Source organism: Agrobacterium tumefaciens (genome assembly GCF_031801495.1).
GTDB classification, from domain to species: domain Bacteria; phylum Pseudomonadota; class Alphaproteobacteria; order Rhizobiales; family Rhizobiaceae; genus Agrobacterium; species Agrobacterium tumefaciens_K.
The window spans coordinates 328884-386554 of record NZ_JAOEGC010000001.1; the positions used below are offsets into that span (position 1 = coordinate 328884).

Below are 57671 nucleotides of genomic sequence, written 5' to 3' on the forward strand. Positions count from 1 at the left end.
GCGCGATGCGCCAGTTCGATGACGCGCAGCATTTCCGGGCTTGCAGATACGATATCACTGAAATTCACGGCATGGCTCCGGCTGCGCCGACCGGTGCGGGCCTTTGCCTCGCGCTGATCAAGTTTCAGCGCATTTGCGATGGCTGCGCCAATCCTTTCCGGTGAAACGGGTTTGACAACGAAATCGAAAGCACCGGCGCGCATGGCCTGAACAACGGTATCGATACCGCCCTGCCCCGTCTGAACGATGACCGGCACATCCGAGCCGAGCTCGCCAATTGCCTTCAGGAACCCGAGGCCATCCATCTCGGGCATCATCAGATCAAGGACGACCACATTGATATCACCGCCATATTGCTTGAGAAGCTCCAGCCCCACCTTGCCGTTTTCGGCGAGCATGGGAGAGTGCCCATAACGTTCCACCGCATTCTTGAGCAGGCGGCGCTGAACGGGATCATCGTCAATAACGAGAACATGCGCGGTCATTTTTGGCTCCGGTTTCCGGTTTATGGACCTGCTTCATACAGTCCCTTTTGCAGCACTCTGGCACACGAGACTTGAACATCCAGTTTTGAGAATTGCTTGCATTTTAGTCATCCCTGCGGGAAACAGGATGCCCATATGCTTTGCAGGCATGACAGGAAGGAAATAACCAATGACCCTCGACCGCTCGATCCGCCAACCCGTTTTTTCCATTGCGGAAAACGCCAATCCAGCGCTTGGAGATCTGCCGGGCTGGAAGCTGTCCGATCTTTATCCCTCCGCGGATTCGGCGGAATACAAGGGCGCCCTCGAAAAGGCGGAGGCTCTGGCAAAGACCTTCGAGAGCAAGTGGAAAGGTAAACTTGAGGCCGCAGCCAAGGTATCCGGCAATGACGGCATAGGTGCTGCACTCAAGGAATATGAAGCTCTCGACGATCTGCTCGGTCGCATCGGTTCCTTTGCGGGCCTTACCTATTTTTCCGACACATCCAATCCGGCCAACGGCAAGCTCTATGGCGATGCGCAGGCAAAGCTGACGGACATTTCCTCCCATCTCCTGTTCTTCACGCTGGAACTCAATCGTATCGATGATGCCGTGATGGACGCCTGCATGGCGAACGATCCGCTGGCTGGACATTACCGGCCCTGGCTGGTCGACCTCAGAAAAGACAAACCGCACCAGCTCGACGATCAGCTGGAGCAGCTCTTCCTTGAAAAGTCGATGACGAGTGCCGCCGCCTTCAATCGCCTCTTCGATGAGACGATGGCGGATCTTCGTTTCGACATTGACGGCGCGAGCCTGCCGCTCGAAGCGACGCTCAACATGCTGCAGGATCCTGAAACGGAAACCCGCAAGAAAGCGGCGGACGCGCTGAGCGCTACGTTCAAGGAAAATCTGCGCGTCTTCACGCTCATCACCAATACGCTTGCCAAGGACAAGGACATTTCCGACCGCTGGCGCAAGTTCGAAGACATTGCCGACAGCCGCCATCTGGCGAACCGTGTCGAACGCGAGGTGGTCGACGCACTCGCAGCCGCAGTCAAGCAAGCCTATCCGCGTCTCTCCCACCGGTATTATGCGCTGAAAGCCAAATGGCTAGGCATGGAACAGATGGAGTTCTGGGATCGCAACGCGCCGCTTCCCGATACGTCCAACACGATCATCCCATGGGACGAGGCGAAGGAGACGGTTCTTTCGGCCTATGGCGCCTTCGCGCCTGAAATGGCCGATATCGCCCGCCGCTTCTTCGATGAGCAGTGGATCGATGCCCCCGCTCGTCCCGGCAAGGCGCCCGGAGCTTTCGCGCATCCGACGGTGCCGTCGGCGCATCCTTATGTTCTCGTCAATTATCTCGGCAAACCGCGTGACGTCATGACGCTTGCCCACGAACTCGGCCACGGCGTCCATCAGGTACTGGCGGGCGGCCAAGGCGCGTTGATGTGCTCGACGCCGCTCACGCTTGCCGAAACCGCCTCGGTGTTCGGCGAAATGCTGACATTCCGCAAACTGCTGGATGACACGAAGGATCGGAGGGAGCGCAAGGCGATGCTCGCCCGCAAGGTGGAGGACATGATCAACACGGTCGTGCGCCAGATCGCCTTCTACGAATTCGAGCGCAAGGTCCACACCGCCCGCAAACAGGGTGAGCTGACTTCAGAACAGATCGGCGAATTGTGGCTTTCCGTTCAGGCCGAAAGCCTTGGTCCTGCCATCCGGATTTCGGAAGGTTACGAAAGCTGGTGGACCTACATCCCGCACTTCATCCATTCGCCGTTCTACGTTTATGCCTACGCCTTCGGCGATTGCCTGGTAAACTCGCTCTATGCAGTCTACCAGAAGGCGGAAACCGGATTTCAGGCTAAATATTTCGAGCTGCTGAAAGCGGGCGGCACCAAACATCATTCGGAACTTCTGAAGCCTTTCGGCCTTGATGCCACTGATCCTTCCTTCTGGGACAAGGGGCTTTCGATGATCGAAGGATTGATCGACGAGCTGGAATCGCTGGACAAGCAGGACTGACGACACAATCTCAAACCGGCAAAGCAATCCCATTTCGGACAAGCTTTGCCGGTTCAAATGAGGGCAACGAATCCCGCCCTGAACGCCGGACCCAAGACGGATGAAGCGCAAACCTGCTGATCTGACCCTGAGAGAAACGATCCGATGGGAGCCGCAGAGCGGCTTTCAGCGGATCGACCAACATATGCGCCGTCTTCTGCGTTCGGCCGATGCACTCGGTTTCCGCCCTCCGGCCAACGCCCTCAAGGCACTCGAGAAGGAAGTCAGCGGTGAAACGCCACTCTGCGTCACGGTGGTCATGAACTACAAGGGCGAACTCGACATCGCGACAAGCCCTTTCGAACCTCTGCCAGCCGAAAACGTCTGGCGGGTGAGGATTGCGGAAAAAACGCGGCTGGACTCGTCCGATACCTTCTACCGTCACAAATCATCCCGCCGTGAACCCTATGATGCCGCACGGGCTGAATTTTCCGAAAAGGACGTCGACGAAGTTCTAATTCTCAATGAGCGCGGGGAACTCTGCGAAGGATCCATGACGAGCCTTTTCGTGGAAATGCCGGACGGACAATTGCTGACCCCGCCGCTCGACAGCGGCATCCTGCCGGGCGTTCTGCGCGCCGATCTGATCCGTGAACGGAAAGCGCGTGGCCAGGTTCTCAAGACCGGAGACCTTGCAGGCAAACGGCTCTTCGTTGGCAATTCGCTGCACGGCCTCATCGCGGCGGAACTCGTCTAATTCGTCACCCTGGGCCTAGGCCGGAATGGATAGAAGCCTGTTGCGGCCTCGTTGTTTTGCCTCATAGAGCGCGCGGTCAGCCCGCATGAAGACGTCATCGGCACTGTCTCCGGCCCTTGCAACTGTCAGGCCAGCGGAACAACTGTAGGAAAACTCCTGAAGATTGACGAACGGGCGTGAGTCACGCACCCGCTCAAGCAACCTTTCAACGATGGCGTTGCCCTCGACGATGGAGCAGCGCGGCATGACGAGCATGAATTCTTCGCCGCCGATCCTGCCGAAGCAGTCCACCCTGCGAACGACCGAATGGGCTGTGCGCACAAAATCGCGAAGAACTGCGTCACCGGCCTGATGCCCGAAGCGGTCATTGATCTGCTTGAAGAAATCGATATCCATCGTGCACAGACAAAAAGACCCTTCGAGACCAGCCCTGAAACGGTCCATCTGCAACGACAGCTTGGAGAATACGAAGCGCCGGTTGGCCGTGCCGGTCAACTCGTCGGTCTGGGAGGCGCGAACGGCAAGGTCGCGGTCCTGCCGCAACGTTCTATATCCCTGGCGCAGTTCCGTCACATCGCTTGCAACACACAGCATCCAGCCATCGGTCTGCACAGTTTCCGTCATCCAGAACCAGCGCCCGTCGTAAAGGTCCATTTCGAACGCGCGGTATGGCAGCTTGCCACGTCGCGATTGCGCCGACAGCAGCCAACCTTCGAAATCGGCACTCTTGATCACGACACCGGTGCCCATGCGGTGGTTCAGCCGCATGATTTCCGCCCATGTGGGGAAATCGTCGTCGTTCAGCTGAAAAGTGTCGCGGAATGCGCGGTTGCCATGCCTCAATCGATCTTCGGCATCAAACAATGCAATAAAAACAGGGGTAGAATCCTGAAGCGCGGCAACACGCTCGATCAGACTATCCAATGGGCACATCTCCCATGATGAGGTACGCAAGGACACTCCCCGATCTGCCCGCCCCCTACCAAAGACATCTCATGTTCGTATCCGGTCTCGGATTATAAACGTACCGGTTAAATTGCGAAGGGCCAGAATGGCTATTCAACCACAAAACATCCATCGTCACATCACCGTCATGGCTGTCCCCTTTATTGACGCGGAATTGTATGATTTAGCTTAGCCATTGGCTGAAAAGGAAAAATGACGAATGACGGATCCGATCCATCCGAACTACGGCAATATCAGCGGTCCCATCATCATGATCGGTTTCGGATCCATCGGACGTGGCACTCTCCCGCTGATCGAACGTCACTTCAATTTTGACAGGACGCGGCTCGTCGTGATCGACCCTCGCGAGGATATCTCAAGCTTTCTCGCCCAAAAAGGCATTCGCCATATCCGCACCCATCTGACGAAAAAGAACTACAAGGACATCCTTCTGCCGCTTATGAAGGATGTCGAAGGTCAGGGCTTTTGCGTCAACCTGTCTGTCGATGCTTCATCGGTCGATCTGATGACGATCTGCCGCAAACACGGTATGCTCTATATCGACACCGTCGTGGAGCCATGGCCGGGCTTTTACTTCGACAAGAATGCCGACAACGCATCCCGCACCAACTACTCGCTTCGCGAGACGATGCTCAAGGAGAAAACGGCGAAACCAGGTGGAACCACCGCCGTTTCCACCTGCGGCGCCAATCCCGGCATGGTGTCGTGGTTCGTGAAGCAGGCCCTCATCAACCTTGCGACCGATAGCGGACTGGATTTCGAAGAACCGCAAGCCCACGACCGCGAGGCCTGGGCAAAACTCATGAAGCGTCTTGGCGTCAAGGGCGTGCACGTGGCCGAGCGCGACACGCAGCGGGCAAAAGAGCCGAAGCCCTTCGGTGCATTCTGGAATACATGGTCCGTTGAAGGCTTTGTGTCAGAAGGACTGCAGCCCGCCGAACTCGGTTGGGGAACACACGAAAAATGGATGCCGAAGAACGCAAAAAAGCACAAGAAAGGCACCAAGGCCGCAATCTACCTCGATCAGCCGGGAGCAGCCACGCGGGTCCGGACCTGGTGTCCGACACTCGGGCCGCAGTACGGCTTTCTTGTAACACATAACGAGGCGATCTCGATTTCCGACTATTTTACCGTTCGCAACGACCATGGCGACGTGGTGTTCCGGCCGACCTGCCATTACGCGTACCACCCCTGCAATGATGCGGTTCTTTCACTGCACGAAATGTTCGGCAATGGCAGCAAGCCGCAGCCGGTACAGCACGTGCTGGGCGAAAGTGAACTGGTCGACGGAGCAGACGAACTCGGCGTCCTGCTTTTCGGCCATGACAAGAATGCCTACTGGTATGGATCAAGACTGTCCCTGCAGGAGGCGCGGTCGCTAGCGCCCTATCAGAACGCCACGGGCTTGCAGGTCAGTTCCGCGGTACTGGCCGGAATGGTCTGGGCGCTGGAAAATCCGGCTGCGGGTATCGTCGAGGCCGATGAAATGGACTATCGACGCTGCCTTGAGATCCAGCGTCCCTATCTGGGGCCGGTCGAAGGGCACTATACGAACTGGACGCCGCTCGATGGTCGCCCGGGTCTGTTCCCGGACAGTCTCGACATGTCCGACCCATGGCAATTCAAGAACATTCTTGTGCGCTGAATAAAAAATGCCTCATGGTCGTGCCACCCGGTTTTGAAATTCGTCAGTGGAACCTGTGCGATACATGCGCGTTGCCTTGAAATAACAAAAACTTCACGGCATGGTCTGACAGGATCGGCTTTATCGAATCGCAGGAGAACAGGCCCATGAACTTCAAGACGACCGCTGCTTTGCTTTGCGCCGCAATCGCGGTGTCGTCGTGCGTGGCGCCCGGCCCTGTCTCGCAGTCACCCTCGATCCCATCGATTTCCCGTGGCCCGGCGGTGGATGGTCGCTGGATCGACCGTAACGGCATCGTCTCGACGTTCCAGAACGGCTCTTTCTCCACCCGTTCCAGCGACACCAATACGCTTCTTGCCTCCGGCACCTATGTAACGATTTCACCGACCCTCTATGAAATCAACATGACGTCGCTGGTGCGCAATACGCAGTCACGTGTGAATTGCGCGTTGATATCGCCTTCACAATTGAACTGCACGACCGACACGAACAGCCAGTTCACGTTGACGCGTCAGGGCTGATAGCGCCTTATTTTCAATATGTTGAACCTTACAGGACATATGCATCATGCATATGTCCTGTTTTATTGCGCACCTGTCACAATTTCTCTTGCCCAGCCCGCCAGCAGATGAAAACATCATGCTTTGAACCGCTGACATATTTCCGCAGTACACAAAAAGAAGCTGGCAGAATGATTGCCACTTCAAACAGGAGAGAGGGACCATGAAAAGAATTTTGAGACTAGGCCTGCTGACTGCTTCGGCCATCACGCTGACGACCGGAGCAGCATTTGCCGACTACCAACTCAACATTCTGCATATCAACGACCTGCACTCGCGTATCGAGGCCATCAACAAATTCGATTCGACCTGCTCTCCGGCGGAAACTGAAAAGAACGAATGCTTCGGCGGTATCGCCCGCGTAAAGTCCGCCATCGACACCCGGCGAAGTGAATTGGGCAACGGCGCGAACCTCTTGGTTCTGGACGCCGGCGACCAGTTCCAGGGTTCGCTGTTCTATACCCAATACAAGAGCGGCCCCATCGCGGAATTCATGAACGGCATCGGCTTCGATGCCATGGCCATCGGTAACCACGAATTCGACGATGGACCGGAAGAACTGCTCAAGTTCATCGACGCCCTGAAATTCCCGATCATTTCCGGCAACACCAAGGCCGCGGCGGACTCGATCGTAGCCAACAAGTACAAAGGTTACATCGTCAAGGAAATGAACGGTCAGAAGGTGGCAGTCGTTTCCGTTCTCGCAACCGATACGAACGAAACCTCCTCCCCCGGCGACAAGATCAGCTTTGAAGATGAGGTTACTTATCTCCAGGGTGCCGTGAAGGAAATTCAGGATCAGGGCATCAACAAGATCGTGCTTCTGTCCCACGTCGGTTACGTCCGCGACCAGGAAATCGCCAAGGCAGTCGACGGCATCGACGTCATCGTCGGTGGCCATAGCCACACGCTGCTTTCCAGCACGGATACCAAGGCTGCAGGCCCTTATCCGACGCTCGTAAAGAACCCGTCTGGCGTAGATGTTCCGATCGTCACGGCCTATGCCTATTCCAAGTATCTCGGCGATCTGACTGTGACCTTCGATGACAATGGCGTCGTCAAAACGGTCGAAGGCGCACCGAAACTTCTGGACGCTTCCGTGAAGCCCGATGAAGGTTTCACCAGCCGCGTTGCCGAACTGGCCGGTCCGCTTGAGGAAATGAAGAAAAAGGAAATCGGTACGTCCGAGGCGGCCATTGACGGCTCCCGCGAAGTTTGCCGCGCCAAGGAATGCACCATGGGCAACCTCGTTTCCGATGCCCTGCTGGATCGTGTCAAGGATCAAGGCATAACCATTGCCATCCAGAACGGCGGCGGTCTGCGTGCCTCCATCGATACAGGCACCGTTACGATGGGCGAGGTCCTGACGGTTTTGCCGTTCCAGAACTCGATCGCCACATTCCAGCTCAAGGGCTCGGACTTGGTTGCCGCTCTTGAGAACGGCGCAAGCCAGATCGAAGAAGGCGCTGGACGCTTTGCTCAGGTTGCCGGCCTGAAATATTCCTTCGACCGGTCGAAGCCTGCCGGGAGCCGCGTTGTTTCCGTCGAGGTAAAGGAGGGCGAAGGGTTCGTGCCGCTTGACCCGAACAAGACTTATGGCGTGGTGTCCAACAATTACATGCGTTCCGGTGGCGACGGCTACAAAATCTTCGCAACCAAGGCCATCAACGCCTATGACTTCGGCCCCAGCCTCGAAGACGCCGTGGCAACCTATATCAGCGCAAACAGCCCATACAAGCCTTACACCGACGGTCGCATCACCGACGTGACGCCGGCCGACTACGTGGCACCTCCGAAAGAAACAGCGCAGGCACCTGCCGCTCCGGCGCCAGCAGCACCCGCTGCTTCCGCTCCGGCAGCAACCGCGCCTGCAGCAACCGCTCCTGCGACGACAACTCCGGCAGCGGCGGCTCCCGCGACCACGAACTACGTGGTGGCCAAGGGTGACTCGCTCTGGAAGATCGCCGCAGAAAAATACGGCGACGGCGCACTGTGGACGAAGATTGCCGATGCAAACGCCCTGAAGCACCCGAACCACATCGAAATCGGTGATGAGCTGGAAATTCCGGCCAACTGAGACACCGATGTAACGCGGCAGGGCAATTTGTCGCAGAGACGAAAGCCAGTCCCGAAAGGGGCTGGCTTTTCACTTTCACAAATAAAAACAAAATATTAAACAACAAATCTGCGGAAAACGCAGTGTATCACGCAGGCGTGCACCTGAAATCACAGCCTCGGATGGTTCAATCCTGAAAAATTTAGTCTAGAACACAATGAACCGTTTGACGGCGAAAAAACGTATGGCCATGCAATTCGAGTTTCAGGGTATCCTTCATGGTGGCAAACACATCCGCACTTCCCGAAAATCATCCCTCTGTCTCATATGGCAAGGTGGGTGTTCTCCTCGTCAATCTGGGAACACCTGACGGTACCGATTACAAATCGATGCGCCGTTATCTGGCGGAGTTTCTGAGCGACAAGCGGGTGATCGAGTGGTCCCGGCTTTACTGGTACCCGATCCTCTACGGCATCGTGCTCAACAAGCGCCCGCAGAAAGTTGGCAAAGCCTATGAGGAAATCTGGAATCACGAGCTGGATGAAAGCTATCTGCGAACCTATACGCGCAACCAGTCAGATCGTATGGTGGAGCTTCTCAAAGACCTGCCGAATGTCGTCGTGGACTGGGCGATGCGCTATGGTCAGCCGTCCATTGCCTCGAAGATCGATGCCCTGAAAGAGAGAGGCTGTGAAAAGATCCTGCTTTTCCCGCTCTATCCGCAGTATGCCGCGTCAACCACTGCAACCGTCAACGACAAGGCTTTCGAACATCTGATGAAGCTGCGCTGGCAGCCAGCCATACGCACCGTACCGCCCTACCACGACAACCCGGTTTACATCGACGCGCTCGCAACCTCCGTGAAAAAACATCTGGCGACGCTGGACTGGGAGCCGGAAATGCTCATCACGTCGTTTCACGGTATTCCACAGTCCTATTTCCGGAAGGGCGACCCTTATTATTGCCACTGTCAGAAAACCGCCCGTCTGCTGCGTGAGGCGCTGGGACTGACGGAAAAGAACTTCATGATAACCTTCCAGTCCCGTTTCGGACCGGAAGAGTGGCTTCAGCCCTATACCGACAAAACCGTCGAGAAACTGGCTTCGGAAGGCGTCAAGCGCATCGCCGTCATGAACCCCGGCTTCGTATCGGATTGTCTCGAGACGCTGGAGGAGATCGCCGGTGAAGCGGGCGAGATTTTCCTGCACAATGGCGGCGAGAAATTCACCCATGTTCCATGTCTCAACGACAGCGCGGAAGGCATGAACGTTCTCGAGGCAGTTGTACGCCGGGAGTTGCAAGGCTGGATATAATCCTGCCATAACCGCTCAAGGGTGCGAACTTCTGGTTCAACAGATTGCGGAGGAAAAGCGATGATTGCATTGGGCGGCTTCGATATCGTCGTGCTGGCGGCGGTAGTGCTGGTCATTCTGGTGCTGTTTGCCGGCATCAAGACCGTCCCGCAAGGCTATCGCTATACGGTGGAACGCTTCGGCCGCTATACGAGAACGCTGGAGCCCGGCCTCAACCTGATCGTGCCGTTCTTCGAGCGCATCGGCGCACGCATGAACGTGATGGAGCAGGTTCTCGACATTCCGACACAGGAAGTCATCACCCGCGACAATGCCAGCATCTCGGCTGACGCCATCGCTTTCTATCAGGTTCTGAATGCTGCCCAAGCCGCCTATCAGATTGCAAATCTGGAAATCGCCATCCAGAACCTGACCATGACCAACATCCGCTCGGTGATGGGATCGATGGACCTCGACGAGTTGCTGTCGAACCGCGACACCATCAATGAACGGCTGCTGCGCGTCGTTGACGAAGCTGTCGGGCCATGGGGCATCAAGGTCACACGCGTCGAGATCAAGGACATAGCGCCGCCCAAGGATCTTGTGGATGCCATGGCGCGACAGATGAAGGCCGAGCGCGAAAAGCGCGCCCAGGTTCTGGAAGCGGAAGGCTCGCGTAACGCCCAGATCCTGCGCGCGGAAGGCGCCAAGCAGTCGGCGATCCTGGAGGCCGAAGGCCAGCGCGAAGCCGCGTTCCGTGATGCAGAGGCCCGCGAACGTCTTGCCGAAGCGGAAGCCAAGGCAACCCGCATGGTTTCCGAAGCCATCGCCGCTGGCGACATCCACGCCATCAACTACTTCATTGCGCAGAAATACACCGAAGCGCTCTCCGATATCGGAACAGCCAAGAATTCGAAAATCGTGCTGATGCCGATGGAGGCATCCTCATTGATCGGCACTCTCGGCGGTATCGGTGCGATTGCGAAAGAAGTGTTCGGCGACAGGGGCGATACCGCAGCCCCCCCGGCACCCGCTGCACCCTCATCTTCCCGCTCGGTACCGCCAAGCGGCAGGCCCACAGGCCAGCCCGTCAATATCCCTGCGCCGGGCAATCCGTTCGGCTCCACTACGGGGAAGTGATATGCTTCAACGGCTTGCCGCAGAACTCGGGCCCTGGAGCTGGTGGATCGTCGCATTCATCCTGCTCGCCGCGGAGCTCATTGCACCAGGCGTTTTCCTGATCTGGATCGGGCTCGCGGCACTGGTCATTGGCGTGCTGTCGCTGTTTTTATGGGAGGCTGCGTTCTGGGCGTGGCAATTGCAGCTCGTCCTGTTTGCCGTCCTGTCCGTCGCCTTCGCACTGCTGGGCAGACGATATTTCGGCAAGAACCGCGACGCCAGTGACGAGCCTTTCCTCAATCAGCGTGAAGCGAGCCTGGTGGGCCGCACCGCGACGCTGCAGGAACCCATTTTAGAGGGTCGGGGCCGTATCCGGCTCGACGACACCTGGTGGACGGTGGAAGGTAAGGACATGCCAGCAGGCACCCGCGTTAGAATTGCCTCAGCCCGTGGGCGAACGCTGACCGTCGAGGCGGTAAACGCGTAGTCAGGCGACGCCGATCCTCAGCAGATCATGGAAATGCACCAGCCCTATCGGGCGGTTTTCGTCATCGACCACGATAAGGGCGCCGATGTGAAACTTTTCTAGAGTCGCCAAGGCGCTCGTCGCCAGCACAGACTTTTTGACCGTTTTCGGTGAACGGGTCATGATATCATCAACACTGAGTTCGGCGAGATTGCGCGAAAGGTTGCGTGCCATATCGCCTTCCGTAACGATGCCGCACAAACGGCCCTCCTCGTCCAGAACCGCAACGCAGCCGAAATGCTTGCGTGACAACACGCTCACAGCATCTGGCATAGGAGTACCTTTGTCGACCAGCGGAAGACGATCTCCGGTGTGCATGATGTCGCCGACAAGCGTCAGGCTGGCGCCAAGCTTTCCACCTGGATGGAACACCTTGAAATCGCCTGCGGTAAAGCTGCGGGCCTCCAGTAGCGCAACGGCCAGCGCATCGCCAAGTGCAAGCTGCATCAGTGTCGATGTGGTGGGTGCCAGCCCAAGAGGGCACGCTTCCTGCTCATTGGGCACAAGCAACACGACATCCGACGCCTTCGCCAGCGAAGAATTCTCCGCGCAGGTCAATGCGATCAGCGGAATGGAAAAGCGCCGCGTGTAATTGATGATGCTGCGCAGTTCCGCGCTTTCACCACCCTTGGATATCGCCAGCACGACATCATTGCCGCCGATCATTCCAAGATCGCCATGGTTGGCTTCAGCCGCATGGACGAAAAAGGCCGGTGTTCCCGTGGATGCAAAAGTTGCCGCGAGTTTCGCACCGATATGGCCGCTCTTGCCAACGCCGGTGATGATAAGACGTCCTTCGGACTCGCCGATGATCTCAATCACCTTGCAAAACGGTTCCGCCAGTCCATCCGTCAGGGCGCGCTCAAGGGCAGCAAGGCCCTCACGCTCCATGGAAAGCGTCCGCAGCGCGGATTCGATGGCGTTGTCTTCGACCAGTTTCACGGCTCTCGTAATCATGGCCGACTGTTACTCTTTCCCCTCCGAGAAGTCTACTCCACGGAAAGGAAACACCCCGCTGAGGCGCGATACAAATATCACTGACTGTCAATCAGTGACGCAGCACCGGTGGGGAAATCTCTTCCATCGTGCCCAGCCGCTTGAAGGGAACATTCTCTTCATCTACGAGATACCGGCCAACAGTCCGCACCCTTGAGAGCGATCCATTCTCGCGCCGCACTCCATATTCCTGCAAGTAGAAGCTCCCCGTCTTCAATGTCGTCAATGCAGCTTCGATAACGCGATTTCGGTCGGCCAGGTCAATTTTCTCAAGAATATTGAAAATGCTGATACCTTTTTTCGCCTGCTCCAGCGACACCCCGAATATGTGTGCGCAGACGTCATCCATGTAGAATTTATCATTTGTGATATCCCAGCAATAAAAGCCGATCCGGTTCATATTCGACGTGGCGTCCATAAAAGCACTATCACTTAGAAGAAAACAAATGCGGTTTAAATTTTTCCAGACAAAATCATAGCGAGGTTTCCGGCACAGGAGCGGTTCTCAGACGCGTGCCTATACACACAAGAATCGTATGTGCTCGCATTCTGGAAGCAACTTTTGTCTGTCGCAAACTACTGTCATCGCCCTTAGATGGAATGAACAGATTATTCCAGCCGATAATCCGTCATAAGAGTTCCGGGAACATATTTATCAACTGTTAACCATAAAAACCCTATTGTTAAAGCGATGTTAAAACATGCGTCGCGCGGTCGGGTTGTACCGTCCCACTCTGGTTTCCGATCCGCGGATGATCGACAACACAAGAGGGATGAAAAACCTGAGCATGCGGTGCGCTCACAACTCGCCGGGTGAAGAAAGCATGGTCTTGGAAGGCACCGCAACACGTCCACTGACGTCGCGGAAAGCAGCAGCAATGCTGCTCGCCTGCACCGTTGTTTTTTCGAACGGTAATGCGCTGGCGCAGAATAAGATTACACCGGCCCCAGCGATCGACCCGCAAAACGAGACGCAAGCTCCTGGCGGCGCAACCACCGGCACACCAACGGGCGCGGCGCGCGTAGCAACGCCTGCGCAACTCTGGCGGCCATCGAACAACCCCGGCGACCCGATCTACGAGCAGCAGGACGACTCGGAACGTCCCTATACCGAAGCAGAAAACCCCTATGAGCCCACGGTGGATGGCGGCGAGAATCCGCCACCGACCGGAGAACCGGGACTGACACCGGGTATAAGGCTGGGTACGTTTGTCCTGCGACCGTCGCTCAGCCAGACAATCAACACAGAGAAGCAAAGCAATACGGGTGGCCCTTCCCGCCGTCACTATCTGACCACAGGCATTCGCGGTACGCTGACCAGCGATTGGTCGCGCCATGCCCTGACGGTGACGGGAGACGGTGCGTGGGAGAAGAATTTCGGAAGCAAGGACGGCGAAGAGCCACGCGCAAGGATCGATGCCGATCTACGTCTGGACCTCGGTCGCGATACCACCGCCAATCTGAAGACAGGATACGAATTCGACCGTGAAGATACCACCGATCCGAACGCACTGACCGGTGCATCCGTGCAGGGTGGCGAACATCAGTTCACGGCTGGCGCCTCCATAGAACGCGATTTTGGAAAACTGCGTGGCCTGTCAGCGCTCGATCTTTCCAGAACCGTCTACACGGACGCGAAAGGGCTGAACGGCGCAGCGATCAGTCTTAGCGACCGGGATCGGAACGCGGTAAATCTGCGCGGTCGCGTCGGTTACGAACTGTCGCCCGCGCTGATTCCGTTCCTCGAGTTGAACGCTGGTGCAACAAAGTATGATCGGGATCGGGATAATTCCGGCTTTGCCCGTTCCTCCCATTCCTATGGAGCAAAAATCGGCGCCGAGGTAGACCTCGGCGAAAAGACCCGGGGCGAAGCGGCCATTGGCTACCTGCGCAAGCAATATGACGACGAGCGGCTGGCATCGATCGGTGCGCTGACCCTCGACGGCGACCTGAACTGGTCGCCACAACGTGGCACGAACGTCAATCTGGGCCTCCGGACAACGATCGAAGACTTCGCTGGCGGCCCGCAAGGCGGCTGGATTTCCTATCAGCTCAATACCGGACTGACCCACGAATTGCGCAACAATCTCGTTGCACGCCTGACGGGACAGATCGTGCGGCGGACGTTCCCCTCTTCTTCCGACATGGAAAATGTGATGGAATACACTGCAGGTGCTGGACTGACATGGGGCATCAACCGTTACCTCGACCTTACCGCGGACGTCAGTTATCAGTGGACACCGGTTTACGACAGCAGCGAGCTTCGTGTCGGTGCAGGGCTTGTCCTGAAACGCTGAAGCCGACGCACCCACGGCACAAGAGAACCGCTGAAACAAAAATCCCGGCACAAGGCCGGGATTTTCATATCGCGTTTAGACTGATTACTTCAGGCCGCCGATCAGCGTCTTGATCGGCTCTTCGATCGAAGCGCGGATATCGCTGCGTTCCAGAGCAAATGCGACGTTCGCGAGAATGAACCCATCCTTGGCGCCGCAATCGAACGTCTGGCCACGGAAGTGGTAGCCCGCGAACTCCTGCGAATTCGCCAGGGTCAGCATGCCATCCGTCAACTGGATTTCATTGCCTGCACCGCGCTCCTGATTTTCAAGAATATCGAAGATCTCCGGCTGCAGAATGTAACGGCCGTTGATGTAGAAATTCGACGGCGCCGTACCCTTGGCCGGCTTCTCGACCATCTCAGTGATCTTGAACCCTTCGCCGACCGCATCACCGACACCGACGATACCGTATTTGTGCGTCTGGTCCGGATCGCACTCCTGAACGGCGATCACGTTGCCGCCGGTGTGGTCATAAAGTTCGACCATGCCCTTCAGGCAGCTCTTCTGCGAATGCATGATCATGTCAGGCAACAGAACCGCAAAAGGCTCGTCGCCAACGATATCGCGTGCGCACCAGACCGCATGACCAAGACCGAGCGGCACCTGCTGGCGCGTAAAGCTTGCCGTACCTGCCTTGGGCAGCAAACCGGCGAGCAATGTCAGCTCGGCATTCTTGTTGCGCTCGCGCAGCATCTGTTCGAGTTCAAATTGAATATCGAAATAATCTTCGATCACTGCCTTACCGCGACCAGTGACAAAGACGAAATGCTCGATGCCCGCTTCCGCCGCTTCATCAACGACGTACTGGATGACTGGCTTGTCCACAACCGTGAGCATTTCTTTCGGAACCGCCTTTGTAGCGGGCAGGAAACGTGTGCCGAGGCCTGCGACCGGAAATACGGCTTTCCGAATTTTCTTCTTTTCTACCACATATCCCTCCTGAGAGATAAAAACTGGATCCCATTCCCTCACGCAGTTGTTATTTCAAAAACAACAACGTTTTGTAAAGGTCGACGCTACCATCTATTAATGGTAAAGAATTTGTTGACGTTCTTTTGGTATCCATCGTGAAGCCCGATGCGTATCTCGCAATCGAAATGACATTCGAGAGAACGAAAGACTGACGATGACAAAGATGATCCTTTCAGATGTCCGCAAATTCGGCTGCATGGTGTTTGCAGGTCTGGCGATCACCCTGACGCCATTCTCAGCACATGCCGACGCTGGCTTCAGACAGTGGATCAACCAGTTTTACTCAACAGCCGCGAAAGAAGGCATCAGCAAGGCGACCTATCAGAAAGCGTTCGCCGGCGTGACCGAGCCTGACCCTGACGCGCTGCGCAAGGCAACCTATCAACCTGAATTCACAACACAGATCTGGGATTATCTCGATTCTCGCGTGAACCCTTACACTGTCCGGATCGGCCGCGAGATGAAGGCGCGCCATGCTACGACGCTGAACTGGATCGAGCGGAACTTCAATGTCGACAGGCATATCATCCTTGCGATCTGGTCGATGGAATCGAACTACGGTGCCGTCCTCGAAAAGCCGGAGCGTCTGCACAATATTCCGCAGGCACTGGCAACGCTGGCCTATTCCGATCCCAAACGCGCCAAATTCGCCCGCAACCAGCTGATCGCTGCCCTCAAGATCCTGCAGGCTGGTGACGTGACGCCGAAACAGCTCACTGGTTCCTGGGCAGGCGCCATGGGCCACACGCAGTTCATTCCCACCAGCTACCTGCTTTACGCAATCGACGCGGACGGCAATGGCAAGCGGGACATCTGGCACTCCGTTCCCGACGCTCTGGCCACCGCAGCAAACCTGCTTGCGAAAAATGGCTGGGAACCGGGTAGAACCTGGGGTTACGAAACAGCAGTCCCGCGTGGCGGCGCCCGTTACGAAGGGCAAACCAAAACCATAGCGGAATGGGCGAAGCTTGGCTTCACACGTCCGAACGGCAAGAACTTCACCCGCGGTTCCGACCGTGCCATGTTGAAGTTGCAGGGCGGAGCAAATGGCCCCGGCTTCCTGATGATGAAAAACTTCTTCACCATCAAGAAATACAATGCATCCGACAGCTATGCGCTGGCCGTTGGCATGCTGGCCGACGAGATCGCCGGCTACGGCGGAATGCAGCAGAAATGGCCACGCCCCGACGGCACGCTCGACATCAAGGAGAAGTTCGAGCTTCAGAGTCGCATGAAGGAACTCGGCTATTATGACGGAGAGATCGACGGTAATTTCGGCTCCGGTTCGAAAGCAGCGATCAGCGCCATCCAGTCCCGAATGGGAATGGAAAGCGACGGCGAGCCTTCGCAGAGACTTCTGAGAGCCTTGCGTAACTGATAAGATACACCGGTCTGGTCTGGCAGCATCGTGGAGTGCCGCCGGATCGACCGGGAGGGTCGATGTCATGAGTCACACATCCGCATTGCAAAACAAACCGGCCGGGCAGCGCATCTGCGCCGTCATTTTGTCGTTTGCAATTTGCATCCCGCTCGCGCCGTCCGCCGCGATGGCGCAGGAGCAACGGCGAACGCTGTTTGAAATGCTGTTCGGTCGGCCAGTCGGCCGGGAGACTGCCCCGCCGGATCGGGAATACCAGCAGCGCATCCGACGTGACGCCGCTCCTCGCGCAAGATCGGTAACCCGCCCTCAACCGGCGCGAAAGACCCCTTCCGTGGTTCAGATGCGGACGACGAAGCCGGAGCCTGCCGCCAAGCTGGAAAATGCGCGACGCGTTCTGGTCGTAGGCGACTTTCTCGCAGGCGGCATGGGCGAAGAACTCGTGAATGCCTTTGCCAACTCTCCTGCCATCACGGTTGATGTCCGTGCGAACGGCTCTTCAGGCCTGGTGCGCACTGATTATTACGACTGGTTTGCGAACCTGCCGCAGTTCATCAAGGAGACGAGCCCGGCCACCATCGTCATCATGATGGGATCGAACGACCGGCAGCAGATGCTGATCGGAGACGTACGCGAGAAATTCGGCACCGATCTCTGGTACAAGGAGTACGAACGACGGATCGATGCGCTGCTGGCGATCGCCACGCGCCAGAAAGTACCGGTGCTGTGGGTCGGCGCGCCCGCCTTCCAGTCCCCATCGCTCACGGTTGATCTTGCCGGTTTCAACCGGCTCTATCGCACCCATGTTGAAAAACATGGTGGCGAGTTCGTTGACGTATGGGATGGCTTTGTGGATGAGGCCGGAAAATTCGTCGTCACCGGTTATGACATGAACGGTCAGCAGGCTCGCCTTCGCGAGGCTGACGGCATTGGCATGACACAGGCAGGAAAACGCAAGCTCGCTTTCTATGTCGAGAAATTCGTGCGCCGCCACCTGGATGGCGCGGGACCGGATCTTGTGAAACTCGACGGTAGCAATCTTCCCGCCCTCACCTCACTCCCGGCTCTCGGCATCGACGCAGGACAGGTTCGCACGCAGCCGATCAGCCTGACCGATCCTGATCTCGATGGGGGAGACAGACTGCTCGGTGATCAGCCTGTCAGAGCGTCGGTTATTGAAACCCCACGCGAGCGGCTGACAAAACGCGGAGAGATGAGCGACGCGCCGACAGGCCGCGTCGATGACTACCGGCTTCCTGCACCTGCCGAAACGGCCAGAAAATAACGCTGGCGGATGTCCCGCTGACGTCGCCGATATCACTAAATATTAAAACAGGAACGTGCGTCCTCCTGAGAGGTTAAGGGGCTGCGGAGCATGAAAGCATCCGCGAAAAATGATGATATGAGGAGTAAACATCATGGCCCACCAAGGCAGCACACACGACCAGCACATGAAACCGGGACAGAAATCCGGCCAGAAACCCAGCAAGAGCGGCAACGACAAGATGCGTAGCGCTTCCTCCGCATCGCCTGCTGAAAACAAGAGCGGCACGAAGGACAAGTCTCGCGACCAGTCCATGAAGAGCGGTTCGCAGGACCATAAAAACAAGCATTAGACGACAGAAACGACAATCCCCGCAGCATGGCGGGGATTATGCATTAATTCGAAGGCGACCATTCGGTCGCCTTTTCTGTCTTACAGCGGCAGAACCGTCGAACCCATCAGGGCTTCGTCGATTGCACGCGCAGCCTGACGGCCTTCACGGATGGCCCAGACAACCAGCGACTGGCCACGGCGAATGTCGCCTGCCGTCCAGAGCTTGTCGACAGACGTCTTGTAGTCGCGGTCATTCGCGACAACGTTCGTCGAACCACGGCGGTCGGTGTTGAGCTCGAGCTTGCCGTCCAGTTCCTTCAGAACGCTGTCCGTGAACGGGCCGGAGAAACCGATTGCGATGAAGGCGAGATCGGCCTTGATGATGAACTCCGTGCCGGCGATCGGCTTGCGCTTCTCATCCACCTGGCAGCATTTCACGCCGGTCAGAACGCCTTCTTCGCCAACAAATTCAAGCGTTGCCACCTGAAATTCGCGAACGGCACCCTCTGCCTGCGAGGAAGACGTGCGCATCTTGGTTGCCCAGAACGGCCAGACAGCAAGCTTGTCCTCCTTTTCCGGCGGCATGGGGCGAATGTCGAGCTGGGTTACCTTTACCGCGCCCTGACGGAACGCCGTGCCAACGCAGTCCGATGCCGTATCGCCACCACCGACAACAACGACGTGCTTGCCGCCAGCCAGGATAGGATCGGCAGGCCAGCCAACGCTATCGATGTTTTCACGACCGACGCGACGGTTCTGCTGCACGAGATACGGCATGGCATCATAAACGCCATGGAAATCGGCGCCACCGATACCGGCCGGACGCGGGGTTTCCGATCCGCCGCAATACAGAACCGCATCGTGATCCGCGATCAGCTTTTCGACGGACAGATCGACACCGATGTTTACGCCGTAATGGAAGGTGACGCCTTCACCGCTGATCTGCTCGACGCGGCGATCGATGAAGTTCTTCTCCATCTTGAAGTCCGGAATGCCATAGCGAAGCAGACCGCCAGCCTTGGATTCGCGCTCGTAGACGTGGACCTCGTGACCAGAGCGGCCAAGCTGCTGGGCGGCGGCCAGACCGGATGGGCCAGAGCCAATGATCGCAACCTTCTTGCCGGTATGGATCGTCGCTGGCTTCGGCACGATGAAGCCAAGCTCATACGCCTTGTCAGCAATCGCCTGTTCGACCGTCTTGATCGCAACCGGCGTATCTTCAAGGTTCAGCGTGCAGGCTTCCTCACAAGGAGCGGGACAAACACGGCCCGTGAATTCCGGGAAGTTGTTGGTGGAATGAAGATTGCGGATCGCCTCTTCCCAGCCGCCATTATAGACCAGATCGTTCCAGTCGGGGATCTGGTTGTGCACGGGACAGCCAGTCGGACCATGACAGTACGGGATGCCACAGTCCATGCAGCGTGCCGCCTGCTTCTGCACCTCGGCATCGGACATGGGAATTGTGAATTCCCGGAAGTGGCGAATGCGGTCCGACGCTGGCTGATACTTGCCAACCTGACGGTCGATTTCCAGAAAACCTGTAACCTTGCCCACGTTATATCCTTACATCAAAGCGGGGTACCTGTCGGACCCCAGTACCGGTAGGCGAAACCCAAAACCGCCACCGGCACAATGAATTCAAACCCGATCTCGCCATTTGCGCATAGGATCACCGTTGGACGGCACCTGCAGCGATCGGCGAGATCAGCCGATGAAATTTCCCCACGCGACGGATTACTCCGCCGCAACACCCATGCGTGCCCGTTCCATTTCCTCAAGCGCACGGCGATACTCCACCGGCATGACCTTGCGGAACTTCGGACGGAACTCGCTCCAGCGATCAAGGATGTCCTTGGCGCGGGACGAATTGGTGTAGTGGAAGTGGTTCGAAATCATCTGGTAGAGACGCTCCTCGTCGTGGCGCGTCATGTCCTCGGAAACGTCCACACGTCCCTTGTGCATGAGGTCGCCGCCGTGATGGTGCAGCTTTTCCAGCATGTCGTCTTCTTCCGGAACCGGCTCCAGTTCGACCATGGCCATGTTGCAACGCTTCGCGAAGTCACCCGTCTCATCCAGAACGTAAGCCACGCCGCCGGACATGCCGGCTGCGAAGTTGCGACCTGTTTCGCCGAGAACGACGACGATACCGCCCGTCATATACTCGCAGCCATGGTCGCCCACGCCTTCAACGACGGCGACGGCACCGGAGTTACGCACGGCAAAGCGTTCACCGGCCACGCCACGGAAGTAGCACTCACCGGTGATGGCACCGTAAAGCACCGTATTGCCGACGATGATCGAGTTTTCCGCGACGATGCGGGTGTTTTCCGGAGGACGCACGATGATACGACCACCCGAAAGACCCTTGCCAACATAGTCGTTGCCATCCCCGACCAGATCGAAGGTGATGCCGCGGGCGAGGAAGGCGCCGAAGGACTGACCGGCCGTGCCGCGCAGCGTCACATGGATCGTATCGTCCTTCAGGCCCTTATGGCCCCAACGCTTGGCAAGCGCGCCTGAAAGCATGGCTCCGGCCGAACGGTCGACGTTCTTGATCGGCACTTCGAAGACCACCGGCTCGCGGTTTTCAAGCGAAGGCATCGACTTCTCGATCAACTTGCGGTCGAGAATATCTTCGATCGGATGGTGCTGCCGCTCGGTCCAGAAGGTCGCTTCCTTCGGCGCATCGACCTTGTGGAAGATACGGCTGAAATCCAGCCCCTTGGCCTTCCAGTGCGCCAGCATCTCTTCCTTTTCGAGCAGCTCGGAAGCGCCGATGATCTCATCCAGCTTGGACACGCCGAGCGAGGCAAGAATTTCGCGCACTTCCTCGGCCACGAAGAAGAAGTAGTTGATGACGTGTTCCGGCGTGCCTTTGAAACGCTTGCGCAGAACCGGGTCCTGCGTTGCAACGCCGACCGGGCAGGTGTTGAGATGGCACTTACGCATCATGATGCAGCCGGCGGCGATCAACGGTGCGGTTGCGAAACCGAACTCGTCCGCACCGAGCAGAGCGCCGATGATGACGTCACGGCCGGTCTTCAGACCACCATCGACCTGAAGCGCAACGCGCGAGCGAAGGCCGTTCAGCACCAGCGTCTGCTGGGTTTCGGCAAGGCCGATTTCCCATGGGCTACCTGCATGCTTGAGCGAGGTCAGCGGGGAGGCACCCGTGCCGCCGTCGAATCCTGCGACCGTGATATGGTCGGCGCGCGCCTTGGCGACACCCGCAGCAACCGTACCAACGCCGACTTCGGACACGAGCTTCACGGAAACATCGGCTTCCGGGTTGACGTTCTTCAGATCGTAGATCAGCTGCGCCAGATCTTCGATCGAGTAGATGTCGTGGTGCGGCGGCGGCGAAATGAGGCCGACACCCGGGGTCGAGTGGCGGGTCTTGGCAACCGTCGCATCGACCTTGTGGCCCGGCAGCTGACCGCCCTCGCCGGGCTTGGCACCCTGCGCGACCTTGATCTGCAGCATGTCCGCGTTAACGAGATATTCCGTCGTCACACCGAAGCGGCCGGAAGCGATCTGCTTGATAGCGGAACGTTCCGGGTTCGGCTGGCCGTTCAGAAGCGGCATGTAACGGTCGGATTCTTCGCCGCCCTCACCGGTGTTCGACTTGCCGCCGATCCGGTTCATGGCAATCGCCAGCGTCGTGTGCGCTTCACGGCTGATGGAGCCGAAGGACATGGCGCCGGTGGAGAAACGCTTGACGATCTCGGCGGCTGGTTCGACCTCATCGACGGAAATCGGCTTGCGGCCGAGCGCTTCGGCACCCTTGACCTTGAACAGACCACGGATGGTGTTCATGCGCAGCGCCGTTTCGTTCACCATGCTGGCGAACTCGCGGTAGCGATCCTGGCTGTTGCCACGGACTGCGTGCTGAAGAGACGCAACCGCATCGGGCGTCCATGCATGGCTCTCGCCGCGCATACGGTAAGCGTACTCACCGCCGATATCGAGCGTGTTCGCAAGGATCGGATCCTTGCCGAACGCAGCGGTATGACGCGCGACGGTTTCCTCGGCGATTTCCGTCAGGCCAACACCTTCAATGGAGGTCGCGGTGCCGAAGAAATACTTCTCCACGAATTCCGAAGACAGACCGATGGCATCAAAAATCTGCGCGCCGCAATAGGACTGGTAGGTGGAGATGCCCATCTTGGACATGACCTTGAGGATGCCCTTGCCGACCGCCTTGATGTAGCGATAGACGACTTCATCATCCGACACTTCCTTCGGGAACGCGCCATGCTTATGCATGTCCAGCAGCGTGTCGAAGGCGAGATAGGGATTGATCGCTTCCGCGCCATAACCTGCCAGCAGACAGAAATGATGGATTTCGCGCGGTTCGCCGGTTTCCACGACGAGGCCGACCGAGGTGCGAAGACCCTTGCGGATCAGGTGATGGTGCACGGCAGCGGTGGCCAGCAACGCCGGGATCGCTATCCGGTCAGGGCCGACCTGACGGTCCGAAAGCACGATGATGTTGTAGCCGCCGCGAACGGCGGATTCCGCACGTTCGCAAAGGCGCTCGAGCATTTCTGGCATGCCTTCGGCACCGCGCTCCACATCATAGGTGAAGTCGAGTGTCTTGGTGTCGAAACGGTCTTCCGTGTGACCGATGGAGCGGATCTTCTCCAGATCGCCATTGGTCAGGATCGGCTGACGCACTTCCAGCCGCTTGGCGCGGGCAGCACCCTCGTGGTCGAGAATGTTCGGACGCGGACCGATGAAGGACACGAGGCTCATCACCAGTTCTTCGCGGATCGGGTCGATCGGCGGGTTGGTGACCTGCGCAAAGTTCTGCTTGAAATAGGTGTAAAGCAACTTCGACTTGTCCGACATGGCCGAAATCGGCGTATCGGTGCCCATCGAGCCGATGGCTTCCTGACCGGTTGTCGCCATAGGCGACATCAGGAGCTTGGTGTCTTCGCTGGTGTAGCCGAAGGCCTGCTGACGGTCGAGCAGCGACACGTCGCGGCGCAGCGCGCGAGGCTCAACCGGCTTCAGCTCTTCCAGAATGAGCTGCGTGCGGTCCAGCCAGGTGCTGTAAGGGTGCTTGGCGGCAAGCTCATGCTTCACTTCCTCGTCGGAAATGATGCGGCCCTTTTCCATGTCGATCAGCAGCATCTTGCCCGGCTGCAAACGCCACTTCTTGATGATGCGCTCTTCCGGAACCGGCAGGGTACCGGCTTCCGATGCCATAATGATGCGGTCGTCATCGGTGACGAGATAGCGGGCTGGGCGCAGACCGTTACGGTCGAGCGTCGCACCGATCTGCTTGCCATCGGTGAAGGCAACTGCGGCGGGACCGTCCCACGGTTCCATGAGTGCCGCATGGTATTCGTAGAATGCCTTGCGCTCCTGCGTCATCGACTGATTGCCAGCCCACGCTTCGGGGATCAGCATCATCATGGCATGAGCAAGCGAATAACCGCCGCGTACGAGGAATTCGAGCGCGTTATCGAAACAAGCTGTATCCGACTGGCCTTCGTAGGAAATCGGCCAGAGCTTGGAAATGTCGTCGCCAAAGAGCGGGGAGGACACTGACGCCTGACGCGCCGCCATCCAGTTGACGTTACCGCGCAGCGTGTTGATCTCGCCGTTATGGGCAACCATCCGATACGGATGCGCGAGCTTCCACGACGGGAAGGTGTTGGTCGAGAAGCGCTGGTGGACAAGGGCCACGGCGGATTCGAAACGAGGATCCGACAGATCCTTGTAATAGGCACCGACCTGATAGGCGAGGAACATGCCCTTGTAGACGATGGTGGTGGATGACAGAGACACGGGATAGAAATCCTGCGCCTCCTTGCCGCCGCCTGCATCATAGATGCGATTGGACAGAACCTTGCGGATCAGGAAGAGCTGACGCTCGAATTCGGCATTGGTGGCGGCGTCGCGGCCCGCACCGATGAACACCTGGACATGGTGCGGTTCGGTCGCGGCGATATCCGGCGCCTTCGACAGCGAGGAATTATCAACGGGTACGTCGCGGAAACCGAGGAACTGCTGGCCTTCCTCGCCGATGACGTCGACGATGACCTTCTTGTAATGCTCGATCCGCTCCGGGGTGCTCGGCATGAAGATGTGACCGACGGCATATTCGCCCGCCTTGGGCAAGGTAACGCCCTGCTTCGCCATCTCCTCGCGGAAGAAGCGATCCGGGATCTGCACCAGAATACCGGCGCCATCGCCCATCAGCGGATCAGCACCAACGGCACCACGGTGGGTCAGGTTTTCGAGGATGAACAGACCGTCCTTGACGATCTGGTGGGACTTCTGCCCCTTCATGTGCGCAACAAAGCCGACGCCACAGGCATCGTGTTCATTGGCCGGATCGTAAAGGCCCTGCTTTTCCGGCAGGCCACGCGGAGTGACTTTCGCCACTGCAACAGAAGCGGCCGCGACCGCGGTGGGACAGTCGGTGGTCATGATGGCGGCAGCGTTGTCTGCCAGCGTCTTGTTCGTCATTGGTCGTCCCTCCTGCAAAGCACTTGCACGATTTCGCACAAAGAACCGGCTCGATGCGGATTTTTCACATGTCGCGAAACCCGCCACCAAACCGGCCAACCTGAAATTTAGGACAGCATGACTGTCTCAATTCCTGAGAATTTTGGCAGAAATGGCTTCGTTTAGCAAGGCGCACATTCAATATATAAAACCGGACTTTTGCAGCTAAGTTTCCAGATGCGCCCGAGGCGTGAAACTTTCTTGTGCGAAAAGCTCTCTTTCCATTGCTTTCATTACCGGATTTGCCATTTGCACCCTGAGGTCATAAAACCTTGCGGATCTTCCCACACAGTGCCGATTCAAACAGAACCACTCACCGGAAAGCCTCCAGAGATGTTTTTTGCCTCCGACAATTGGGCTGGCGCCCACCCTGCCATCAACGATCGCCTCTCCAAGGAGTCCACACGCTTTGCTGCCGCTTACGGCACCAGTGAACTGGACCGCGCCATCGAGACCCGGTTCAATGAGTTGTTCGAACGCGAGGTGGCCGTTTTCTTCGTCGCCACAGGAACGGCGGCCAATTCTCTTTCGCTGGCGAGCATTGCCCGGCCGGGTGGCCTGACCTTCTGTCATTCCGAGGCTCACATCATAGAAGACGAATGCGGCGCACCGGATTTCTTCAGCGGCATGCGCATGGTCGCCGTAGAAGGACCGGCAGGCAAAATGCTGCCTGAAAATCTTGTCGAACGTATCGCCCGCTATCCGCAGGACGCCGTTCACCATGGCCGCGCCGCAGCCGTCAGCATGACACAGGCGACGGAAGTCGGAACGGTCTATACGCTGGAGGAAATCGACGCCATTTCCAAAATCGCGAAGGACAATGGCCTGCCCCTGCACATGGATGGCGCGCGCTTTGCAAACGCACTCGTTTCGCTTGGAACCACGCCGGCTGAAATGACCTGGAAGCGCGGCGTGGACGTGCTTTCGTTCGGTGGCACCAAAAACGGTTGCTGGTGCGCGGAGGCCATCGTGTTTTTCGACCCCGCCCTTGCCAGGGACTTCGCCTTCCTGCGCAAGCGCACTGCCCAATTGTTTTCCAAGTCGCGCTTCATCGCCGCCCAGTTCGATGCCTATCTCCACGACGACCTCTGGTTAGGCCTCGCCAGCCACGCCAACGCTATGGCTAACCGGCTACGCGCCGGCTTCGCCTCTCTCAACAGCGCCCGCCTTGCATGGCCGACCTCGGCCAACGAGGTTTTTGCCATCCTTCCAAAGGCTTCTGCCGATGCAGCGATGGAAAAAGGCGCGAAATTCTACGATTGGCTGGTGCCACGCGACATGCCGGAAAGGGTCGGTGAAGGCGAAATCCTCATCCGTATGGTGACCAGTTTTGCCACGACCGAGGCCGATGTGGACGAATTCCTGTCGATCTGCAGCGCAGCCTGAGGCCTGCTCAAGCATGCTGGCCGTCATTCATCTCATGGGACGAATGACGGCGAGCAAATCCAGACCTGACTGCCGTCACTCGCCGTTGGCAAAAAACTTATTGGCGGGACGCTTCAAGCCAAGATGGTCGCGCAGGGTCGTTCCCTCATAGTCGGTGCGGAACAAACCGCGCCGCTGGAGTTCCGGCACGACAAGGGTGGTAAAGTCATCAAGACCAGCGGGAAGGAAGGGAAAAGTGACGTTGAAACCGTCCGATCCTTCTTCATGCAGCCACCGCTCCATCTCATCGGCAATCGTCGCAGCTGTACCGACAAAAGCCAGACCGGCATAACCGCCAAGGCGCTGCGCAAGCTGGCGAACCGTCAGCCCCTCGCTTCGTGCCAGTTCGATCACCCTCTCGCGGCCGGACTTGCTGGCGTTCGTCTCGGGAATATCCGGCAGAGGGCCATCCGGATCAAAGGAGGAAGCGTCATGGCCAATTGCTATGGAAAGCGATGCGATCGCGCTGTCGTAATGGACGAGGCTGTCCAGCTTCGCACGCTTCGCACGTGCTTCATCGACGGTATCGCCGACAACCACGAAAGCGCCTGGCAGAATGACGATATCGTTGTATGAGCGGCCAGCGGCCACGGCACGGTCCTTGACGTCCTTATAGAAGGCCTTGCCTGCCGTGAGGTGCGCAGGCGCAGCGAACACGACCTCGGCTGTTTCTGCTGCAAGCTGGCGGCCGGGCTCCGAAGCGCCGGCCTGAACGATGACCGGCCAGCCCTGCACCGGACGCGCAATGTTGAGCGGCCCCTGGACGGAGAATTCCGGCCCCTTGTGACGAAGCGCATGCATTCGATCCGGGTCGAAGAAGATGCCACTTTCTGTGTCGCGAATGAAAGCATCCTCGGCAAAGGAATCCCAAAGACCGGTGACGACATCGTAAAATTCACGCGCTCTGGCGTAACGTTGCGAATGATCCGGCTGTGTATCGTGCCCGAAATTCCGCGCCGCATCCGGGTTGGCCGTCGTGACGATGTTCCACCCTGCCCGTCCGCCACTCAAATGATCGAGAGACGCGAAACGTCTGGCCACATGATAAGGCTCGTCGAATGTCGTCGACGCGGTCGCCACAAGGCCGATGCGGCTGGTCAAGGCGGCAAGCGCCGAAAGCAACGTAAATGGTTCGAAAGACGTGACCGTATGGCTGCGGCGCAGTGCTTCCACCGGCATGTTGAGCACGGCCAGATGATCCGCCATGAAAAACGCATCGAATTTTGCAGCTTCAAGCTGTTGTGCGAAACGCGTGAGATGGGCGAAATTGAAATTGGCATCCGGCCATGCGCCGGGATAACGCCATGCGCCGGTGTGCAGGCTTACGGGCCGCATGAATGCGCCAAGATGCAGTTTGCGTTCAACTCCCATCAAAATGTTCCTTTCGTCCTGAAAAGCATCTTCCAAAAGCAGAATATGACGATCTGTCCTTAGACTTCGCCCAACCGCTGCCACCATAGCCCATGCGTGTACGTTGACCTGGTTTCCCTTGCTATATGGAAGCCGTTACGGGAAATACCATACCTGCCCGATACAGGAACGATGGCCCGTCTGGCGCGCTGGCATGGACTTGTTCCAGCGTTTCATGATGACGGGTTGAGATGAGGCCTTACAGAAGGTATCAGGATCTCAAACATCAGGCGGGCCTCCCGTAACCGCCCTCTCAAGAATCAAAGGCGTACCCCAACATGATCCCGGATTTCCTCGTCACCCATTCCGGTGGCTTCCATGCCGACGAACTGCTGTCCAGCGTCATCCTGACCCGGCTCTTCCCGGAGGCACGCCTTGTTCGCAGCCGTGCGCCGGAATGGATCACACCAGACACGGATCGCGTCATCTATGACGTCGGCGGGGCTTATGACGCGGAACAGGGCATCTTTGATCACCATCAGCGCGGCGCACCGCTTCGCGAAGATGGTCAGCCATACAGTTCTTTCGGTCTGATCTGGAAACACTACGGCCGCGACTACCTAGCTGCTTCTGCCGTTCCCGAAGACCACATCGAGGCGATCCATGCTTCTTTCGACAACGGCTTCGTGCTGCCTGTCGATCTGGTCGACAACGGCGCGCTGAGCCCGTCCATCGCCGGGCCTCTGGCAGGATTGACGCTGCCCGCGCTTCTCGAAATTCTCAAGCCGGTTTTCGATGAGACGGACCCGGAAGCCGAAAACCGTGCTTTCCACGCCGCGCTGGCCATTGCCCGCAGCTTCGTTGAAGCGAAGATTGCCAAGAGTGCCGCAAAACTGCGCGCCGAAGCGCTCGTGAACAAGGCTATCGTGGATGCCGGAGAAGGGTATGTTCTTGAATTGCCGGCGGGCATGCCGTTTCGTCCGGCCATCGTGAAGGCCGGTGCGGATCATCTGCTGTTCGTCGTCCATCCACGCGGCAACGACTGGTGCCTGACCGGCATTCGCCGTGCTGACGAAGGCTTCGAACTGCGGGCCGATCTGCCGCTTGCGTGGGCAGGACTGACCAATGGGGAACTGGAGGCAGCATGTGGTGTGGAAGGCGCGAGTTTCTGCCATAATGGCCGCTTCATTGCTGCCGCCAAGACGCGTGACGCAGCACTCGCAATGGCGGAACTGGCCGTGAAAGAAGCGCTCACGCCACCGAAAGAGATCAGCGTCAGCGCCTGAACAAGGACGGAGTTTGAGTGTGAGTGTTGCGTTTACAAAGGAAGAGAGTTCCGAAACCGCTTCGGAAACCCTGCTGCCCGACCGCCCGATTTCACCGCACCCGAACCTCGTCACGGAAACGGGTCTGAAGGCTCTGGAGGCGCAGCTTCAGCAGGCCCGCGAAGCTTATTAGGCAACCACCGGCATCGAGGACGTCAATGAACGACGACGACAGGCAGCAAATCCGCTGCGCGATGTCCGCTATTTCGCGGCAAGGGTTCGGACGGCACAGCTTGTGCCCGATCCCGTATCCTTCGATACCATCGGCTTTGGCAACACGGTGACCTTCAGCCGCGATGACGGGCGCGTGCAGACCTATCGTATCGTGGGTGAAGACGAAGCCGACCCCAAGGCGGGATCGATTTCCTTCGTCTCACCAGTGGCAGTACGCCTCATGGGCAAGTCTGTCGGCGATGTCGTGGAAATGGGTGGCCAGGAACTCGAGATCATCGAGATCTCGTAAAGCCTGCGCTGGCAAACTTTACCGGGTGATGTGAAAGCCCGTTGGCAATTCGGTCAGCGTGGTGGGCTCGACATTGACACCCACCACGGATGCCCCCGGCGGTCCGGAGCTGAAGCGCTCGATCATTGTCAAGATGGCGTCTTCCGGTCCCGCGATGAGTGCGCAGACGGAGCCGTCACTCTCATTGCGAACCCAGCCTACCAAGCCAAGCTTCAGAGCCTCGTCACGCGTCCAGACGCGGAAACTGACGCCCTGCACCCTGCCGGTTATCCGCACCCGAATGGCCTGGCAGTCGTTCGACATGGCAGCCTCCCATCAAATACTAATCGCGAGAATGGAAACCTCCCCGGCCGGATGCAAGGGATATCTTCGTGCATCGAACTTCACCGTTCAAGTTCCTGCTACGGCAGGCGGAACGGAGCAAAGCACCTGGGCGTTCTTGACGTGTCGTCGCGCCGCCGAAGCGAGACTGACATCGCACACCCGGGAGGAAAAACCATGGCCATTGCCAAGAACACCATCTGCGTCTGGTACGACAGGGACGCCGAAGCCGCAGCACGCTTTTATACCATGACATTTCCGAACAGTGTCATGGGCACGATCATCCGAGCACCGGGGGATTATCCATCCGGCAAGGAGGGCGATGTGCTGACGGTCGAATTCACTGTGGCCGGTGTTCCCTGCGTCGGTCTCAACGGCGGGCCGGTGTTCAAACACAACGAAGCCTTCTCGTTCCAGATTTCCACGGAGGATCAGGAAGAAACCGATCGCTACTGGAATGCCATCGTCGGAAATGGCGGCGAGGAAAGCGAATGTGGCTGGTGCCGTGACAAATGGGGTATCTCCTGGCAGATAACGCCACGGGTTCTGATGGAAGCGCTAACCGCCGGAGGCGACGAAGCGAAACGCGCATTTGACGCGATGATGACCATGAAGAAGATCGATGTTGCCGCAATAGAGGCAGCAAGACGCGGCTGAGACCCTAATTTTCGAAGAAATTTCTACGGATCGGCAAACCTGACAGGATGGGATGCCAAGCCATCAGAGGGCGACGGATGTATAGTCTACTAAATTGATGGACTAAATCCGAGGTGCCGCGGCACCTCCCCGTTTTCACCAGTCGTAGCAAATGCTTGGCGCCAATACGAGGCTTTCCGATGACCAGACAAGTGATCGAATATGCAGGTATCGCCGTTGGTATCGTGGTTCCAGACAACGGTCTGTTGAAGTTCATTGCCGTGAAATTTCATGTCCACGATCTTGATGGACGGCACTTCGCTTTGCCAGCGGACGTGGTGCGCGCAATCCATCACATGGTTTCGGCGCGCAACGCGACTCCTGCGGTTTCAAGAGCCGCCTGACAACGCACAGGAGACGTCACGATGAAATTGCATCGCTTCTTTCGCCTCACCGCCTTGCGGGACGATCTCGAGCGCAGGCTTCTGGTCCATGAATACCGCTCACTTCTGACGGATGATCCGAGCGGCGATAGCGGCCTGTCGGATGTCCGGGAACGGCTTTTCGAGGTATCCTCCGAGCTGACCTATGCTCGGTCCCGCTGCCGCTGGTAACGCCATTCGGGTTTCCATCGCATGATTGACTTGCCACGGCGAAGGAATAAAATTCCCATCGGCGCAGCCGTTCTCAATCAAGAACGAAAACGGACGGCACAAGCGTTCGAAACGACGTAGCCAATCGGCCCCATGGTTTCTTTGGCGCGCCTCGGCGACTCTGGGAGGAGGCTTGCCATGGGTTATCGCGTTCTTCTGCTTCTGAGCACCCCGCTATTCACACTTCTGCCGCTTGCCGGTCATGCCCAGCAAGGGGATGCAAATGCGGGCGCTACCGTTTTCAGGAAATGTGCGACTTGTCATGTCGCAGACACGGATCAGAACAAGGTCGGTCCATCTCTGAACGGCGTCTTCGGCCGACAAGCCGGAACGCATCCGGATTTTGCCTACTCCGCTGCCATGAAGGATGCCGGCACCGGCGGCCTTGTCTGGGATGAGGCAACCCTGCGCGACTATCTGCACAACCCGAAATCGAAGATCAAAGGCACGAAAATGGCGTTCGTCGGACTGAAGAACGACAAGGAAATCATCGACCTCATGGCCTACCTGAAACAGTTCTCCAAATAGCGCACCATAAAACACCGATTGATCTAGCTAAATCTCCGTAATTGCCCGGATTTTTCATTCGTGCGATAATGTCCGCCATAGTTTGAAAATACGGTTTCATGTCCACGGTCGCAATCGTCTCAGGAAGGAGGCGGAAATGGCTGTCGCGCTGATTCTCGTTCTGCTGGTAATCGGCTCGGTGCTGTTCCACATGCTGAGCCCCTGGTGGTGGACTCCGATTGCGTCCAACTGGACCTACATAGACAGCACTCTCGTCATCACCTTCTGGATCACCGGCATCGTCTTTATCGCCGTGGTTCTGTTCGTCGCCTATTGCGTTTTTCGCTTCCGGCACAGGCCGGGAAACCGGGCGGCTTATGAACCGGAGAACCGCAGGCTTGAATGGATGCTGGCTGGAGGAACGGCCATCGGCGTTGCCGCGATGCTGGCGCCGGGTCTTGTGGTGTGGGACCGGTTCATCAGCGTCCCGTCGGATGCTACACCCGTCGAGATCGTTGGCCAGCAATGGCTCTGGAGCTTCCGGCTCCCGGGTGCCGACGGAAAGCTCGGTCGTTCGAGCACGAGTGCCGTCACGACAGACAATCCGCTTGGCCTCGACAGGAACGATAGCGCCGGACTTGATGACGTGATCATCGAAGGCGGCGAACTGCATCTTCCCGTGGGCAAGCCGGTGAAGGTTCTGCTGCGCTCGATTGATGTCATCCATGATTTCTACGTTCCGGAATTCCGGGCCAAAATGGACATGATCCCCGGGATGGTCACGTTTTTCTGGTTTACCCCTACCCGCACAGGAACATTCGAGGTTCTCTGTGCCGAACTCTGTGGTGTCGGTCATCCGCAGATGCGGGGAACCGTGGTGGTCGATGACGCCGCGGCCTATCAGGCATGGCTGGAGCAGCAGCCGACATTCACGCAACTTACGGCCTCTGAGGCGCCGCAGCCATCAAACTGAAGGCGGCGAGCAAGACGATCGGGAGGAAAAGGAGGTAAGAGCATGACGGAAATCCGCTCGGACACCGCAGACGCCATCCCGCCTGCCGAAGTCGCGGAAATGGAGCTTTACCATCCGAAAAGCTGGTGGACGAAATACGTCTTCAGCCAGGATGCGAAAATCATCGCCGTGCAGTACTCGCTGACCGCCATCTCGATCGGCATGGTCGCGCTGGTCTTGTCCTGGCTGATGCGTTTGCAATTGGCCTTTCCGGGTTACTTCGCATTCATCGATGCCGATCACTATTATCAGTTCATCACCATGCACGGCATGATCATGGTGGTCTATCTGCTGACCGCGCTGTTTCTCGGCGGGTTCGGCAACTACCTCATTCCGCTGATGGTCGGCGCACGCGACATGGTGTTCCCCTACGCCAACATGCTGAGCTACTGGATCTATCTGCTCGCCGTGCTCATCCTCGTCGCCGGTTTCTTTGCGCCGGGTGGCCCGACAGGTGCTGGCTGGACGCTCTATCCGCCGCAATCCGTTCTCTCCGGCACACCGGGCGGCAGCAACTGGGGCATCGTCCTCATGCTGTCCTCGCTGATCGTCTTCATCATCGGCTTTACGCTGGGTGGCCTGAACTATGTCGTCACAGTGCTGCAGGGGCGCACGCGTGGGATGACGCTGATGCGTATGCCGCTCACCGTCTGGGGCATTTTCACCGCCACCGTCATGGCGCTTCTCGCCTTCCCAGCCCTGTTCGTCGCCTCGGTCATGATGCTGTTCGACCGGCTGCTCGGCACCAGTTTTTTCATGCCCGCCATTGTCGAAATGGGAACGCAGTTACAGCACGGCGGCGGCAGCCCCATCCTGTTCCAGCACCTGTTCTGGTTTTTTGGCCATCCTGAAGTCTATATCGTGGCGCTTCCCGCGTTCGGCATCGTCTCCGACCTCATCAGCACCCATGCCCGCAAGAACATCTTCGGCTATCGCATGATGGTGTGGGCGATCGTCATCATCGCCGCACTGAGCTTCGTGGTCTGGGCGCACCACATGTATGTCAGCGGCATGAACCCTGCCTTCGGTTTCTTCTTCGCAACCACCACGCTCATCATCGCGGTACCCACTGCCATCAAAGTCTACAACTGGGTATTGACGCTCTGGCGCGGCGACATTCACCTGACGCTGCCGATGCTGTTTGCGCTGGCTTTCATCGTCACATTCGTCAATGGCGGTCTGACCGGGCTTTTCCTCGGAAACGTCGTCGTCGATGTTCCGTTGTCCGATACCATGTTCGTCGTCGCCCATTTCCATATGGTCATGGGTGTGGCGCCTATCCTCGTCGTCTTCGGCGCCATCTATCACTGGTACCCGAAGGTGACCGGCCGCATATTGAACAGCGTCCTTGGGCATATCCATTTCTGGATCACATTTCTCGGCGCCTATGCGATCTTCTTCCCCATGCACTATCTCGGCCTGATCGGTGTTCCACGCCGGTACTACGAACTGGGGGAAACCACGTTCGTACCGCCGTCGGCACATACGCTGAACATCTTCATCACGGTCATGGCGTTGATCGTCGGTGCGGCACAGATCCTCTTCCTGTTCAATCTCGTCTGGAGCCTTTTCAAGGGCAAACAGGCGGGCGGCAATCCATGGCGCGCAACCACGCTTGAATGGCAGACGCCTCAGACCCCACCAGCCCATGGCAACTGGGGCAAGGAACTACCGGTCGTCTACCGCTGGGCTTATGACTACAGCGTGCCAGGCGCACCGGAGGACTTCATTCCGCAAACCGTACCGGCCACCAGTGGCATCACCCGGGAGGCGGTATCATGAATGTCACCCTGATTTTCCTCGCTGCAGTCGGAGCCGTGATCATCTGGTGGATGTCCGGACAACGACTGACATCGAAACCATGGCTCGAAGCCGGGGTCGTCCCTCCGACGGGCATGGATAGACCACACTTTCCGGCAGTCAAGATTGGCCTATACGTGTTTCTCGGTGTGGTGGGCGCGCTGTTCATTCTCTTCGTCAGCGCCTATTTCATGCGCATGACGTCTTCCGACTGGTGGTCGACGCCAGTCCCGCCTATCCTGTGGCTGAACACCGGCATCCTGATCTTCGCCAGCGTGACGCTGCAACTTGCAAGAACCGAAGTACGGCGGAACCGTGAACATGCCGTTCGCCACGATCTTTCGGCAGGCTTCATTCTCACGGTTCTTTTCCTTGTCGGGCAGGTGGCTGCATGGCGCGAACTTGCATCCGCCGGTTACGTCTTTTCCGCGAACCCGTCGTATAGTTTCTTCTATCTGCTGACCGGCTTGCACGGTCTGCACATCCTCGGCGGGCTGATCGTCCTGGGCCGCACGGCCGTTCAGGCATTCTCGACCGATATGCCGCGTGATCGCCTTCGTCTCAACATCGATCTCTGTGCGGTCTATTCCCATTTCATGCTGGCAGTCTGGCTGCTTCTTTTCGCGATCTTTGCCGGATGGGCGAATGACTTCGCCGATCTCTGCCGACAACTGCTGACATAGGAGGACATGACGGTGCAATCCGCTCCAAGGCATGGTGACCAGACGATCCGTCCCTCCGGTCTAGGCGGCATCGCCGCCGACTTCTCCTCCGACCAGCGCGCCTTCAAAACGGCCTCGTGGGGCAAGGCGATGATGTGGTTCTTCATCCTCAGCGACATTTTCGTCTTTGGTTGCTTTCTTCTGGCCTACATGACTGCACGCATGTCCACGCCCGTCACCTGGCCCAATCCCAGCGAGGTTTTCGCGCTTCACATCGGTGGGCAGAACGTGCCGCTGATCCTGATCGCCATCATGACCTTCGTGCTGATCTCCAGCAGCGGAACGATGGCAATGGCCGTCAACTTCGGTTATCGCCGCGAGCGAGGAAAAACAGCAAGCCTTTTGTTGCTGACGGCGGCTCTCGGCGCGACCTTCGTGGGCATGCAGGCTTTCGAGTGGACGAAGCTGATTTCGGAAGGTGTCCGCCCTTGGGAAAACCCATGGGGAGCGGCGCAATTCGGCTCAACCTTCTTCATGATTACCGGCTTTCACGGCACCCATGTCACGATAGGCGTCGTCTTTCTGCTGATCATCGCACACAAGGTCTGGCGCGGTGATTTCGACGACGAGCGGCGTGGGTTTTTCACCAGCAGAAAAGGCCAGTACGAGGCCGTGGAAATCATGGGCCTCTACTGGCATTTTGTCGATCTGGTCTGGGTGTTCATCTTTGCGTTCTTCTATCTCTGGTGAGGAGTATCGTCATGAACGAGACAATACCGACACAGACAGGCACAGCCCATCAACAGCACCCCATCCGCCTCTACCTGCTGGTCTGGGGACTGCTCTTCGTGCTCAGCGCCTTTTCCTACATGGTCGATTACTTCGCTATACAGGGCTATCCGCGCTGGTCGCTGATCATATTGTTCCTGCTGTTGAAGGTTGGGTTAATCATTGCGGTCTTCATGCACATGGCATGGGAGCGGCTGGCTCTGGTCTACGCCGTGCTTTTGCCGCCTGCACTGGTGCTGGTCTTCATGGCATTGATGATGTCGGAAGCGAACTACACACTCCTGACCCGGCTATCCTTCCTCGGCGCCACGCCATGATATGACATGGCGCCGGAGGCGATCGGGATTTGCAGGGGCATCAGGCACCTTCCGGTTCGACAACCTTGCGATAAAGATGCCAGGTGGCATGCCCCAGAACCGGAATGACGATTGCAAGACCGGCAAAGAACACGGCGAAACCTGCCGCCAGCGACACCGCGACGATCAGGCCCCACAGCATCATTTCGAGGGGATTGAGCACGACGGCTTTCAACGAGGTGTAGACTGCCGCCAGAGCGCCCGCGTCCCTGTCCAGAAGCAGCGGAAATGCGACAACCGTCGTGCAAAGCACGGTCACGGCGAAGAAAAAGCCGATGAGATTGCCGTAGATCATCAGTTGCCAGCCCTGAGAGGTGGTGAACACATCGGAGATGAACGCCATCAGCGATACGGGCTGCTCAGGCCCGAACAGACGCATGTAGAGCGCCTGTGCCGTATAAAGCCAGGCAACGAAGATCGCCAGCAGCAAGGCACCGACAGCGAGGATGGCCGGAAGCGCCGGTGAATTACGGACTTCCAGCGCATGTTGCCACGACGTGTCGAGGCCCAGTTCACGCCTGCGGCTGATTTCATAGAGGCCGAGCGCCGCAAAGGGGCCAAGCAGGGCAAAACCCGACATCAGCGGAAAGACAAGGGGCAGAATATTCGCACCCGAGGTCCAGCGGATCAGAACCACACCGGCAACCGGATAGATCAGGCAGAGAAAAACATAGTGAGACGGCTTGTCCCAGAAATCATCCAGCCCTTCCCTGAGCGCTGCGAAGACATCCGAAACGCTGATGCGTCTGACATTCGGGAAAACGGCGTTTTCGCGCCCACCCGCAATCACATGAAAATGCGCCATGACGATTCCTCCCGATTTCGCCTTGGGCAGCAACGGTCGACAGGCACTCCCGCGCAAAAAACCGGGACCGATGGACCGAACCTGCACGTCCGATCAGTATACGCCCCTTGGCGGAAGCTGAACAGAGGCCGGTTCAGACCAGCATCTGCGACGCCGAGACACTGATTGCCGATCGCTTTCGACGCCCGGGAGAAACCGGCGTCGTCTCACCTAACGAACGGCGGCTTCTGCAACTGATCTGGCGCAATCCGGGAATTTCCCGTTCGGAAATTACCGGTTACACAGGCCTCACCAAGCAATCGGTCCACCGCATTCTCGACCAGCTCTCGGAGCGCGGCATCATCCTGCTGGGGTTCCGCAAAGCCGGGAATGGGTCGCGACCAGCCAAGCCCGATGCTGCGGCTGAACGGCCAGCACGCTTACGCCTCCGGTATCTCCGTCAATACGGATGTCATCGGCATCTGCCTGATGGATTTCGCCGGAAACTTTCTAGGCGAACGTGAAGTGCCGTTACGTGAGACGACCATGACCGAGGCACTGCAACTTGTGAAGCAGCAGGTGAGCGATCTTCGGAGACAGAACGATCTCACAGAGGAAAACTCTTCCGGCGTCGGCTTTGCAATCGCCGGCTACCATATCGATGGGACACGCCACAACGCCCCTCTTCCCCTTCACGAACGGTCGCTGATCGAACTCGGCCCCCTCATCAGCAGCCTGTTCGAAAGACCGGCATGGGTCATCAACGGCGGCAAGTCAGGGGCCATTGCCGAATCCATGTTCGGCGCAGGCCGTTTCGTACGAAACTTCGCCTATCTCAGCTTCAACTATGGTTTTGGCGGCGGCGTCATCATCGATGGCGAACTTCTGGCGGGTGGCAATGGCAATGCAGGCGAGTTTTCCGGCATGTCCGACGCGGGGGAATCCGAACGTCGCCCGGCCCTGCAATATCTGATCGACCGGCTGAAGCGGAACGGCATCAACGTTCCCTCGATCCACTACATGCGCCGAAACTTCGACCGGAACTGGCCCGGCGTCATTGAATGGCTGGAAGAAACCACACCCGCCTACAATCGCCTCATAAACGCTATTTGCGCAGTGATAGACCCGCAGGCCATCGTTTTCTGTGGCCAGATTCCACCCGACCTTCCTCGAATGATGATCGATCGCGCAACATTATTCGATCGGCCTCGTTACGGCGTTCACCGTCCCGGCCCCAAGCTGATCGTATCGGAGATTTCAAGCGATGCGCCCGCTATGGGTGCCGCCGTCATGCCCTTCCGGCGCGCCTTTTATTAAACCGCCCGCCCCAGGATCGACGCACCAGCCTCTTGCAGCGCACCCACCAGAATGGCGCCGAGGCAAAAAGGGGAAGTGCCGATCCTTGCATGATGCGTTCAAGTGGCCGCCTGACAACAGAGATCCAAACGTTCTCCGATGCCGATGGTTTGCATGTTCGACTGGAACTAAGCAGAAGACAGGCCACCGATGCACCATGGCCTAAAAGCTGCTGAGCAACATGCCGGTGATATTTGCCATCAGCGGATATTTTGTGACGCAGCAATGAAATACCCCTTGTCAGCCCTGCCATTGATGGCTAAGAGAACCCCGCGCATCACAGCGCCGACCAGACCGCGGAGAGGTGGCAGAGAGGTCGAATGCACCGCACTCGAAATGCGGCATACGGGCAACCGTATCGTGGGTTCGAATCCCACCCTCTCCGCCATTATTACCTTTGGTCAGCAGTTTTTTAGCGCTCAGTTCATTTATTTTTATTTAGGCACTGAGCGCGCTGTTCGCACATCCTGAGACAGCAAACAGTATTTCTTCTTATGCATAGCCATCAGCCTGGTAACTCCCCTAACGCAATGCCGACCAGATTCAGCTTCCACGAAAAATAGTTTGAATTGCAATCTAACTTATTGTAGCCGCGTATCTATGACATATGAGCCGACACAGAGATCTCATCTCGGAACAAGTTTTTCCATTATCGCACGCCGCTGGCGACGTTCTCTAGAGGCTGGTCTCGCGGCAGCGGGGCTGACGGATGCAACGTGGATGCCGCTTGTTCATCTCGAGGATTGCGGCGGTGGGGTAACTCAGAAAGAGCTGGCCAAGCGCGTTGGAATAGAAGGAGCGAGCCTCGTGCGCCTGCTCGATATTTTGACGAGACAGCAACTGATTGAACGGCGGCCAGACGACAATGATGGCAGGACCCGTCGTATCCATCTGACATCCCAGGGCATAACGCAACTGCATGAAGTTCGCCGCAGCCTGAATCAGACAGAAGCCGAGATGCTGCAAGATCTATCGGATCTGGAGATAGCCTCTCTCTCCAAGTGCCTGCTCAAGATCGATAGACGTCTCAAAGTCATGCACGGCATTCAAGATGGGTAGTATGCGTGAACCAGAAACGGAACGCGTTTCACACTGGGTCGCCGCGCAACGAATGTTATCGGCCCACCATCTGCGGGACAGTCTGCAGATAAATGCACACGCTTTCCCTTGGCTAGGCCTTGTTATCGGAGGGCAAGCAGCGATGGCTGCGGTCGTCGCAATCGTCCTGACCTCATCTTCCCCCTGGCCGGAAATGACGGGCTTTACAGTCCTGGGCACAATGATCGCTCTTTTCGGGCGCTTTTCCGTTGGGGCAGCACGGCTGAATACTCTGTTGCAATGCACCGCGTGCCAGTGTTTGGGCGTGGTCGTCATGTCTATTGCGGGCTACACACTACCGGTTGAATGGCAGCTTGTTGTCTTGGCCCTGTTATGCGGAATCTTTTTCGCGGCAACAATGCGGGGCGGCTTCGGTCCGCCCGGGGCGTTGATTTTCGTTTTTGCCGCCGGCGCCTCGGTCGGCTCGATAGATTCCCTGCCGATCGTTCTGGATCGCGGGATCGCGGTTTTTGCAGGTGCGGCGTTTTCTATCATCCTGTGTATCTCGACCGATGGACTTTGCCGAAAAGCACTTCAGTCCATACCTCCTGTCCAAGCCATGGAACGGCCAGCACGTCGCTCTTTGTTGATCGCAGCATCCCGGATAGCCATTACCGCACTTGCCGCTTCTCTTGCGGCATACTGGGCGCAAGCGGCACATCCAGCCTGGGCCGCCTTGGGCGTGGTCGCTGTCATGCAGGGTATGCACCTTCATATCACCATGCATCGTGCAACGCAGCGTATGGCTGGAACATTGATAGGTGCCGCCATAGTGTGGGGATTGCTCCATCAGCAACCGTCTTTATGGGTTGTCGTTATCTTACTTGCGGCCTCACAGATTGCGGCCGAAATCCTCATTGGGCTGAACTATGCCTTCACGCAGATATTCGTGACCGTGATGGCTCTGTTGACGACATATTTTTTATCGGGCGGTCGGGCAGGTGTCGAACTAGCAGCGGAACGGATTTTCGACACGATGGTTGGGGCGGTCATCGCTATATTTTTTGCACTTGTCTGTTCAACGCTCGATGAACGGGCATATGTCGAACGGCGTGCCAGAGAGCGAATGGAGGCGAAGTCTCCATCTTAAGCTACAAGAAGGATTGGACGGCGCATCACGATCGCGGCGACCGGTAAGGTTTACATCCGCCATTGCCTATCGCGGCAAAGCCGTTAGTATCAGCGCTCTACAGGACGTTAAGCTTTGGGAGGAGCGATACGTGAAACGGATGTGGCCAAACGAATTTGCTTTTCTGCTGGACGGCGCGGAAGAGGTTGAGCTGGACATTCCGCCGGTGGCGCATGACGACGGTTCGCCTGGCAAGGCGATATCCAAAAAGGCGTTGAAAGTGCGCATCACCCAGCAGGATTTCGAGAAGATCTGGGATCTGGCTGAGGCTCGCTACCGGTTGAGCGGCAAATTTTCGGGCAAGGCGATTACGCTGATCGCCAACAACCCTCATTACCAGAAATGGCATCCCTCAGACGGTGGCAGTGTCGAAAGCACGTCCGATAGCGGTCAGAAATACACGACGCGCTACGTTATCGTACATTTCCTCATGGATGAGGTTCGCGAGCCTGCCGAGGCCTGAAATCGGCGACCAACCCTCCGTTGGACGGCGAAAATCGTCAGAAGCGTCAGACGAGAACTGCGGCAGCCTATGGCAGAGCCGCGCTCTTGTCAGACGCTCTCCATTGTCGCGCTGTCGACCATCATTAACCACCTTCTAAGCAAGCCACTGAAATCGTTTCTGAGGACAGCAGCGGCGCGATTCAGCTTGGCATGGCGGTTTCCGGTGTCGTGACCACACTTTCATGGCTTATATTCTCTTACCGCGACCTTACAGAACTCGGCCGGACCGGAAAGCGGTCACGGCGATGGATCCGGAGTTTGACAGGTCCGTCCGGGTCCAGCAGACATGGGACCGTGCGTTTGCCTGCAACATCGCCAATGCCCGTGAAGCGCATTCCAAACCGCTGGTTATCGGCATCATCGGACGCGGCACCTCGAATTCAGCTTTGGGACATCCTCCCCGCTGGAAGACTTCTGTGTCGCGAATACAGCCGTTCTGTTCCCAGCGATGGTGTTCGGCGTGACAAGCAAAAATGCCGCGATTGGCGATGCCGTGTTTCCTTTACCAACGGCGTACGATCCCGCTTCGAATGTGCTTTCGAAGCGGGTTTAAAACCTGCGTTTTCCGCACCGATGCTCAAAAACTATCGAGGCATCCCAACGCTAGACAGCCGATGGCGTGTCGTGGTGCAGTCTTGTCGCATACCCAAGGCTGTATCGCGGGGGCCTCCCGTGATGCAGCGATGGCACCCGCATCGACCTCCACCAGACACCGCAAAACCGGCATCAGCGAACGGGTCAAGTCATATTCGCATTGCGCAACCAAGCGCGGCAGTTTCAACTCCGCTCATGCCTTGAACAGAGCCTTCAAAGTCGAGGGCTGGCTGCGATGATATTGAGGTGCAGCGGAAACCTGTCCGCCCAGAGCGGCTGCGGCATGCCACGGCCAACGTGGATCGTAGAGGATCGTACGGGCCAGCCCAATCAGATCCGCATCTCCCGTCGCAACGATCGCTTCTGCCTGAGACGGCTCGGTAATCAATCCAACAGCGACGACCGGTATCTTCACGGCAGCCTTCACGACCCGCGCGAACGGCACCTGATAACTCGGAGACACCGGAATGTTCTGCTCGACGTGCAGACCGCCAGTCGAAACGTTGATGGCATCGCATCCGCGAAGCTCAAGAGCTTTCGCGAACTCTACCGTCTCTTCCAGATTCCAGCCGCCATCGTACCAGTCTGTGGCCGAAACGCGTACCGAAACGGTTTTTTCGGCCGGAAAAGCTGCTCGTACCGCATCGAAAACCTCCAACGGGAACCGCATGCGGTTTTCGAGGCTGCCACCGTACTCGTCCGTTCGCTGGTTCGAGAGCGGCGACAGGAAGGAATGAAGCAGATAACCGTGCGCAGCATGAAGCTGGATGGCATCGATGCCGAGACGCGCCGCACGGACGGCAGCCTCCGCAAACGCATCGCGGATAGCCTCCATGCGTTCACGGGTCAGTTCGGTCGGGGCATTGTCAGTCGACTTGAATGGCACCGGTGACGGTGCCTCCGTCTGCCATCCATTCTCTTGGTCGGGAGCGATCTGCCCGCCACCCCGCCATGGCAGATCGGACGATGCCTTGCGCCCTGCATGGGCAAGCTGAATGGCAATCGGAATTTTCGACCACTTCCGGATGCCATCCAGTGTTCTGCGCATTGCAGCTTCGGTTGCATCATCATACAATCCGACATCAGCGTAGCTGATACGACCCTCGGGAACGACTGCAGTCGCCTCGATCGTCAGCAGGCCTGCACCGGAGAGAGCCAGTTGTCCAAGATGGATGAGATGCCAGTCCGTCATGCAGCCATTTACGGCTGAATAGGTGCACATCGGTGCGATTGTGATACGGTTTTCGAGTTCGAGGTTACGGATCTTGAACGGCGTAAAAAGCTGGGGCTGTGGCATATGGCTCACCTTTGGTATGGAGTAAGCCATACCTACGCCACAAGCAGGTATGCGTCAACCTATACCTTATGCTTGCACCGAGCGGCCAATCCTCGTAATTTGCCTTATGCCAGACATTCTTCCTCAGCCTCCGCGTGACGAAATCGATCTCAGTGTCGTGTTCTCCACACTTTCCGATCCGCTGCGCCGAACAGTGATTGCCATTCTCGCAACTCTTCCCGATTGCACGGAGCGCAACTGCGCGTCCTTCGGCTTTCCGGTTGCAAAAGCCTCACTGACACATCACTTCAAGATACTGCGCGAAGCAGGCTTGATAAGCCAGATCGATTACGGCAACCGCCGAGCATCCTCGCTTCGCCGTGAAGACATCGAAGCCCGGTTTCCCGGCCTGCTATCCCTTCTTGTGGAAGAGCTTGAGCGCGATGGCGGCGCCGAAAATGCCATCGCCTCTGCCGGAAAACGCTGAGTAAACCTCTTGGTCTGCCCGGCCCGTTACAAAACAGACAACGGGAGTGAGCATAAAACAGCGAACCTGTCAGATCCCCCTGCCGCCCCGGCGAGAAGGGCGGTGTAGATGAGCGCCTGCATTTTTCATGAACGTTCTCGTTCAGTCCTTCGGGCAGGTTCAACTATTTCTGGGCAAGCTGCCTGTACGTTAACGTCGGTCGCTTGAGATCGACGGACTGGGTCATTTTGACTTGCGTTTTAACCTTAGCCACCCTCACGGCGTCTTCCAATGTTGGAAACCCGGACAACCTCGCAAAGGCTTCACCGTTTCTTCGCTCATTTCCATTCGACGCCATAAGAAACAGCATGTCCGGCAGCTCCTGGTCAAACCGCGCGCCCGCGGAAGCACTCGGATCTTCGGCCTTTGCCCACCTCGCGTACGTTCAGTGCCGAATTATGCGATCAGGCCTTTCTGGCGAGATTTCGTCCACAGCGGCAAGCACCAGTCGGAGCACATCAGCTCTTGGCAAGCTGTCGCTGAAGATCTGGGCAAGGTCGATAAGGTCCAGATAATGGCGTTTAAGAAATTCGCAATCTTCGGCACCGTGTCGGTGCGGATACATGTAACCGATGTATTCGGAAGGCTCTCCCGCTTCATCGCGGAAGCACCGCGCCACGGCTGTTACCCAAAGTCTGGAACCGTTCTTCCGCCATATCTCGTAATCTTGAGCACACGGGTCGCTTGTCACCAGTGAGTGGTGGATTGATCGGGATACGCGGGCGCGCTCATCTGGATTGACGTAATGGAGATATTGCTCGATTGGCAATCCGGCAGCCACCTCTACCTTGTCCATGCCAAATATTGCCGCAAAAGTCTCATCGCCGCAAAAGCGGTTTTCCTGGACGGTCCAGCTGAAAATGGCGGCTCCGCCTAAAACAGTCCTTGGTACATTCGGAAATTCTGAACGAGACTGACGATTCCGCATGTCCATCCCCCAAGTTCATGCGCATTATGTCTGACGTTACCGCAAATATCGTATCAAGCAAAAGTTGATTCGCAATGCTGACGGTTGAAAAATCACCAAGCCGCGCCCGATCAGAGAGCTCCCATATGGCGCGCGCGCCCGGGTGCAAATCTGCTACGGCATACAGCAAGCCTCGCGGCCGGTATGGGTCAGGGCATAAACGGTGCGGCGTGGAAATGTCGATGTCGACGAAGGCGTAACCAGTCCTCGTTCCGCACAAGCCGTAAGCCGTTATGCCAACACCTTCGGAGTGATCCCGGGCAACACCTCAATCAGTGCTGGGAAAACCAGCTCAAGAGCTGAAAGACGCCAATGGATCAGCGCGCGCTCCGCGCCATGTTTAACGCATTCGATAAGGTCCAGGCGCGACACCGCAGGACGGTCACATTTGTCAGCCCGCCCCATGGGGCGAACCGACTTCGGGGGCAGCGATGCAACGCGGTTTATTCTGCTACTGCTGTTTGACGAATTGTCCGCCCTTGATAATGAACGGCATATGGCGCCCCTGGCCTGTCAGCAGCGATAGATCTTCCAGCGGATTGCCATCCACCACGATCAGGTCGGCAAACGCGCCAGCGGAAACGGTGCCAAGCTTGCCCTCATATCCAAGTGCCTTTGCGGCATCCAGCGTTGCGGAGCGAATGACGTCCGCCGCTGGCAGATGTTCGCCGCGCAGAACGAATTCCTCCGACTGGTGTTCGTGCATCTCGCCCAAAAGATCGGTGCCGTAGATCATCGTCACACCTGCCTCATGGAGAACCTTGAGGGCGTTGAAACCGGCGCTGCGAACATCTTCAATCTTGGCTACGGAAACGGGCGGCAGACCAAGCGATGCACCATCCTTTGCCAGGCGGTCATAGACAATATTGGTCGGAACCACGAAAGCGCCGCGTTCCTTGGCCAGTTTCGCCGTTTCGGGCGTTATCAGATTGCCGTGTTCGATCGACTTCACGCCGCATTCGATGGCGCGGCGAATGGCAGCATCCGTATAAAGATGGGCAGCGACATAGGTCTGGGCGTTTTCCGCTTCTTCAACGGCGGCCAGCAGTTCTTCCCGTGAGAAACCGAGATTGGCGATGGGATCGGTTGGCGAAGATACACCGCCGTTGGCCATGAGCTTGATGAATTGCGCGCCAGCCTTGATCTCTTCGCGAGAAGCGCGACGAACTTCTGCAACACCATCACAGATACGGCCCAGCGCACCGAGCTGGTCGGGATAATGCTCGACCGACCGGCGATTGAAGCGGCCGCGGTAATCGGTGTGCCCGCCCGTCTGTGACAGTGCCTTGCCACAGATGATTAGCCGCGGTCCGATGATCGTTCCTTCTTCCAATGCCTCCACAAGACCATGGTCGGCACCACCGAGATCGCGAACCGTGGTAAAGCCACGCATCAGCATGGCCTTCATGATGTTGGCGGAGCGTAGGGCCACCAGCGAATTCGGCAGATCCGCATTGGCGCCGAGATCGAGTTTAGTGGCGATGACATGGACATGACCATCGATCAGGCCAGGCATCACCGTCTTGCCGGCAAGGTCGATCACCGTATCAGCCTGTTCGGTCACGCCGCTGCGAACTTCGACGATCAAATCGTTGCGGATGAGGATATCCACCGGATCCGTTGGTTTGTCCTGCGATCCGTCGACCACGCGTGCATTTTTCAGGAGAACTGTAGTCATCATATAGGCTTTCATTCGAATTTCTGTGAGCGCTTGAAAGGCGGCGGCGCCTCAAGGGCGATTTGCCAGAAGGAAGTAGGGGACAAGCCAGTGCGCGAGTGCCTCGACGCGTGCCACATGGGCGTCGTCGTAACTGCCTGCGCGATGGGTGAGATTGATCGTACCGATGCAGTTGCCATCGAAGACGACCGGGACGTTTATCTGGGTGCCGCCACCGAGACTGGCGATCAGTTCATGATCGAAAAAAGCCCATTTCAGGCCATCCATGTCCCTGGCGAGAAAGCTTTTCTGTTCGCCGATGACGTGACGCCCCCAAGGCGTATCTGTCATCGGCTTGCGACCGGAAACCGGATAATGGTCCATATCCGAAGAATAGATGCGCACGACTTCGCCACCGTCAACCGCAAGCAGGGTGAAAAGAATATGGCCGACTTCTTGCTGGAGCAAAGCATCAAGGGCCTGGAAAAAAGGCTCTGGCTGGTTCGGCTTCATCATCGCCTCGTAAAGGCGCATTTCAGTTTGCATCACAGATATCCTTTGTAATGGCGGGAGCGGCCTTAGCCGCTCCCTTAAACCGCGATCGGAAAAGTCCGCTTCATTTCGAACTTGCGGCGAATTCTTCCGCCTCGATTTCTTCCAGCGAGCGGTTCTTTGTCGGAATGCCGAGAATGAGAACCGATAGAGCGCCCACGAAAAGAATGACGGTGGTCATGCCGAACACACCGGCAAATCCGCCAATCGGGTAGACCGCGCCGACAAGGATCGGGGCAGCGATACCGCCGATGCGGCCGATTGCGGAAGCCGTGCCGACACCGGTCGCCCGGATCCGGGTCGGAAACACTTCAGGTGTATAGGCATATTCGCCCGCGGCGACACCGTTGATAAAGAACGAGAGCGTCATGGCGAGTGCGATGACCTGCGTGTCACCCGTGGCGAAGGCCAGCGAGAGGGCCGAGACAGCGGCGAGCGCCATGTAAAGAACGATCGTGTAAGGGCGGCCGATCTTTTCGCACAGCCATGCTGCGGTGAAATAGCCGGGAATCTGCGCGGCATAGATCAGAATCGAGAAGGAGAAGCTTTTGGTCATCGTCATGCCGCGCTCGACGAGGAGGCTCGGAATCCAGGTCATGAAGGCATAAATGCTGAATGTGACCGATACCCAGAGCAGCCAGGTCATGATGGTGATCCGCAGGAACCGGGGCGACAGCAGCGTCTTGAAGTTTGCCATCAACGATGTGTTGGGGGTCGAAGCGACCTGTGGTGCGGGAACGACCGGCGGCAGCGCGACGCCACGCTCGGTGTAATCCTTTTCGATTGCCGTGACGATTTCGTTTGCTTCCTCATGACGGCCCTGGCTTTCCAGCCAACGCGGCGATTCCGTCAGACCACGCCGCCACCAAAGGACGATCATGACCGGCATGGAGGTTACGATCAGCGCATAACGCCAGCCGTCATCCGAGGTCGGCACCAGCAGATAACCAAGGACCGCCGAAATCACAAAACCGAACGAGAAGAACGCGGCAAGCGACGCGGTAAACCGTCCGCGATATTTCGCGCCGACGAATTCTGAAAGAAACGGCGCAATGATGGCAGCTTCCGCGCCCATACCGATGCCGCCGATGACACGGAGCGCAAAGAACTGGTGCCAGTCGTTGACGGCTGCGCCTGCAAGGCTTGCCAGGCAAAAGAGGACCAGGGCCCAGAGCATGACGTTCTTGCGGCCATAACGATCACCGATCGCGCCAGCAATCAGGGCGCCGATCAGAAAGCCGACATAGGTACTGCTTGCCAGATAGCCCACCTGAAGGCTGGTCAGCTGCCACTGCGCACGCAGGGCCGGAAGCAGGAAGGCGATTATGCCTGCGTCCCAGGCTTCGAACATGTAGCCAAGGCCGCCCATCATCAGCAGCTTGTATTGGAAGCGCCCGACTGGCAGCCTCTCAAGTCTTGCAGCAGTATTATACATTTTCGGTCCCCGATATATGGTATGACCGCGTCCCGCACGTGTTGCGGATCGCAGGCGCGCTGTTTTGTCGCGCAATATTTTTTGCACGGGATGAATAGATAATGCAATACGCAAAAAACACTGCAGACACTTTTGCGGAGTCCCTTGAGGACTGGTTGCGCAACCTTGACGAGAAACATTCCCTGACACCGGCCGCCCATGAGGTGGTGCAAGCTGTGATCAATGATCCCCGACATGCCTCTTTTGCGTCCGCGGCCGATCTTGCGCAAAAGGCTGAAGTCAACGTCGCAACCATCACACGGACGGCGCAAAGCCTTGGTTTCTCCGGGTGGCCGGATTTGCGACAGGAAATTCGAACCCGCTTCATGAGCAAGCTGTCAGCGCCTGAAGTCAGCGTCGTCCACCAGCAGGAAACCGGCGCCGACCGTCCGTTCGACGCAGCACTCAACCGCCAGATTGAACAGTTGACGGCATTGCGCAGGCGCACTGACAGGCAATCCGTTCGCGACGTTGCAAAGGTTATTGCAGGCGGGAAGCGCCGTATCGTGCTGGGGTCGGGCAGTTTTGCATCGATCGCAAATATTCTCGCGCATCACGCGACCCTCTGCGGTTATCGAATGGAACTGGCGACAGACGGTGTCATGATCGCAAATGCGTTGGGGGACGTGAAAGAAGGGGATGTTGTCGTCATTGTGACCTTCTGGCGGCTCTATAATTCCGCCATAAGAGCCGCACGCCAGGCCAAGGCGCGGGGTGCAACGACCTGTATCATCACCGATGCGGCCGTGGATGCGCTGGCGGAAAACGGCGACTACCTTCTGTTGGCGCCAGCGGAAAGCACGTCCTTCTATACAACGATCATTCCGGGCATCAGCCTGGTGGAAGCGATATCGGCCGAATTGGGGGCACTCGATCCCGAGATGAGCGCACGCTCCATCGCAAGCTTCGAAGAACAATGGCAGGATCAGGATCTGCTATTCACCAAAACCGCGCCAATGGCTGGAAAGCCGTTCGATACGTTATGAAGCATCCGGAAACATGGGATCAGGCCATTCTTGCCGCACGCGCAGCGATTTTGGACGTGCTCATGGTGCCGTTCTTCAATCGCCCTCTCGAGATTCGGTCACTTGGCGCGGATAACGCCCGTGTTCCGGGATTGCGCGTGTCACGCGTCTGCGGCGCCATCATCCTTACAGCGCGCTTGCCACCGTCACGGCAACGATCATCGGCGGGCCACTGTTTCTCTATTCGATGCGCCAGCAACATTAAGCCCACAGCGATCCGTTCAAGCCAGATCAGCAGCGATTCCATTCTCTATCCAAACACCGCCGGATAAGCATAAAGGCGTGCTGCCGCTCCCCAGCAGTTGAACGCCTGGCTGCGGTTTGACCCTGACTTTCCAAACCGCTAGATCAGCGCTAGCCGGTTGGGCGGCAGCGCAGATGCGGCGGCCTGAATGGAAACCTTTTCAACGAGGCTGATATGACCGATCTTTTCGACGCCGCACCCCGCACCGGTTCCATGCCGCTTGCCGCGGAACTGCGTCCTGCGACGCTTGACGATGTCATCGGCCAGGAGAAAATTCTCGGTGAAGGAACGATGCTGCGCCGGCGTATAGCCGCCGGAAGGCTAGGCAGCATTATTCTCTACGGTCCGCCCGGCCTCGGAAAGACCTCTATTGCCCGTGCGATCGGCAACATGCTCGGCAAGAATTTCAGGCCGCTGCATGCGGCACACAACAATGTGGCCGATATCCGCAAGATCGCGGACGAGGCTCGCATGCGCCCCACGCTTCTGTTTGCCGATGAGGTGCATCGTTTCAGCGCAACACAGCAGGACCACCTCCTGGCGCTGTGCGAGGAAGGGATCGCGGATTTCATCGGCGCGACGACCGGGAACCCATATCATACGCTGACACCCGCTCTCATCTCCCGGTCGACCATCTTGAAGCTGGAACCGCTGGCCATCGAGGAGATGGAAGAGGTGTTGCGTCGCGGTATTGCTCATCTCGCCAGCCGGAGTATCGTCGTGGAACTCGCGCCCGAACTCCTGCGGCGTATCGCCGGGCGTTCCGGCGGGGACGCCCGGCGCGCCCTGACGGTGCTGGAAAGTCTCGCCGTCGGTCATGCTTCGGGCAAGCCGGTGGTAATCACGGAAACAATGGTCGACGAGGCCTATTCGGCAGCGCCGATCAACCACGACCGATCCGGCGATGCCCATTACGATGTCGTGTCGGCATTCGTGAAATCCATGCGCGGCTCCGATCCGGATGCGACGCTTTACTGGCTGGCGCGGCTGATCCACGGTGGTGAAGACCCACGCTATATCGCGCGCCGTATCATGATTCACGCGTCGGAGGATGTCGGCCTGGCGGACAACACCGCGCTTCAGACAGCCGTTGCGGCACTCCATGCGGTCGAGAAAATCGGTTATCCCGAGGCGCAGATCGTACTGGCCCACGCCGCCCTTCATGTCGCACGCGCGCCGAAGTCGAACTCGGCCTGCCGCGGCATTTCTCTGGCGCTGGCGCATGTGGCAAACGAGGCGCCATCGACGGTTCCGATGCATCTGCGCGATGCACATTACAAGGGCGCCACGGCGCTCGGCCATGTCGGATATGCCTTTCCGCACGACGATGTCCGGGGCTGGAGCGATCAGGTCTACGCACCGGATGTGCCGCGTGGGGCGTTCTACCAGAGCGATGCACGCGATTCCGCAACCTTCGAACGGCGGGCAGACGAACACTGGGATAAGGTGACGGGGCAGGCTACAACGCGCCGTTTTGAGTGATGCAGGTTGGCGGAGCATTGAACCGTTGCAGCTTAGGGAGCGGGGCCGCAAATCCCGCCCATCGCATGACAACCGTCGCTTTTTGAACGGGATGCTTCACGTCTTGCGCGTTGGCTGTCCATGGCGCGATATGCATGAGCGATACGGTAAATGGACTTCAATATATGTTCGTTTCGGCCGGGGGGTTGAACAAGGCATATAGGACGCTCTGTTAGAGACGCCGGTCGAGTTGGGCTTGACCGGCGACTGGCAGCATAGAATTGACAGCACAACGGTTCGCGGTCATTCGCAGGCAGTGGACGCTAATGGGACTTATACGGCCACTTGACGACGGAAATCCGCGCTCGCTCTGCTGGACATAGTGACATTCAATCTTGCGAGACACCGCCTGCCTTCCCCCCCGCCAACGGGCGAAGACGTACCTCACAGGAATCGAAAACGCAGCGTTCCAATCAATTGCCGCACTCAAACCGACCCGAATCGGCCCCATCATAAGGTAACGCGGGAGTCCTCTGAGATGAAATCTCCACTGCAATGCTATCAAGTAATACGAAAGGGTTAATCCTTTAGCCCAATTTTCAGGTCAATACCTTCATTTATAGCGAGTTGTTTATATTGATTCTAGTGTGGTAAATTTTCAGTTCAATTAAGTGTGAGGCGGGATCTATGTCATCACCTGTTAGCGTACCTGTATCCGTCGCGTTTGTTGACGATCATCCTATTCTTCTTGAAGGGCTTGTAAGTCTTTACTCGAACAAAAAAGATCTGAAGATTGTTGGCGAGGGCCACAACGCTGTTGATGCAATCAAGATCACTGAACAGCTATCACCTGACGTTATCGTCGTTGATCTCAGCATGCCTGGCGACTCGATGGCGGCGATAGAGGTGATCATCCAGACGATGCCGGGAACCAAGGTCGTGATCTTCACCGCGACCTCCAGTATCGAGACAGCGATCAAGGCGCTCAATTGCGGCGTTTCCGGTTACGTTCTCAAAGGAAGCAGTTCGACCGACCTCCACGATGCAATTATCGCAGCGCACAATGGCGAGACATACATGACGCCGGGCTTCGCGACCAAGGTCATCATGTCGATGAAGGCGGCAGAGGCACGACAAAAAGCAATACAGCACAAACGCTTGAGCGTTCGCGAAGAACAGATCGTCTCACATCTCATGAGAGGGCATACAAATCGCGAAATAGCCAGAAATCTTGATATCAGCGAAAAGACGGTCAAGCATTATATGACCATACTCATGCAGAAGCTTGACGTGCGCAATCGGGTCGAGGCAGTTCTTGCCGCACAAAAAATTGGCGGGCCACGCGATCTCTTCAATTAGAACGACAGTAACAATTCTCGCTGATCGAGCGTCAAACAACGTCAGATCACTGTATGGGCTGAGAATTGATGGATGGGCAAAACCGCTACAACGATGGTTCCGGACGCGCGTCGGAATATGCGCATTTTCCCACCAAACGACCTCACACGCCGTTTCTGGCTGGTCAAACCAAGTTTTACTCTTGCGGCCGCCTTCTGATCCGAGCGCACGACACGCTCTCCCAGGTCAGCCACAACGATGATGAGCTTGTCATCGTGAATTCGGTAGCGGACCTTCTGCCGATTATTAGCCGCATGTCGAAACGCGTTCATCAACCCTTCCTGAATAAATCGATAGACGCAGACATTCAGGTGCGGTTTGTACATCTCGTGCGGTATCAGGCCGTCCATTTCAACGGGAAACGCCGTAAGGTCCCTGTATCGCGCGACGGCCAACTTTATGGTTTCACTCAAGCTGAGTTCATCCAGTTCAGGCAATGAGAGACCAGCGGAAATCTTGCGGAGATCCCCAAGGACGCCTGAGACAAAGTTCAACAGCTTTTCAAGATCAGAGTTGACCTTTGTACCGCTGGCGCGCTGCTCTGCGATCATATCGCTCAGTCGAAGACTGATAAGGGTCAGAACCTGCACCGGGCCGTCATGCAGATCGTTGCCAATCTGGTCGAGGATCTTCTCGTTCAGCTTGCCGGCTTCGAGCCGGGCATAGTCTGCGGCTTTCCTCAGCTTGTCGTTTTGTTCCCACAAATCCAGAGCATTGAGAAGGTTCGTTTCGATCGCGCGCTTTTGACGGACAATAAGCCGGCTCGCTGCCAATGCCATGAGATACAATAACCCGAGCATTGGCAAAGTGATGCCGGCAACAATCAGGAATGTTCCGCGCCGGGCAGAGCGAAGTTCAGCGATCAGATAATTCGGTTCTTCGTAGAATTCTCCAACGAGAATGACCTTGCCATTCCTGTCACGAATGAGGGGCGCATAGACTTCGAGCAGAAGGTTCTGCTTTTCCTCCCCGGTATAAACGTGTTTGTCCACTTCCGTACGGGAGACAACGATCTCACCTGACAAAGCCGATTTCAACTCATCGAAAACTGTCGGATTGTCGATTTTCTGATTGTTGGTCGCATAGAATATGCTGCCATCGGCCCGCCAAAGCTTGATCGTGCGAACATGCTGACCGATAGGTCCTGTGCCGAGCAGGTTCTCAAGGCGCGAAATCAGCACAGGGCTAATCGTATCACTGCGGAGATCCGCTTCCTCGATAAGGGGAGAAACAAAGGTCTCCAGATAGAGAGCTCCAACCCCGCCAGCTCCCTCGAGCATGGCACGTTCAACCCGATCTGCAGCCCAGAATGTGAGGCACGACATCAACACGATCACGATCGGTGACATCAGGATCATGAATTGTGTCGAAAGGTGCAGATCCCGGAACCAGTCTGTCAAACCTCGCCAGGATGATCTCCATTTTCCAGGCAATCGACCGTGCGATTTCGCGTCGTCACCAGTGTCGTCAAACGGCGAATATCTCATGTCCAAACCTGCTGATGTTCTATGCACAAACCTCATGGAATTCGCACTCATCAGAGATAGAAAAGGATCCCGGATTTGATCTCAGACAAGATTCAGGCGCGAATATTCTGCTTCAATTATACAATTATTTCAGCAATTTAACTCGCGAATTCGAATTACGCAAGATCACATCAACCTTGGGCTGAAAACCATCAGACCAAGGTCTGACGGTCTGCTGCGACCAAGAGGCCTTAAAGAACTGGACCATGTGAAGTGGTCTTACGCAAGCCTTTCCTGCAACCTGAGATCATGAAGGCTAGGGGAATCTCCTTCCGAGCGACGGGAGGAGATTGTGATTGCGCCTGGTGGCCGGTCAAAAACATTCAAAGCCTCCATCCATGTAACGGCGTTCTAGCGCTATGGCGCTTCGGAGGGGAAAATGGCTGCTTTTACACTTAACCAGGCCGACCTGGCGTTTGTTCTTCACCAGATCAAGGTTTCGGAAGTCCACGCCTCTGGCGTCCCACTCACTGAAATCCGGCTCAACCCTGATGGAACGGTGATTTCAGACCGGACACAGTATGATGCAGTCACCGGCGTCTATCTCGGCAACGCGGCAACGCCTCGCGCCATTCCCGATCCACATGTGCCGGTCGGCCTTCGTACCGTAGATGGCAGCTATAACAACATTGTCCCCGGCCGCGAACTTTGGGGCGCTGCCGATCAAGCCATGCCACGCGCGCTTGATCCGAATTTCCGTAACGACGCCGATAACGACACGATGTCGCTTGGCGGCCCAGCCATTGTGACCAACACCGACTATAACGTTGTCGGTGCACCATCCGGCACGAATGGCGGTCATACAGGCAACGTTGCGGACGCAGACCCGCGCATCATCTCGAACCTTATTTCCGATATGAGCATCAACAATCCGGCTGCCGTATCGGCCTGGTTCAACAATCCTCTGGCCGTCGCGGCATGGGAGGAAGCCAATCCTGGCATGGTGCCGGTGGCGCCCGGAGAGCCGCTCGGCGCCAATGGTGTGTACCTCACCAATGCCGACCTTGCCTCTATCCCCAACATTGCGCCTGACGAAGGCCTCTCGGCCCCGTTCAACGCATGGATGACATTCTTCGGCCAGTTCTTCGACCATGGTCTTGACCTGATCAGTAAAGGAAATAACGGCTCGGTTTTCATTCCGCTTCAGGCCGACGATCCGTTGGTGCTGGGAGCTGACGGGCTTCCAGGAACAGCGGACGACCTGCCTCCCAGCCTGCGTTTCATGGTCATCACCAGAGCAGATCCTGTCGATGGCCCCGGTGCGGACGGGGTCATGGGAACGGCCGATGACACGCATCACGAGGCCCGGAACACCACAACTCCATTCGTTGATCAGAACCAGACCTACACCTCCCATCCGTCGCATCAGGTTTTCCTGCGTGAATACGCAACGGTTGGAGGCGTCACCGTTGCGACCGGGCGTCTACTTGATGGCCCTCCCCCGGCAGGTTCTCCCGCAGGAACACATGGTGGCCTTCCGACGTGGGCAGATATCAAGGCCAATGCCCTGCAATTCCTCGGCATCCAGTTGAGTGATGCGGATGTCGTCAACCTGCCTCTGATCCGCACCGACCAGTATGGCAATTTCATTCCCCATCCTGTGACAGGTTATGCGCAGGTTGTAACGGGTATCGGCGCAGATGGCATTCCAAACACGGCTGACGATGCTGTCGTCTCCGGCACACCCTCGACACCTGTCAATACCTTCGCATCGCTGGCGCTGCGGACCGGCCATGCCTTCCTGGACGACATCGCGCACAATGCCAACCCCTTCAACAGCCAGACCGGCGCGTTGAAGACTGCGGATGCCGATGGTGTCGTCAACAGCGGGCCTCTCGCATCCGGTGTTTATGACAACGAGTTGCTGGAGCGGCATTTCATCACGGGTGACGGACGCGGCAACGAGAATATTGGTCTGACTGCTGTCCATCACATCTTCCATTCCGAGCACAATCGCCAGGTCGATTCCCAGAAACTGACGATCCTGCAAAGCGGCAATGTGGCTTTCATCAACGAATGGCTGGCCACGGATATCGGCGGCCTTCCGGCTGGCTTCGAAAACCTTCCGGCGCTTGATCAGCTTGCTTATGCACAAGGTTTGAACTGGGACGGCGAGCGCATGTTCCAGGCAGCGCGGTTCGCAACCGAGATGCAGTATCAGCACCTGGTATTCGAAGAGTTCGCTCGCAAGATTCAGCCCGCGATCGATGTCTTTGTTTTCAATTCTGTCACGGACGTCAATCCGTCAATCTTCGCTGAATTTGCCCATACGGTTTACCGCTTCGGACACTCCATGCTGACGGACGGTATGCCACGCGTTTTCCTGAATGCGGATGGTACGGAAACGGCGGCGACCGAGCCCGAGCTAGGCCTCATACAGGCCTTCCTCAATCCGGTCGCCTTTGATCTCAACAGCACCATCAGTGCAGACGAGGCTGCTGGCGCGATCGTGCGAGGCATGGTCGTCGAGCATGGCAATGAAATCGACGAATTCATCGTCAGCTCCCTGCGCAACAATCTGCTAGGCCTGCCGCTGGATCTTGGAGCGATCAACATTGCTCGCGGCCGCGATACGGGCGTGCCTTCCCTCAACGACGCCCGCGCCCAGCTGTATGCGGCGAGCGGCTCCACATTCCTGAAGCCCTACGATAACTGGGTTGATTTTGCCGCCAATCTGAAAAACTCCGCGTCTGTCATCAACTTCATCGCAGCCTATGGCACGCATGGAACAATCACGGGCGAAACCACGCTGGCTGGCAAGCGTGCGGCTGCAACAGCGCTCGTCATGGGCGGCGATGGTGCTCCCGCCGACCGTGTTGCCTATCTGACGAGCACAGGAACATGGGCGGGCGTGGAAACTGGCCTCAACCTCATCGATCTGTGGATCGGCGGCCTTGCGGAAAAGAAGATGCCCTTCGGTGGCATGCTCGGCTCGACATTCAATGCGATCTTCGAAATGCAGCTCGAAAATCTGCAGGATGGCGACAGGTTCTATTATCTGACCCGTACACAGGGCCAGAATTTCCTCAACATGCTGGAGCAGAACTCGTTCGCCAAGATGATCATGGCGAATACCGATATCGCACAGCCCGGTGCTGACGGTATCCGAGGCACGGCAGACGACGTGATCGCCCGTCACCTCGGCGTCGACGTCTTCGCCGATTACGATTTCGTCCTCGAGATCAACAAGGCGAACCAGGTCGGCGACGATCCCGAAGGCGACGACCCGATCATGGCGGCACTGGGTCTTGGTAAAGTCCAGCGCGATGACTTGTCCACAGCCGACGTGGACGAAAGCATCGCTGACACCAGCGCCGATCAAAGCGGCACCACAGGACACTATCTACGCTTCACTGGTGGTGAACATATCGTGGTCGGCGGCACCATAGGCAAAGATACCATCATTACCGATTTCGGCGACGATGGCATCTGGGGCGACGCAGGTGACGACCGGATCGAAAGCGGTGCTGGCGTCGACCTCGTCAACGGCGGTGCAGGCAACGACATCATCACCGACTCGGGCGATACCGGTGACTTTATGAAGGGCGACGAAGGCGACGACGTGATCGCCAACTCGAACGGCATGGATATCGTCATG

General features: G+C 57.3%; 49 protein-coding genes, 1 tRNA gene and 2 pseudogenes (2 of these 52 cut by a window edge). 35 read left to right on the forward strand and 17 right to left on the reverse strand.

Translation table 11 applies throughout. The features are described from left to right. Nucleotides 1–485, reverse strand: partial view of a sigma-54 dependent transcriptional regulator gene (locus N7578_RS01605; protein WP_311108571.1) — the 5' portion only. The gene continues 1072 nt to the left of window position 1, outside the view; the window shows 485 of its 1557 coding nt (coding positions 1–485); it begins with the start codon at nucleotides 483–485; the stop codon falls past the left edge of the window. A 169-nt stretch (nucleotides 486–654) separates the two neighbouring features. Between N7578_RS01605 and N7578_RS01610 the strand changes: the two genes are divergently transcribed. Both N7578_RS01610 and N7578_RS01615 read left to right on the forward strand, forming a co-directional pair. Further along, a complete protein-coding gene (locus tag N7578_RS01610) occupies nucleotides 655–2502 on the forward strand; it encodes a M3 family oligoendopeptidase (protein ID WP_311108572.1) in 1848 nt (615 codons plus the stop codon). Between the two features lie 100 nt (nucleotides 2503–2602). Further along, nucleotides 2603–3238: an aminotransferase class IV family protein gene (locus tag N7578_RS01615; RefSeq protein WP_311108573.1), complete on the forward strand. Its 636-nt coding sequence runs from the start codon at nucleotides 2603–2605 to the stop codon at nucleotides 3236–3238. Nucleotides 3239–3253: 15 nt separating this feature from the next. Here the strand turns inward: N7578_RS01615 and N7578_RS01620 are convergent, their stop codons facing one another. Beyond that, the gene (locus tag N7578_RS01620) at nucleotides 3254–4162 is read right to left on the reverse strand and encodes a diguanylate cyclase domain-containing protein (RefSeq protein ID WP_311108574.1); all 909 of its coding nucleotides are present in this window, start codon (nucleotides 4160–4162) and stop codon (nucleotides 3254–3256) included. 241 nt (nucleotides 4163–4403) lie between these two features. Between N7578_RS01620 and N7578_RS01625 the strand changes: the two genes are divergently transcribed. From N7578_RS01625 to N7578_RS01650, 6 genes are all read left to right on the forward strand, one after another. After that, the gene (locus tag N7578_RS01625) at nucleotides 4404–5849 is read left to right on the forward strand and encodes a homospermidine synthase (RefSeq protein ID WP_311108575.1); all 1446 of its coding nucleotides are present in this window, start codon (nucleotides 4404–4406) and stop codon (nucleotides 5847–5849) included. Between the two features lie 146 nt (nucleotides 5850–5995). Further along, nucleotides 5996–6370 carry an outer membrane lipoprotein Omp10 gene (gene omp10, locus N7578_RS01630; protein WP_311108576.1) on the forward strand — a complete coding sequence of 125 codons (375 nt, stop codon included), beginning with the start codon at nucleotides 5996–5998 and terminating at the stop codon, nucleotides 6368–6370. A gap of 202 nt (nucleotides 6371–6572) precedes the next feature. Further along, a complete protein-coding gene (locus N7578_RS01635; protein WP_311108577.1) occupies nucleotides 6573–8486 on the forward strand; it encodes a 5'-nucleotidase C-terminal domain-containing protein in 1914 nt (637 codons plus the stop codon). Nucleotides 8487–8743: 257 nt separating this feature from the next. After that, nucleotides 8744–9778, forward strand: a complete 1035-nt coding sequence (gene hemH, locus N7578_RS01640) for a ferrochelatase (RefSeq protein WP_311108578.1) — start codon at nucleotides 8744–8746, stop codon at nucleotides 9776–9778. A 60-nt stretch (nucleotides 9779–9838) separates the two neighbouring features. Next, entirely contained in the window at nucleotides 9839–10897 is a 1059-nt protein-coding gene (locus N7578_RS01645) for an SPFH domain-containing protein (RefSeq protein WP_311108579.1), read from the forward strand. A gap of 1 nt (nucleotide 10898) precedes the next feature. Then, nucleotides 10899–11363 carry an NfeD family protein gene (locus N7578_RS01650; RefSeq protein ID WP_311108580.1) on the forward strand — a complete coding sequence of 155 codons (465 nt, stop codon included), beginning with the start codon at nucleotides 10899–10901 and terminating at the stop codon, nucleotides 11361–11363. Here N7578_RS01650 and N7578_RS01655 read toward each other — a convergent pair whose 3' ends face one another. Beyond that, nucleotides 11364–12359, reverse strand: a complete 996-nt coding sequence (locus N7578_RS01655; RefSeq protein WP_311108581.1) for a KpsF/GutQ family sugar-phosphate isomerase — start codon at nucleotides 12357–12359, stop codon at nucleotides 11364–11366. Nucleotides 12360–12450: 91 nt separating this feature from the next. Beyond that, nucleotides 12451–12816, reverse strand: a complete 366-nt coding sequence (locus tag N7578_RS01660) for a PAS domain-containing protein (protein WP_311108582.1) — start codon at nucleotides 12814–12816, stop codon at nucleotides 12451–12453. Between the two features lie 406 nt (nucleotides 12817–13222). Here N7578_RS01660 and N7578_RS01665 point away from each other — a divergent pair, with 406 nt between their 5' ends. After that, complete coding sequence (locus tag N7578_RS01665; protein WP_311108583.1) at nucleotides 13223–14695, forward strand: outer membrane beta-barrel protein; 1473 nt, start codon at nucleotides 13223–13225, stop codon at nucleotides 14693–14695. A gap of 84 nt (nucleotides 14696–14779) precedes the next feature. Here N7578_RS01665 and galU read toward each other — a convergent pair whose 3' ends face one another. Then, nucleotides 14780–15667 carry a UTP--glucose-1-phosphate uridylyltransferase GalU gene (galU, locus tag N7578_RS01670; RefSeq protein ID WP_311108584.1) on the reverse strand — a complete coding sequence of 296 codons (888 nt, stop codon included), beginning with the start codon at nucleotides 15665–15667 and terminating at the stop codon, nucleotides 14780–14782. Nucleotides 15668–15863: 196 nt separating this feature from the next. Between galU and N7578_RS01675 the strand changes: the two genes are divergently transcribed. The 3 genes from N7578_RS01675 (at nucleotide 15864) to N7578_RS01685 (ending at nucleotide 18703) form a co-directional block, all read left to right on the forward strand. After that, nucleotides 15864–17087 carry a lytic murein transglycosylase gene (locus tag N7578_RS01675; RefSeq protein WP_311108585.1) on the forward strand — a complete coding sequence of 408 codons (1224 nt, stop codon included), beginning with the start codon at nucleotides 15864–15866 and terminating at the stop codon, nucleotides 17085–17087. Nucleotides 17088–17154: 67 nt separating this feature from the next. After that, nucleotides 17155–18372, forward strand: a complete 1218-nt coding sequence (locus N7578_RS01680) for a DUF459 domain-containing protein (RefSeq protein WP_311108586.1) — start codon at nucleotides 17155–17157, stop codon at nucleotides 18370–18372. 133 nt (nucleotides 18373–18505) lie between these two features. After that, nucleotides 18506–18703 (forward strand): hypothetical protein, encoded by a 198-nt coding sequence (locus N7578_RS01685; protein ID WP_311108587.1) that lies wholly within the window; start codon nucleotides 18506–18508, stop codon nucleotides 18701–18703. 80 nt (nucleotides 18704–18783) lie between these two features. Here the strand turns inward: N7578_RS01685 and N7578_RS01690 are convergent, their stop codons facing one another. After that, nucleotides 18784–20238 carry a glutamate synthase subunit beta gene (locus N7578_RS01690; RefSeq protein ID WP_311108588.1) on the reverse strand — a complete coding sequence of 485 codons (1455 nt, stop codon included), beginning with the start codon at nucleotides 20236–20238 and terminating at the stop codon, nucleotides 18784–18786. Nucleotides 20239–20418: 180 nt separating this feature from the next. Continuing rightward, on the reverse strand, nucleotides 20419–25164 hold the full coding sequence (gltB, locus tag N7578_RS01695) for a glutamate synthase large subunit (RefSeq protein WP_311108589.1): 4746 nt from the start codon (nucleotides 25162–25164) through the stop codon (nucleotides 20419–20421). Between the two features lie 372 nt (nucleotides 25165–25536). Here gltB and N7578_RS01700 point away from each other — a divergent pair, with 372 nt between their 5' ends. Next, complete coding sequence (locus tag N7578_RS01700) at nucleotides 25537–26589, forward strand: low specificity L-threonine aldolase (protein ID WP_311108590.1); 1053 nt, start codon at nucleotides 25537–25539, stop codon at nucleotides 26587–26589. Between the two features lie 75 nt (nucleotides 26590–26664). On the opposite strand, the gene N7578_RS01705 is transcribed toward N7578_RS01700, so the two are convergent. After that, nucleotides 26665–27999 (reverse strand): LLM class flavin-dependent oxidoreductase, encoded by a 1335-nt coding sequence (locus N7578_RS01705; RefSeq protein ID WP_311108591.1) that lies wholly within the window; start codon nucleotides 27997–27999, stop codon nucleotides 26665–26667. A 317-nt stretch (nucleotides 28000–28316) separates the two neighbouring features. Here N7578_RS01705 and N7578_RS01710 point away from each other — a divergent pair, with 317 nt between their 5' ends. Both N7578_RS01710 and greA read left to right on the forward strand, forming a co-directional pair. Further along, a complete protein-coding gene (locus N7578_RS01710; RefSeq protein WP_311108592.1) occupies nucleotides 28317–29264 on the forward strand; it encodes an MYG1 family protein in 948 nt (315 codons plus the stop codon). Between the two features lie 19 nt (nucleotides 29265–29283). Then, nucleotides 29284–29766: pseudogene (greA, locus tag N7578_RS01715) on the forward strand (transcription elongation factor GreA). An 18-nt stretch (nucleotides 29767–29784) separates the two neighbouring features. Here the strand turns inward: greA and N7578_RS01720 are convergent. After that, nucleotides 29785–30069: an acylphosphatase gene (locus N7578_RS01720; protein WP_311108593.1), complete on the reverse strand. Its 285-nt coding sequence runs from the start codon at nucleotides 30067–30069 to the stop codon at nucleotides 29785–29787. Nucleotides 30070–30270: 201 nt separating this feature from the next. On the opposite strand from N7578_RS01720, the gene N7578_RS01725 reads away from it, so the two are divergent. From N7578_RS01725 to N7578_RS01765, 9 genes are all read left to right on the forward strand, one after another. Beyond that, nucleotides 30271–30744 (forward strand): VOC family protein, encoded by a 474-nt coding sequence (locus N7578_RS01725; protein WP_311110022.1) that lies wholly within the window; start codon nucleotides 30271–30273, stop codon nucleotides 30742–30744. A 179-nt stretch (nucleotides 30745–30923) separates the two neighbouring features. Further along, a complete protein-coding gene (locus N7578_RS01730) occupies nucleotides 30924–31127 on the forward strand; it encodes a hypothetical protein (RefSeq protein ID WP_311108594.1) in 204 nt (67 codons plus the stop codon). 21 nt (nucleotides 31128–31148) lie between these two features. Beyond that, the gene (locus N7578_RS01735) at nucleotides 31149–31337 is read left to right on the forward strand and encodes a hypothetical protein (protein ID WP_311108595.1); all 189 of its coding nucleotides are present in this window, start codon (nucleotides 31149–31151) and stop codon (nucleotides 31335–31337) included. Between the two features lie 177 nt (nucleotides 31338–31514). After that, nucleotides 31515–31904: a cytochrome c family protein gene (locus N7578_RS01740; RefSeq protein ID WP_311108596.1), complete on the forward strand. Its 390-nt coding sequence runs from the start codon at nucleotides 31515–31517 to the stop codon at nucleotides 31902–31904. Nucleotides 31905–32040: 136 nt separating this feature from the next. Beyond that, nucleotides 32041–32856 carry a cytochrome c oxidase subunit II gene (locus N7578_RS01745; RefSeq protein WP_311108597.1) on the forward strand — a complete coding sequence of 272 codons (816 nt, stop codon included), beginning with the start codon at nucleotides 32041–32043 and terminating at the stop codon, nucleotides 32854–32856. Between the two features lie 42 nt (nucleotides 32857–32898). Continuing rightward, on the forward strand, nucleotides 32899–34677 hold the full coding sequence (locus N7578_RS01750; RefSeq protein ID WP_311108598.1) for a cbb3-type cytochrome c oxidase subunit I: 1779 nt from the start codon (nucleotides 32899–32901) through the stop codon (nucleotides 34675–34677). After that, nucleotides 34674–35378: a cytochrome c oxidase subunit 3 gene (locus N7578_RS01755; protein ID WP_311108599.1), complete on the forward strand. Its 705-nt coding sequence runs from the start codon at nucleotides 34674–34676 to the stop codon at nucleotides 35376–35378. Before N7578_RS01750 ends, N7578_RS01755 begins: the two co-directional genes overlap by 4 nt. Before the next feature lie 6 nt (nucleotides 35379–35384). Continuing rightward, nucleotides 35385–36107: a heme-copper oxidase subunit III family protein gene (locus N7578_RS01760; RefSeq protein ID WP_311108600.1), complete on the forward strand. Its 723-nt coding sequence runs from the start codon at nucleotides 35385–35387 to the stop codon at nucleotides 36105–36107. An 11-nt stretch (nucleotides 36108–36118) separates the two neighbouring features. Continuing rightward, a complete protein-coding gene (locus N7578_RS01765; RefSeq protein ID WP_311108601.1) occupies nucleotides 36119–36463 on the forward strand; it encodes a cytochrome C oxidase subunit IV family protein in 345 nt (114 codons plus the stop codon). A gap of 40 nt (nucleotides 36464–36503) precedes the next feature. On the opposite strand, the gene N7578_RS01770 is transcribed toward N7578_RS01765, so the two are convergent. Next, complete coding sequence (locus tag N7578_RS01770; RefSeq protein WP_311108602.1) at nucleotides 36504–37307, reverse strand: DUF2189 domain-containing protein; 804 nt, start codon at nucleotides 37305–37307, stop codon at nucleotides 36504–36506. Between the two features lie 143 nt (nucleotides 37308–37450). Between N7578_RS01770 and N7578_RS01775 the strand changes: the two are divergent. The 5 genes and pseudogenes from N7578_RS01775 to N7578_RS01795 all read left to right on the forward strand — a co-directional run bounded on the left by N7578_RS01775 (nucleotide 37451) and on the right by N7578_RS01795 (nucleotide 41332). Beyond that, nucleotides 37451–38603 (forward strand): annotated as a pseudogene (locus N7578_RS01775) (ROK family transcriptional regulator). Nucleotides 38604–38940: 337 nt separating this feature from the next. Continuing rightward, a tRNA-Ser gene (locus tag N7578_RS01780) sits at nucleotides 38941–39030 on the forward strand. Between the two features lie 212 nt (nucleotides 39031–39242). After that, complete coding sequence (locus N7578_RS01785) at nucleotides 39243–39701, forward strand: MarR family transcriptional regulator (RefSeq protein ID WP_311108603.1); 459 nt, start codon at nucleotides 39243–39245, stop codon at nucleotides 39699–39701. A gap of 142 nt (nucleotides 39702–39843) precedes the next feature. Further along, nucleotides 39844–40830 (forward strand): FUSC family protein, encoded by a 987-nt coding sequence (locus N7578_RS01790; protein ID WP_311108604.1) that lies wholly within the window; start codon nucleotides 39844–39846, stop codon nucleotides 40828–40830. Between the two features lie 139 nt (nucleotides 40831–40969). Further along, nucleotides 40970–41332, forward strand: a complete 363-nt coding sequence (locus N7578_RS01795) for a hypothetical protein (protein ID WP_311110023.1) — start codon at nucleotides 40970–40972, stop codon at nucleotides 41330–41332. 828 nt (nucleotides 41333–42160) lie between these two features. Here N7578_RS01795 and N7578_RS01805 read toward each other — a convergent pair. Continuing rightward, a complete protein-coding gene (locus N7578_RS01805; RefSeq protein WP_311108606.1) occupies nucleotides 42161–43264 on the reverse strand; it encodes an NADH:flavin oxidoreductase/NADH oxidase in 1104 nt (367 codons plus the stop codon). 106 nt (nucleotides 43265–43370) lie between these two features. Between N7578_RS01805 and N7578_RS01810 the strand changes: the two genes are divergently transcribed. Continuing rightward, nucleotides 43371–43730, forward strand: coding sequence for a helix-turn-helix transcriptional regulator (locus N7578_RS01810; protein WP_311108607.1), 360 nt, complete (start codon nucleotides 43371–43373; stop codon nucleotides 43728–43730). Between the two features lie 424 nt (nucleotides 43731–44154). Here the strand turns inward: N7578_RS01810 and N7578_RS01815 are convergent, their stop codons facing one another. From N7578_RS01815 to N7578_RS01830, 4 genes are all read right to left on the reverse strand, one after another. Continuing rightward, complete coding sequence (locus N7578_RS01815; protein WP_311108608.1) at nucleotides 44155–44697, reverse strand: PAS domain-containing protein; 543 nt, start codon at nucleotides 44695–44697, stop codon at nucleotides 44155–44157. 490 nt (nucleotides 44698–45187) lie between these two features. Further along, the gene (locus tag N7578_RS01820) at nucleotides 45188–46414 is read right to left on the reverse strand and encodes an amidohydrolase family protein (protein WP_311110024.1); all 1227 of its coding nucleotides are present in this window, start codon (nucleotides 46412–46414) and stop codon (nucleotides 45188–45190) included. A gap of 51 nt (nucleotides 46415–46465) precedes the next feature. Then, nucleotides 46466–46939 (reverse strand): GAF domain-containing protein, encoded by a 474-nt coding sequence (locus N7578_RS01825; RefSeq protein WP_311108609.1) that lies wholly within the window; start codon nucleotides 46937–46939, stop codon nucleotides 46466–46468. Between the two features lie 70 nt (nucleotides 46940–47009). Further along, nucleotides 47010–48380, reverse strand: coding sequence for an MFS transporter (locus tag N7578_RS01830; protein ID WP_311108610.1), 1371 nt, complete (start codon nucleotides 48378–48380; stop codon nucleotides 47010–47012). Nucleotides 48381–48481: 101 nt separating this feature from the next. On the opposite strand from N7578_RS01830, the gene N7578_RS01835 reads away from it, so the two are divergent. Next, a complete protein-coding gene (locus N7578_RS01835) occupies nucleotides 48482–49405 on the forward strand; it encodes a MurR/RpiR family transcriptional regulator (RefSeq protein ID WP_311108611.1) in 924 nt (307 codons plus the stop codon). A gap of 19 nt (nucleotides 49406–49424) precedes the next feature. Here N7578_RS01835 and N7578_RS01840 read toward each other — a convergent pair whose 3' ends face one another. Next, entirely contained in the window at nucleotides 49425–49691 is a 267-nt protein-coding gene (locus N7578_RS01840) for a hypothetical protein (protein WP_311108612.1), read from the reverse strand. A gap of 171 nt (nucleotides 49692–49862) precedes the next feature. Between N7578_RS01840 and N7578_RS01845 the strand changes: the two genes are divergently transcribed. From N7578_RS01845 to N7578_RS01855, 3 genes are all read left to right on the forward strand, one after another. Next, a complete protein-coding gene (locus N7578_RS01845; protein ID WP_311108613.1) occupies nucleotides 49863–51170 on the forward strand; it encodes a replication-associated recombination protein A in 1308 nt (435 codons plus the stop codon). Between the two features lie 25 nt (nucleotides 51171–51195). Further along, nucleotides 51196–51372, forward strand: a complete 177-nt coding sequence (locus N7578_RS01850; protein WP_311108614.1) for a transposase — start codon at nucleotides 51196–51198, stop codon at nucleotides 51370–51372. A gap of 464 nt (nucleotides 51373–51836) precedes the next feature. Continuing rightward, nucleotides 51837–52508 (forward strand): response regulator transcription factor, encoded by a 672-nt coding sequence (locus N7578_RS01855; RefSeq protein ID WP_311108615.1) that lies wholly within the window; start codon nucleotides 51837–51839, stop codon nucleotides 52506–52508. A 41-nt stretch (nucleotides 52509–52549) separates the two neighbouring features. On the opposite strand, the gene N7578_RS01860 is transcribed toward N7578_RS01855, so the two are convergent. Continuing rightward, a complete protein-coding gene (locus tag N7578_RS01860; protein ID WP_311108616.1) occupies nucleotides 52550–54085 on the reverse strand; it encodes a histidine kinase in 1536 nt (511 codons plus the stop codon). A 367-nt stretch (nucleotides 54086–54452) separates the two neighbouring features. Here N7578_RS01860 and N7578_RS01865 point away from each other — a divergent pair, with 367 nt between their 5' ends. Next, a protein-coding gene (locus N7578_RS01865; protein ID WP_311108617.1) for a peroxidase family protein crosses the window boundary here: on the forward strand, nucleotides 54453–57671 show its beginning. It continues 5337 nt past the right edge of the window; 3219 of the gene's 8556 nt are visible here — the first part of the coding sequence; the start codon lies at nucleotides 54453–54455; its stop codon lies off the right edge, out of view.

Excerpts from the sequence above, each read along its gene's own strand:
- N7578_RS01610 (WP_311108572.1), top strand. The coding sequence starts at position 655 with ATGACCCTCGACCGCTCGATCCGCCAACCCGTTTTTTCCATTGCGGAA.
- N7578_RS01615 (WP_311108573.1), top strand. The coding sequence starts at position 2,603 with ATGAAGCGCAAACCTGCTGATCTGACCCTGAGAGAAACGATCCGATGG.
- N7578_RS01625 (WP_311108575.1), top strand. The coding sequence starts at position 4,404 with ATGACGGATCCGATCCATCCGAACTACGGCAATATCAGCGGTCCCATC.
- omp10 (WP_311108576.1), top strand. The coding sequence starts at position 5,996 with ATGAACTTCAAGACGACCGCTGCTTTGCTTTGCGCCGCAATCGCGGTG.
- N7578_RS01635 (WP_311108577.1), top strand. The coding sequence starts at position 6,573 with ATGAAAAGAATTTTGAGACTAGGCCTGCTGACTGCTTCGGCCATCACG.
- hemH (WP_311108578.1), top strand. The coding sequence starts at position 8,744 with ATGGTGGCAAACACATCCGCACTTCCCGAAAATCATCCCTCTGTCTCA.
- N7578_RS01645 (WP_311108579.1), top strand. The coding sequence starts at position 9,839 with ATGATTGCATTGGGCGGCTTCGATATCGTCGTGCTGGCGGCGGTAGTG.
- N7578_RS01650 (WP_311108580.1), top strand. The coding sequence starts at position 10,899 with ATGCTTCAACGGCTTGCCGCAGAACTCGGGCCCTGGAGCTGGTGGATC.
- N7578_RS01655 (WP_311108581.1), bottom strand. The coding sequence starts at position 12,359 with ATGATTACGAGAGCCGTGAAACTGGTCGAAGACAACGCCATCGAATCC.
- N7578_RS01660 (WP_311108582.1), bottom strand. The coding sequence starts at position 12,816 with ATGGACGCCACGTCGAATATGAACCGGATCGGCTTTTATTGCTGGGAT.
- N7578_RS01665 (WP_311108583.1), top strand. The coding sequence starts at position 13,223 with ATGGTCTTGGAAGGCACCGCAACACGTCCACTGACGTCGCGGAAAGCA.
- N7578_RS01675 (WP_311108585.1), top strand. The coding sequence starts at position 15,864 with ATGACAAAGATGATCCTTTCAGATGTCCGCAAATTCGGCTGCATGGTG.
- N7578_RS01680 (WP_311108586.1), top strand. The coding sequence starts at position 17,155 with ATGAGTCACACATCCGCATTGCAAAACAAACCGGCCGGGCAGCGCATC.
- N7578_RS01685 (WP_311108587.1), top strand. The coding sequence starts at position 18,506 with ATGGCCCACCAAGGCAGCACACACGACCAGCACATGAAACCGGGACAG.
- gltB (WP_311108589.1), bottom strand. The coding sequence starts at position 25,164 with ATGACGAACAAGACGCTGGCAGACAACGCTGCCGCCATCATGACCACC.
- N7578_RS01700 (WP_311108590.1), top strand. The coding sequence starts at position 25,537 with ATGTTTTTTGCCTCCGACAATTGGGCTGGCGCCCACCCTGCCATCAAC.
- N7578_RS01705 (WP_311108591.1), bottom strand. The coding sequence starts at position 27,999 with ATGGGAGTTGAACGCAAACTGCATCTTGGCGCATTCATGCGGCCCGTA.
- N7578_RS01710 (WP_311108592.1), top strand. The coding sequence starts at position 28,317 with ATGATCCCGGATTTCCTCGTCACCCATTCCGGTGGCTTCCATGCCGAC.
- N7578_RS01720 (WP_311108593.1), bottom strand. The coding sequence starts at position 30,069 with ATGTCGAACGACTGCCAGGCCATTCGGGTGCGGATAACCGGCAGGGTG.
- N7578_RS01730 (WP_311108594.1), top strand. The coding sequence starts at position 30,924 with ATGACCAGACAAGTGATCGAATATGCAGGTATCGCCGTTGGTATCGTG.
- N7578_RS01735 (WP_311108595.1), top strand. The coding sequence starts at position 31,149 with ATGAAATTGCATCGCTTCTTTCGCCTCACCGCCTTGCGGGACGATCTC.
- N7578_RS01740 (WP_311108596.1), top strand. The coding sequence starts at position 31,515 with ATGGGTTATCGCGTTCTTCTGCTTCTGAGCACCCCGCTATTCACACTT.
- N7578_RS01745 (WP_311108597.1), top strand. The coding sequence starts at position 32,041 with ATGGCTGTCGCGCTGATTCTCGTTCTGCTGGTAATCGGCTCGGTGCTG.
- N7578_RS01750 (WP_311108598.1), top strand. The coding sequence starts at position 32,899 with ATGACGGAAATCCGCTCGGACACCGCAGACGCCATCCCGCCTGCCGAA.
- N7578_RS01755 (WP_311108599.1), top strand. The coding sequence starts at position 34,674 with ATGAATGTCACCCTGATTTTCCTCGCTGCAGTCGGAGCCGTGATCATC.
- N7578_RS01760 (WP_311108600.1), top strand. The coding sequence starts at position 35,385 with ATGACGGTGCAATCCGCTCCAAGGCATGGTGACCAGACGATCCGTCCC.
- N7578_RS01765 (WP_311108601.1), top strand. The coding sequence starts at position 36,119 with ATGAACGAGACAATACCGACACAGACAGGCACAGCCCATCAACAGCAC.
- N7578_RS01770 (WP_311108602.1), bottom strand. The coding sequence starts at position 37,307 with ATGGCGCATTTTCATGTGATTGCGGGTGGGCGCGAAAACGCCGTTTTC.
- N7578_RS01785 (WP_311108603.1), top strand. The coding sequence starts at position 39,243 with ATGACATATGAGCCGACACAGAGATCTCATCTCGGAACAAGTTTTTCC.
- N7578_RS01790 (WP_311108604.1), top strand. The coding sequence starts at position 39,844 with ATGGCTGCGGTCGTCGCAATCGTCCTGACCTCATCTTCCCCCTGGCCG.
- N7578_RS01795 (WP_311110023.1), top strand. The coding sequence starts at position 40,970 with ATGTGGCCAAACGAATTTGCTTTTCTGCTGGACGGCGCGGAAGAGGTT.
- N7578_RS01805 (WP_311108606.1), bottom strand. The coding sequence starts at position 43,264 with ATGCCACAGCCCCAGCTTTTTACGCCGTTCAAGATCCGTAACCTCGAA.
- N7578_RS01810 (WP_311108607.1), top strand. The coding sequence starts at position 43,371 with ATGCCAGACATTCTTCCTCAGCCTCCGCGTGACGAAATCGATCTCAGT.
- N7578_RS01815 (WP_311108608.1), bottom strand. The coding sequence starts at position 44,697 with ATGCGGAATCGTCAGTCTCGTTCAGAATTTCCGAATGTACCAAGGACT.
- N7578_RS01820 (WP_311110024.1), bottom strand. The coding sequence starts at position 46,414 with ATGACTACAGTTCTCCTGAAAAATGCACGCGTGGTCGACGGATCGCAG.
- N7578_RS01825 (WP_311108609.1), bottom strand. The coding sequence starts at position 46,939 with ATGCAAACTGAAATGCGCCTTTACGAGGCGATGATGAAGCCGAACCAG.
- N7578_RS01830 (WP_311108610.1), bottom strand. The coding sequence starts at position 48,380 with ATGTATAATACTGCTGCAAGACTTGAGAGGCTGCCAGTCGGGCGCTTC.
- N7578_RS01835 (WP_311108611.1), top strand. The coding sequence starts at position 48,482 with ATGCAATACGCAAAAAACACTGCAGACACTTTTGCGGAGTCCCTTGAG.
- N7578_RS01840 (WP_311108612.1), bottom strand. The coding sequence starts at position 49,691 with ATGGAATCGCTGCTGATCTGGCTTGAACGGATCGCTGTGGGCTTAATG.
- N7578_RS01845 (WP_311108613.1), top strand. The coding sequence starts at position 49,863 with ATGACCGATCTTTTCGACGCCGCACCCCGCACCGGTTCCATGCCGCTT.
- N7578_RS01855 (WP_311108615.1), top strand. The coding sequence starts at position 51,837 with ATGTCATCACCTGTTAGCGTACCTGTATCCGTCGCGTTTGTTGACGAT.
- N7578_RS01860 (WP_311108616.1), bottom strand. The coding sequence starts at position 54,085 with ATGAGTGCGAATTCCATGAGGTTTGTGCATAGAACATCAGCAGGTTTG.